At 71.4% G+C, this 55,021-nt stretch carries 54 protein-coding genes and 1 pseudogene (2 of these 55 running past the window's edge); 26 read left to right on the top strand and 29 right to left on the bottom strand.

Annotated features, from left to right (window positions below; translation table 11 throughout):
* The 3 genes in view from ACBJ32_RS44075 to ACBJ32_RS44065 are tightly spaced (at most 57 nt apart) and all read right to left on the bottom strand, a layout consistent with a single transcriptional unit that may run on beyond the window.
* Nucleotides 1–944 carry the start of a DNA polymerase III subunit alpha gene (locus ACBJ32_RS44075; RefSeq protein ID WP_375131905.1) on the bottom strand. It extends 2,713 nt beyond the left edge of the window, so the window shows 944 of its 3,657 coding nt (coding positions 1–944); its start codon is at nt 942–944; the stop codon falls past the left edge of the window.
* Nucleotides 944–1,210: a DUF6504 family protein gene (locus ACBJ32_RS44070; protein ID WP_253759025.1), complete on the bottom strand. Its 267-nt coding sequence runs from the start codon at nt 1,208–1,210 to the stop codon at nt 944–946. The genes ACBJ32_RS44075 and ACBJ32_RS44070 overlap by 1 nt, the downstream gene beginning before the upstream one ends.
* 57 nt (nt 1,211–1,267) lie before the next feature.
* Nucleotides 1,268–2,035: a GntR family transcriptional regulator gene (locus ACBJ32_RS44065; RefSeq protein WP_375131904.1), complete on the bottom strand. Its 768-nt coding sequence runs from the start codon at nt 2,033–2,035 to the stop codon at nt 1,268–1,270.
* Nucleotides 2,036–2,147: 112 nt separating this feature from the next.
* Here ACBJ32_RS44065 and ACBJ32_RS44060 point away from each other — a divergent pair, with 112 nt between their 5' ends.
* The 8 genes from ACBJ32_RS44060 to ACBJ32_RS44025 all read left to right on the top strand — a co-directional run bounded on the left by ACBJ32_RS44060 (nt 2,148) and on the right by ACBJ32_RS44025 (nt 10,212).
* Complete coding sequence (locus tag ACBJ32_RS44060; protein ID WP_375131903.1) at nt 2,148–3,302, top strand: ABC transporter substrate-binding protein; 1,155 nt, start codon at nt 2,148–2,150, stop codon at nt 3,300–3,302.
* Nucleotides 3,299–4,123, top strand: a complete 825-nt coding sequence (locus ACBJ32_RS44055) for an ABC transporter permease (RefSeq protein ID WP_375131902.1) — start codon at nt 3,299–3,301, stop codon at nt 4,121–4,123. The genes ACBJ32_RS44060 and ACBJ32_RS44055 overlap by 4 nt, the downstream gene beginning before the upstream one ends.
* Nucleotides 4,111–4,956, top strand: a complete 846-nt coding sequence (locus ACBJ32_RS44050; RefSeq protein ID WP_375131901.1) for an ABC transporter permease — start codon at nt 4,111–4,113, stop codon at nt 4,954–4,956. Before ACBJ32_RS44055 ends, ACBJ32_RS44050 begins: the two co-directional genes overlap by 13 nt.
* Nucleotides 4,953–6,026, top strand: coding sequence for an ABC transporter ATP-binding protein (locus ACBJ32_RS44045; RefSeq protein WP_375131900.1), 1,074 nt, complete (start codon nt 4,953–4,955; stop codon nt 6,024–6,026). Before ACBJ32_RS44050 ends, ACBJ32_RS44045 begins: the two co-directional genes overlap by 4 nt.
* On the top strand, nt 6,016–6,621 hold the full coding sequence (locus ACBJ32_RS44040) for an HAD family hydrolase (protein ID WP_375131899.1): 606 nt from the start codon (nt 6,016–6,018) through the stop codon (nt 6,619–6,621). The genes ACBJ32_RS44045 and ACBJ32_RS44040 overlap by 11 nt, the downstream gene beginning before the upstream one ends.
* Before the next feature lie 40 nt (nt 6,622–6,661).
* Nucleotides 6,662–7,864, top strand: a complete 1,203-nt coding sequence (locus tag ACBJ32_RS44035; protein WP_375131898.1) for an ATP/GTP-binding protein — start codon at nt 6,662–6,664, stop codon at nt 7,862–7,864.
* Between the two features lie 62 nt (nt 7,865–7,926).
* A complete protein-coding gene (locus ACBJ32_RS44030; protein ID WP_375131896.1) occupies nt 7,927–8,502 on the top strand; it encodes an RloB family protein in 576 nt (191 codons plus the stop codon).
* A gap of 78 nt (nt 8,503–8,580) precedes the next feature.
* Nucleotides 8,581–10,212 (top strand): serine/threonine-protein kinase, encoded by a 1,632-nt coding sequence (locus ACBJ32_RS44025; protein ID WP_375131895.1) that lies wholly within the window; start codon nt 8,581–8,583, stop codon nt 10,210–10,212.
* Between the two features lie 228 nt (nt 10,213–10,440).
* Here the strand turns inward: ACBJ32_RS44025 and ACBJ32_RS44020 are convergent, their stop codons facing one another.
* Entirely contained in the window at nt 10,441–11,028 is a 588-nt protein-coding gene (locus tag ACBJ32_RS44020) for a TetR/AcrR family transcriptional regulator (RefSeq protein ID WP_375131894.1), read from the bottom strand.
* Nucleotides 11,029–11,098: 70 nt separating this feature from the next.
* Here ACBJ32_RS44020 and ACBJ32_RS44015 point away from each other — a divergent pair, with 70 nt between their 5' ends.
* Together ACBJ32_RS44015 and ACBJ32_RS44010 are read left to right on the top strand one after the other, a co-directional pair.
* Entirely contained in the window at nt 11,099–12,802 is a 1,704-nt protein-coding gene (locus ACBJ32_RS44015) for an ABC-F family ATP-binding cassette domain-containing protein (protein ID WP_375131981.1), read from the top strand.
* Between the two features lie 65 nt (nt 12,803–12,867).
* A complete protein-coding gene (locus ACBJ32_RS44010) occupies nt 12,868–13,740 on the top strand; it encodes a virginiamycin B lyase (protein WP_375131893.1) in 873 nt (290 codons plus the stop codon).
* 261 nt (nt 13,741–14,001) lie between these two features.
* On the opposite strand, the gene ACBJ32_RS44005 is transcribed toward ACBJ32_RS44010, so the two are convergent.
* Nucleotides 14,002–14,949 carry a quinone oxidoreductase gene (locus tag ACBJ32_RS44005; protein WP_375131892.1) on the bottom strand — a complete coding sequence of 316 codons (948 nt, stop codon included), beginning with the start codon at nt 14,947–14,949 and terminating at the stop codon, nt 14,002–14,004.
* Nucleotides 14,950–15,166: 217 nt separating this feature from the next.
* On the opposite strand from ACBJ32_RS44005, the gene ACBJ32_RS44000 reads away from it, so the two are divergent.
* A complete protein-coding gene (locus ACBJ32_RS44000) occupies nt 15,167–15,787 on the top strand; it encodes a LysE family translocator (RefSeq protein ID WP_375131891.1) in 621 nt (206 codons plus the stop codon).
* A gap of 53 nt (nt 15,788–15,840) precedes the next feature.
* On the opposite strand, the gene ACBJ32_RS43995 is transcribed toward ACBJ32_RS44000, so the two are convergent.
* From ACBJ32_RS43995 to ACBJ32_RS43985, 3 genes are read right to left on the bottom strand one after another with little or no spacing between them, the layout of a single operon-like run.
* Nucleotides 15,841–16,983 carry a PucR family transcriptional regulator gene (locus ACBJ32_RS43995; RefSeq protein WP_375131890.1) on the bottom strand — a complete coding sequence of 381 codons (1,143 nt, stop codon included), beginning with the start codon at nt 16,981–16,983 and terminating at the stop codon, nt 15,841–15,843.
* A complete protein-coding gene (locus ACBJ32_RS43990; protein ID WP_375131889.1) occupies nt 16,983–17,774 on the bottom strand; it encodes an ABC transporter permease subunit in 792 nt (263 codons plus the stop codon). The genes ACBJ32_RS43995 and ACBJ32_RS43990 overlap by 1 nt, the downstream gene beginning before the upstream one ends.
* Complete coding sequence (locus ACBJ32_RS43985) at nt 17,752–18,663, bottom strand: ABC transporter ATP-binding protein (RefSeq protein ID WP_375131888.1); 912 nt, start codon at nt 18,661–18,663, stop codon at nt 17,752–17,754. Before ACBJ32_RS43985 ends, ACBJ32_RS43990 begins: the two co-directional genes overlap by 23 nt.
* Before the next feature lie 147 nt (nt 18,664–18,810).
* Between ACBJ32_RS43985 and ACBJ32_RS43980 the strand changes: the two genes are divergently transcribed.
* A complete protein-coding gene (locus tag ACBJ32_RS43980) occupies nt 18,811–19,092 on the top strand; it encodes an antitoxin (protein ID WP_375131887.1) in 282 nt (93 codons plus the stop codon).
* A 48-nt stretch (nt 19,093–19,140) separates the two neighbouring features.
* Here the strand turns inward: ACBJ32_RS43980 and ACBJ32_RS43975 are convergent, their stop codons facing one another.
* A complete protein-coding gene (locus tag ACBJ32_RS43975) occupies nt 19,141–20,478 on the bottom strand; it encodes an MFS transporter (RefSeq protein WP_375131886.1) in 1,338 nt (445 codons plus the stop codon).
* Nucleotides 20,479–20,603: 125 nt separating this feature from the next.
* Between ACBJ32_RS43975 and ACBJ32_RS43970 the strand changes: the two genes are divergently transcribed.
* Nucleotides 20,604–22,091: a cobyric acid synthase gene (locus tag ACBJ32_RS43970; RefSeq protein WP_375131885.1), complete on the top strand. Its 1,488-nt coding sequence runs from the start codon at nt 20,604–20,606 to the stop codon at nt 22,089–22,091.
* Between the two features lie 33 nt (nt 22,092–22,124).
* Here the strand turns inward: ACBJ32_RS43970 and ACBJ32_RS43965 are convergent, their stop codons facing one another.
* The 4 genes from ACBJ32_RS43965 to ACBJ32_RS43950 form a co-directional block, all read right to left on the bottom strand.
* Nucleotides 22,125–22,940, bottom strand: coding sequence for an SAM-dependent methyltransferase (locus ACBJ32_RS43965; protein ID WP_375131884.1), 816 nt, complete (start codon nt 22,938–22,940; stop codon nt 22,125–22,127).
* Between the two features lie 96 nt (nt 22,941–23,036).
* Nucleotides 23,037–24,047, bottom strand: a complete 1,011-nt coding sequence (locus ACBJ32_RS43960) for a 1-acyl-sn-glycerol-3-phosphate acyltransferase (RefSeq protein ID WP_375131883.1) — start codon at nt 24,045–24,047, stop codon at nt 23,037–23,039.
* 25 nt (nt 24,048–24,072) lie between these two features.
* On the bottom strand, nt 24,073–24,888 hold the full coding sequence (locus ACBJ32_RS43955) for a patatin-like phospholipase family protein (RefSeq protein WP_375131882.1): 816 nt from the start codon (nt 24,886–24,888) through the stop codon (nt 24,073–24,075).
* A 24-nt stretch (nt 24,889–24,912) separates the two neighbouring features.
* Entirely contained in the window at nt 24,913–25,275 is a 363-nt protein-coding gene (locus ACBJ32_RS43950; RefSeq protein WP_357877844.1) for a MerR family transcriptional regulator, read from the bottom strand.
* Between the two features lie 83 nt (nt 25,276–25,358).
* Between ACBJ32_RS43950 and ACBJ32_RS43945 the strand changes: the two genes are divergently transcribed.
* Both ACBJ32_RS43945 and ACBJ32_RS43940 read left to right on the top strand, forming a co-directional pair.
* A complete protein-coding gene (locus ACBJ32_RS43945) occupies nt 25,359–26,057 on the top strand; it encodes an SDR family oxidoreductase (RefSeq protein WP_375131881.1) in 699 nt (232 codons plus the stop codon).
* A gap of 33 nt (nt 26,058–26,090) precedes the next feature.
* Nucleotides 26,091–27,092 (top strand): MerR family transcriptional regulator, encoded by a 1,002-nt coding sequence (locus ACBJ32_RS43940; protein ID WP_375131880.1) that lies wholly within the window; start codon nt 26,091–26,093, stop codon nt 27,090–27,092.
* A gap of 123 nt (nt 27,093–27,215) precedes the next feature.
* Here ACBJ32_RS43940 and ACBJ32_RS43935 read toward each other — a convergent pair.
* Nucleotides 27,216–27,341 (bottom strand): annotated as a pseudogene (locus tag ACBJ32_RS43935) (TetR family transcriptional regulator); the annotation flags it as partial.
* 916 nt (nt 27,342–28,257) lie between these two features.
* Nucleotides 28,258–28,602 carry a helix-turn-helix transcriptional regulator gene (locus tag ACBJ32_RS43930; protein WP_375131879.1) on the bottom strand — a complete coding sequence of 115 codons (345 nt, stop codon included), beginning with the start codon at nt 28,600–28,602 and terminating at the stop codon, nt 28,258–28,260.
* A 183-nt stretch (nt 28,603–28,785) separates the two neighbouring features.
* On the opposite strand from ACBJ32_RS43930, the gene ACBJ32_RS43925 reads away from it, so the two are divergent.
* Nucleotides 28,786–29,154: an STAS domain-containing protein gene (locus ACBJ32_RS43925; RefSeq protein WP_375131878.1), complete on the top strand. Its 369-nt coding sequence runs from the start codon at nt 28,786–28,788 to the stop codon at nt 29,152–29,154.
* A gap of 4 nt (nt 29,155–29,158) precedes the next feature.
* On the opposite strand, the gene ACBJ32_RS43920 is transcribed toward ACBJ32_RS43925, so the two are convergent.
* Both ACBJ32_RS43920 and ACBJ32_RS43915 read right to left on the bottom strand, forming a co-directional pair.
* Nucleotides 29,159–29,446, bottom strand: a complete 288-nt coding sequence (locus ACBJ32_RS43920) for a hypothetical protein (protein WP_357877861.1) — start codon at nt 29,444–29,446, stop codon at nt 29,159–29,161.
* A 92-nt stretch (nt 29,447–29,538) separates the two neighbouring features.
* Nucleotides 29,539–30,117, bottom strand: coding sequence for a hemerythrin domain-containing protein (locus ACBJ32_RS43915; protein WP_375131877.1), 579 nt, complete (start codon nt 30,115–30,117; stop codon nt 29,539–29,541).
* A 165-nt stretch (nt 30,118–30,282) separates the two neighbouring features.
* On the opposite strand from ACBJ32_RS43915, the gene ACBJ32_RS43910 reads away from it, so the two are divergent.
* The gene (locus ACBJ32_RS43910) at nt 30,283–31,485 is read left to right on the top strand and encodes a hypothetical protein (protein ID WP_375131876.1); all 1,203 of its coding nucleotides are present in this window, start codon (nt 30,283–30,285) and stop codon (nt 31,483–31,485) included.
* A 6-nt stretch (nt 31,486–31,491) separates the two neighbouring features.
* Here ACBJ32_RS43910 and ACBJ32_RS43905 read toward each other — a convergent pair whose 3' ends face one another.
* The 4 genes from ACBJ32_RS43905 to ACBJ32_RS43890 all read right to left on the bottom strand — a co-directional run bounded on the left by ACBJ32_RS43905 (nt 31,492) and on the right by ACBJ32_RS43890 (nt 38,737).
* Nucleotides 31,492–32,856, bottom strand: coding sequence for a sensor histidine kinase (locus ACBJ32_RS43905; protein WP_375131875.1), 1,365 nt, complete (start codon nt 32,854–32,856; stop codon nt 31,492–31,494).
* A gap of 76 nt (nt 32,857–32,932) precedes the next feature.
* Entirely contained in the window at nt 32,933–33,565 is a 633-nt protein-coding gene (locus ACBJ32_RS43900) for a hypothetical protein (RefSeq protein WP_375131874.1), read from the bottom strand.
* A 58-nt stretch (nt 33,566–33,623) separates the two neighbouring features.
* A complete protein-coding gene (locus ACBJ32_RS43895) occupies nt 33,624–37,583 on the bottom strand; it encodes a metallophosphoesterase (protein ID WP_375131873.1) in 3,960 nt (1,319 codons plus the stop codon).
* A gap of 152 nt (nt 37,584–37,735) precedes the next feature.
* Nucleotides 37,736–38,737: a LacI family DNA-binding transcriptional regulator gene (locus ACBJ32_RS43890; RefSeq protein WP_375131872.1), complete on the bottom strand. Its 1,002-nt coding sequence runs from the start codon at nt 38,735–38,737 to the stop codon at nt 37,736–37,738.
* A gap of 243 nt (nt 38,738–38,980) precedes the next feature.
* On the opposite strand from ACBJ32_RS43890, the gene ACBJ32_RS43885 reads away from it, so the two are divergent.
* From ACBJ32_RS43885 to ACBJ32_RS43865, 5 genes are read left to right on the top strand one after another with little or no spacing between them, the layout of a single operon-like run.
* The gene (locus ACBJ32_RS43885; RefSeq protein ID WP_357877881.1) at nt 38,981–40,207 is read left to right on the top strand and encodes an extracellular solute-binding protein; all 1,227 of its coding nucleotides are present in this window, start codon (nt 38,981–38,983) and stop codon (nt 40,205–40,207) included.
* 12 nt (nt 40,208–40,219) lie between these two features.
* Complete coding sequence (locus ACBJ32_RS43880; protein WP_375131871.1) at nt 40,220–41,158, top strand: carbohydrate ABC transporter permease; 939 nt, start codon at nt 40,220–40,222, stop codon at nt 41,156–41,158.
* Nucleotides 41,155–41,967: a carbohydrate ABC transporter permease gene (locus ACBJ32_RS43875; RefSeq protein ID WP_375131870.1), complete on the top strand. Its 813-nt coding sequence runs from the start codon at nt 41,155–41,157 to the stop codon at nt 41,965–41,967. Before ACBJ32_RS43880 ends, ACBJ32_RS43875 begins: the two co-directional genes overlap by 4 nt.
* Before the next feature lie 14 nt (nt 41,968–41,981).
* On the top strand, nt 41,982–42,761 hold the full coding sequence (locus ACBJ32_RS43870; protein WP_375131869.1) for a ThuA domain-containing protein: 780 nt from the start codon (nt 41,982–41,984) through the stop codon (nt 42,759–42,761).
* Complete coding sequence (locus ACBJ32_RS43865) at nt 42,758–43,888, top strand: Gfo/Idh/MocA family protein (RefSeq protein WP_375131868.1); 1,131 nt, start codon at nt 42,758–42,760, stop codon at nt 43,886–43,888. Before ACBJ32_RS43870 ends, ACBJ32_RS43865 begins: the two co-directional genes overlap by 4 nt.
* 30 nt (nt 43,889–43,918) lie before the next feature.
* On the opposite strand, the gene ACBJ32_RS43860 is transcribed toward ACBJ32_RS43865, so the two are convergent.
* Nucleotides 43,919–45,301 (bottom strand): S28 family serine protease, encoded by a 1,383-nt coding sequence (locus ACBJ32_RS43860; protein ID WP_375131867.1) that lies wholly within the window; start codon nt 45,299–45,301, stop codon nt 43,919–43,921.
* Nucleotides 45,302–45,395: 94 nt separating this feature from the next.
* The gene (locus tag ACBJ32_RS43855) at nt 45,396–45,725 is read right to left on the bottom strand and encodes a hypothetical protein (protein ID WP_375131866.1); all 330 of its coding nucleotides are present in this window, start codon (nt 45,723–45,725) and stop codon (nt 45,396–45,398) included.
* Here ACBJ32_RS43855 and ACBJ32_RS43850 point away from each other — a divergent pair.
* Nucleotides 45,696–46,433, top strand: coding sequence for a transcriptional regulator (locus ACBJ32_RS43850; protein ID WP_375131979.1), 738 nt, complete (start codon nt 45,696–45,698; stop codon nt 46,431–46,433). The two genes, ACBJ32_RS43855 and ACBJ32_RS43850, sit on opposite strands and share 30 nt — an antisense overlap.
* A gap of 41 nt (nt 46,434–46,474) precedes the next feature.
* On the opposite strand, the gene ACBJ32_RS43845 is transcribed toward ACBJ32_RS43850, so the two are convergent.
* Nucleotides 46,475–47,050 (bottom strand): TetR/AcrR family transcriptional regulator, encoded by a 576-nt coding sequence (locus tag ACBJ32_RS43845; RefSeq protein WP_375131864.1) that lies wholly within the window; start codon nt 47,048–47,050, stop codon nt 46,475–46,477.
* 89 nt (nt 47,051–47,139) lie between these two features.
* Between ACBJ32_RS43845 and ACBJ32_RS43840 the strand changes: the two genes are divergently transcribed.
* A complete protein-coding gene (locus ACBJ32_RS43840) occupies nt 47,140–47,514 on the top strand; it encodes a DUF4267 domain-containing protein (protein ID WP_375131863.1) in 375 nt (124 codons plus the stop codon).
* Between the two features lie 52 nt (nt 47,515–47,566).
* Here ACBJ32_RS43840 and ACBJ32_RS43835 read toward each other — a convergent pair whose 3' ends face one another.
* Nucleotides 47,567–48,856, bottom strand: coding sequence for an erythromycin esterase family protein (locus ACBJ32_RS43835; RefSeq protein ID WP_375131861.1), 1,290 nt, complete (start codon nt 48,854–48,856; stop codon nt 47,567–47,569).
* Nucleotides 48,857–49,007: 151 nt separating this feature from the next.
* Nucleotides 49,008–50,864, bottom strand: coding sequence for a DUF2264 domain-containing protein (locus ACBJ32_RS43830; protein WP_375131860.1), 1,857 nt, complete (start codon nt 50,862–50,864; stop codon nt 49,008–49,010).
* Between the two features lie 175 nt (nt 50,865–51,039).
* Between ACBJ32_RS43830 and ACBJ32_RS43825 the strand changes: the two genes are divergently transcribed.
* On the top strand, nt 51,040–52,119 hold the full coding sequence (locus tag ACBJ32_RS43825) for a LacI family DNA-binding transcriptional regulator (RefSeq protein WP_357877912.1): 1,080 nt from the start codon (nt 51,040–51,042) through the stop codon (nt 52,117–52,119).
* Nucleotides 52,120–52,162: 43 nt separating this feature from the next.
* Here ACBJ32_RS43825 and ACBJ32_RS43820 read toward each other — a convergent pair whose 3' ends face one another.
* Together ACBJ32_RS43820 and ACBJ32_RS43815 are read right to left on the bottom strand one after the other, a co-directional pair.
* Nucleotides 52,163–52,765, bottom strand: coding sequence for an SH3 domain-containing protein (locus ACBJ32_RS43820; protein WP_375131859.1), 603 nt, complete (start codon nt 52,763–52,765; stop codon nt 52,163–52,165).
* 115 nt (nt 52,766–52,880) lie between these two features.
* A complete protein-coding gene (locus ACBJ32_RS43815) occupies nt 52,881–53,852 on the bottom strand; it encodes an alpha/beta fold hydrolase (protein WP_375131858.1) in 972 nt (323 codons plus the stop codon).
* 99 nt (nt 53,853–53,951) lie between these two features.
* On the opposite strand from ACBJ32_RS43815, the gene ACBJ32_RS43810 reads away from it, so the two are divergent.
* Entirely contained in the window at nt 53,952–54,560 is a 609-nt protein-coding gene (locus ACBJ32_RS43810; protein ID WP_375131856.1) for a CGNR zinc finger domain-containing protein, read from the top strand.
* A 241-nt stretch (nt 54,561–54,801) separates the two neighbouring features.
* Here ACBJ32_RS43810 and ACBJ32_RS43805 read toward each other — a convergent pair whose 3' ends face one another.
* Nucleotides 54,802–55,021: the 3' portion of a hypothetical protein gene (locus tag ACBJ32_RS43805; RefSeq protein WP_357877924.1), read on the bottom strand. It continues 98 nt past the right edge of the window; 220 of the gene's 318 nt are visible here — the last part of the coding sequence; the start codon falls outside the window, past its right edge; it ends in the stop codon at nt 54,802–54,804.

The following is a 55,021-nucleotide window of genomic DNA, read 5'->3' as shown; positions in this document are numbered from 1 at the left end:
TGCAGGCCGGGCGGGTCGTTGCGGAGCGCGAGCAGGTCGAGCGGCTCCATCGCGCACGCCTCGGCCAGCCGCCTGGTGGTGAACAGCAGCCTGGCCACCCGCTCCTGGTCCGCGCCGCACACCTTGGCCGCCACCTGCCACATCTCCTTGGTGCTCTTGAGATAGGCGTGGGAGGTGGTGCGCTCCAGGTGGCGCGGGTGCAGCGGGACGAGCTGGCGGGCCGCGTCGAGCACGTCGCCGACCTGGTGGTCGGTGGGGTCGAGGTAGCGTACGGCGTTGGTCAGGATCGCCGGCACCCCCGCCGACTCGGCCAGGCCGAGCATGCGCACGGCCGTGGTCGCGTCGCGGAAGCCGTACTGGTCGACCAGCTCGATCACCACGCCGGGCACCGCCGCCCGCCACATGCCGAGCAGCGCCCTGGCGTGCTCGTCGCGCCGCTCGGCCACCGCGCGGCCCACGTCGGACCTGGGGCCGAGCAGCACCACGAGCCCGTCCTCCGAGCCGAACCCGTGATCGCCGCCGGGGCCCCCCGCCCACTCGCCGACCAGCTCGCGGGTCACCTTGGGCGCGCCGCGCTCCCCCGTGTGGTGGGCGGCCGTGACCAGGCGGCACAGGCGCGACCAGCCCTTGCCGCGGGCCAGCACGGTGACGCGGTCCTCGGCGTCCGGGCCGGTGCGCGGGCGCGGCGCGCGGGCCCCCGGCACCGGGGTGAAGGCCGGGGCGGGGGCGTCGAGCGCCAGGTTCACGCCGAGCACCGGCGCGATGCCGGCCTCGGCGCACGCCTGGGCGTGCTTGATCGCGCCGTAGAGGCCGTCGCGGTCGGTCAGCGCGAGGATGTCCATCCCGTGCTCCACCGCCCGGTTCACCAGCGCTCGCGGGAACGCGGTGCCGTAGCGCATGGAGTAGGCGGAGCACACGTCGAGGTGCGGGAACGGGGGCGCCATCAGTCCCACGCCCTCAGCAGCAGCCAGCCGTTGCCGGCGGTGTCGTAACGCAGCTCGTAGGAGCCCACCTCGCGGCCCGGGCTGGCCTCCACCCGCCAGAACTGGCGCTCGCCGGGGTCGCCCTCGCCGGTCTTCCACCACTCGCGCGCGACCACCCACTGGTCGAGGACGCGGCGGACGAGGTACAGCCGGTCGCGCCAGACGAACTGGGTCGGCTCCCCGTCTCGGGTCCACACCTCTATCGGATCGCCATAGAGTCTGCTCAAGACGCTTCTCCCCGCGGCTCTGGTCCGTATGCTGAGCCACCCGGGGGAAGGCGGGCGCTATGACTCGAACATATGTTCTCCAGCGCCGAAACGCAAGTCGCCCGCCTGCCGTACGAGCGGGTTGGCGCCGATCGAGTTGCGGATGCTGAAGGCCACGCTGCCTGCGCGGTAACGGTCGTCGGACGTCTCCACGGGGCGGCCCTCATGGGTGGTCGTGGTCCTGCGCTGGCGCAGCAGCGGGCTGCCCCGGCGCACCCCCAGCAGGCGGGCGTCCTGCGCCCCCGCGGGCACCGCGTCGATGAGGTGCTCGCCGTAGGCGAACACCAGGCCGATGGACTCGTACAGCGCCTCGGTGACCGACTCGCAGTCGGCGGGCAGCTTCTCGACGGCGCCGGCCACCCACTCGGCGTACACCGTCCGCTCCAGCAGCACGGGCTCGCCCTCCAGCGTGCGCACGCGCAGCACCTCCAGCACCTGCGCCGAGCCCAGCCTGGCGGGCTCGGGACCGCGGGCGGCCCGGCGGCGCTGGGCGATCACCTGGCCGCCGTAGCGGTAGCCGTTCGCGCGCGCCCACTGCGCGAAGCTGTGCAACTCGGCGAAGCTCTGGCTGCGCGTCCTGCCGAGCACGATCCGCCTGGCGCCCTGCCGGGAGCCGACCAGCCCCTCGGCTGCCAGCACGGCGATCGCCTGGCGTACGGTGCCGCGGGCCGCGCCGTGCCGCTCGGCCAGCTCGGCCTCGCTGGGAAGCTGGGAACCGACCGGATGCGCGCCGGACAGGATCTCGTCCCGCAACTCATCGGCTATCCGTTCATAGCGCGCAACCATCCCCGATCCTTCCCATTCACTGAAGAGCAACATTGATGCGACTTACTTGGGCTCGCTTGTTTGTACAAGTTCTCCTACGTTCTTGACATACCCCCTGGAAAGTGGAGGCGTCGTGTTCACACCTCGCGCCCGAGCGGCCGGCATTGTCGCAGCCCTTACCGTAGTCACCGCGGCGTGCGGCGCCGCCCCGAGCACCCAGCAGACCACCCAGGCCTCGCAAGGCGGGGTGAACGCCGCCACCGCCACCTCCGCCGCGGACTTCGGCGGCCTCGACAAGCTGGTCGAGGCGGCCAAGAAGGAGGGCGCCCTGCACGTCATCGCCCTGCCGCCCGACTGGGCCAACTACGGCGAGATCATCGAGAAGTTCCAGGCCAAGTACGGCATCAAGATCGAGAGCGAGACCCCCGACGCGGCCAGCGCCGACGAGATCAACGCCGTCAAGACGCGCAAGGGCCAGGACCGCGCGCCCGACGTGCTCGACCTCGGCCAGTCGTTCGCGATCAGCGGGGCCGAGGAGGGCCTGTTCGCGCCGTACAAGGTGCAGACGTTCGACCAGATCCCCGAGGGCCAGAAGGAGGCGACGGGGCTCTGGGTCAACGACTACGGCGGCTACGTGTCCATCGGCTGCGACGCCAAGAAGATCAAGACCTGCCCGACGAGCTTCGCCGACCTGCTCAAGCCCGAGTACAAGGGGCAGGTCGCGATGAACGGCAACCCCACCGAGTCCGGCTCGGCCTTCGCCGGCGTGTACGCCGCCGCCATCGCCAACGGCGGCTCCTTCGACGACATCCAGCCCGGCATCGACTTCTTCAAGAAGCTCAAGGAGGCGGGCAACTACAACCCGGTCGAGACCACGCCCGCCACCATCGAGAACGGCGAGACCAAGATCAGCATCGACTGGGACTACAACAACGCCGCCTACGCGCCCCAGCTCACCGCCAAGGGCATCGACTGGAAGGTGAACGTGCCCGCCGACGGCAAGTACTTCCAGATGTACGCGCAGGCCATCAACAAGGACGCCCCGCACCCGGCCGCCGCCCGCCTGTGGCAGGAGTACCTCTACAGCGCCGAGGGCCAGAACCTCTACCTCAAGGGCTTCGCCCGCCCCGTCCTGCTGCCCGCGATGACCGCCGACGGCACCGTGGACAAGGCGCTGGCCGCCAACCTGCCCTCGGTGGAGGGCGAGCCCGCGTTCCCGACGACCGAGCAGGTCGACGCGGCCAAGGCCAAGCTGGCCGCCGGCTGGGACACCGCGATCTCGGGATGAGCCGCTCTCGTTCGCGTGGATGGGTGGGGGCGCTGCCGCTGCTGGCGTTCTTCGCGCTCGTGTTCGGCGTCCCCGCCATCGTGCTGGTGGCGGGGGCGTTCACCGCGCAGGGGCGGCCCAGCCTGGCCAACCTGTCGCAGAGCCTGCAGGGCGGCTACCTCACCGCCATGCTCGGCAGCGTGCGGCTGTCGGCCGTGGTGGCGCTGCTGGGGGCCGTGCTCGGCACGTTCCTCGCCCACGCCGTCGTCACCTCGCGCAGCACGATGCTGCGCGAGGCCGTGCTGACCGCTTCCGGCGTGCTGGCCAACTTCGGCGGGGTGCCGCTGGCGTTCTTCTGGATCGCCACGCTCGGCAACTCCGGCGTGGTCAGCGGCCTGGTCGGGCTGCCCTCCGGCTCCCTCTACACGTTCTGGGGGCTGGTCGTGGTCTACCTGTACTTCTCGATCCCGCTCATGGTGCTGGCCATGGCCCCGGCGCTGGACGGGCTGCGCCCGCAGTGGCGTGAGGCGGCGGCCAGCAGCGGGGCCACCGCCTGGCACTACTGGCGCTTCGTCGCGCTGCCCGTGCTGGCGCCGGCCATGCTGGGCGGCGTGGTGCTGCTGTTCGGCGGGGCCTTCTCCGCCTACGCCACCGCGAACGCCATGGTCGGCACCGTCGTCCCGCTCGTCACGCTGAAGATCGCCAGTGCGCTGACCGGCGACGTGCTGGTCGGCTACGAGAACATCGCGCTGGCGCTCAGCCTCGACATGGTCGTGGTGGCCGGGCTGGTCATGGCGATCTACCTGCCGCTGCAGAGAAGGACCTCCCGATGGCTGCACTGACCGGCCTGGAACGGGTCTCGGGGGCCGCGCCGCGGCGGCCCAGGGCGTGGCGCGGGCTGGTGTTCCTGCCGGCCGCCGCCTACTTCCTGGTCCCCCTGGGGACCGCCTTCTGGTACACGATCCACACGCCCACCGCCGGCGTGTCGCTGTCCGCCTACGGGGAGCTGCTGACGGCCGACGGCTTCGTCCGGTCGCTGTCGCTCTCGCTCGGGCTGGCCCTGGCCACGATCGTGGTCGTGCTGCTGCTGGCGCTGCCGGCGATGCTGGCCGTACGGCTCTTCGCGCCCCGGCTGCGGCCCGTCATGGAGGTGCTGTGCACGTTGCCGCTGGTGGTGCCGCCGATCACGTTCGTGGCGGGGATCGGCACGGCGCTGCGCGGCGGGACCGACCTGCTGGCCCCCACCCCGTTCTGGGCCACGCTGATCGCCGTGCAGGACCCGGCGTTCCCCGTGGTGCTGGTGCTGGCGTACGTGGTGCTGGTGCTGCCGTTCGTCTACCGGTCGCTGGACGCGGGGCTGCGCACCATGGACGTGCGGACGCTGGTCGAGGCGGCCCGCAACCTCGGGGCGTCGTGGCCGTACGTGCTGGTGCGGGTCGTCGTGCCCAACCTGCGCTCGGCCCTGGCCAGCGCGTCGTTCCTGACGCTGGCGCTGGTGCTGGGCGAGTACACCGTCGCCAGCCTGCTCGGCTACGAGCCGTTCGCGGTGTGGATCGTGACGGTGTCGGGCTCCAAGGGACAGCTCTCGGTCGCGGTGTCGATCCTGAGCCTGCTGCTCATCTGGCTGCTGCTGCTCGCGGTGTCCACCATCTTCAGCAAGGAGAAAGGGAAATGACCGCATCGGTGGAGTTCCGCGCGCTGCGGCGGACGTTCGGCAGGACGGTCGCGCTGGACGGCCTGGACCTGGTCGTCGCGCCCGGGGAGTTCGTCGCCCTGCTCGGCCCCTCGGGCTGCGGCAAGACGACGGCGCTGCGCTGCGTGGCCGGGTTCGAGCGGCCGGACTCGGGGGCCGTGCTGGTGGACGGCAAGGACGTGACGGACGTCCCCGCCAACAAGCGGGACGCGGGCATGGTCTTCCAGTCCTACTCCCTGTTCCCCAACCTGAACGCCCGCGACAACGTCGCCTTCGGCCTGCGCGTGCGCAAGGTCCCCGTGGCCACCAGGCGGGCCAGGGCGGACGAGCTCCTCGAACTCGTCGGCCTGCCCGCCCACGCCGACCGCTACCCGCACCAGCTCTCCGGCGGCCAGCAGCAGCGCGTCGCGCTGGCCCGCGCGCTCGCCCTGGAGCCGCGCGTGCTGCTGCTGGACGAGCCGCTGTCGGCGCTGGACGCCAAGGTACGGGTCGCGCTGCGCGAGGAGATCCGCCGCCTCCAGCTCGACCTGGGCATCACCACCATCTTCGTCACCCACGACCAGGAGGAGGCCCTGTCGGTCGCGGACCGGGTCGCGGTGCTGCGCGACGGGCGCCTTGAGCAGGTCGGGGCGCCGGCCGAGGTGTACGACCGGCCGGCCACGCCGTTCGTGGCGGAGTTCGTCGGCACCATGAACCACCTGGCCGGGCAGGTCTCTGGCGACCAGGTGACGGTGCTCGGCCAGTTGCTCCCGGTGGACGGCCCCGTTCCTGCGGATCCGTCCGTGGACGTGCTGATCCGTCCGGAAGCCGTGCAGGTCGTCCCGGCCGAGGACGGGCCCGCCGAGGTGCTGGCGGCCTCGTTCCGCGGCGCCTCCGTACGGCTCAGGCTCGCCGTGGAGGGCAGCGAGGTGCTCGCGGACGTGCCCGGCCACGAGGCGGCCAGGCTCGGCCCCGGCGCGCGCGTCACGGTGCGCCTGGTGGAGCGGCCCGTCCTGGTGGCGGCCCGCACGGTCACCGCCCCGGCCCCCGTCGTGGCCGCCGATGCGGTCTGAACCGGCGGCCGTCCTGCTGGACATGGACGGCACCCTGGTGGACACCGAAGGGCTGTGGTGGCAGGCCGTCACCTCCGTCGCGGGACGCCCGCTCACGGCCGTGGACCTGCCCTTCGTCCACGGCCGCACGATCGAGGACGTGGCCGCCTACCTCGGCTCGCCCGAGCTGACCGGCCCCCTCACCGACGCCTTCGCCGACCGCATCCACCGGGACCTGACGGTCGTGCGGGGAGCGCCCGAGCTCCTGGCCGGCCTGGCCGCCGGCGCCGTCCCCACCGCCCTGGTCAGCGCCTCTCCCCGGAGCATCGTGGAGCTGGTGCTGCCCAGGCTCGGGCACGCGTTCGACCTGGTGATCGCCAACGAGGACACGGAGCGGGGCAAGCCGTGGCCCGACCCGTACCTGGAGGCCGCCCGGCGGCTCGGGGCCGCGCCCTCGCGGTGCGTGGCCATCGAGGACAGCCCGGCGGGGATCGCGGCGGCCCGGGCGGCGGGGTGCCGCGTGCTGGTGGTGTCGCCCGGGCAGGGGCTGCCGTCCGTGCATGCCGTATGTGCTTGGCAGGAGGATTACGGGGAATCTCTTCCGGAGGAGGCTTGAAAGTGTAGGGTTCTAGTCGACTTCAGACAGGGAGAAGATCGTGTTGTTGCGTTTCCGGGTCGCCAACCACCGGTCGATCCGCGACGAGCAGACACTCTCCCTGACGGCCGCTCCGCGCCGGGGAGAGGCGAAACGGACAGAACCGCTCAAGGTCGCCGGGATCTACGGGGCCAATGCCTCGGGAAAGTCCAATGTCCTGGACTCCCTGCGGTGGATGTCCGACGCCATCCGGCTGTCCCACACCCACTGGAAGCCGACCGGAGGAGTGCCGAGACGACCGTTCAAGCTCTCCCCCGCAGGGCAGCAGACCCCGTCGTTCTACGAGGTCGATTTCCTCCACGAGGGCGTCCGCTACTCCTACGGCTTCGAAGCCGATGACGAAGTGGTGCTCGGCGAATGGCTCAACACCTTTCCGCGAGGCCGCATCAGAAAACTTTTCGACCGCAGCGGCCCAGCTGATTTCACCTTCGGCCGCGGCCTAACCGGCGAAACACAGCGCATCCGCAAGCTCACCCGCCCGAATTCGCTGTACCTCTCGTGCGCGGCGTCCAACAACCATCCGTTGCTCAGCGACCTCTACCAGAGCCTGACGTCCAGCGGCGCCTATTTCATTCAGCACGGCGAGTTGCACGAAAGATTCCGCCTCGACGTCGTGAAGCACATCCTGGACGCCGAATACGTGACGGACGACATCAACGAACTCCTCCGCATCGCGGACCTGGGCGTCGAGCGGATGGAGTTGCTGGAGACAGGCTCGCAGGAGAAGAAGGTGGTCCTGCGCCGGCGGATGGACGCTCCGCCGCTGAGCCTGGAGGAGGAGAGCGCGGGAACGAGGGCATGGCTCTCCCTGCTGGGACACACGCTGAGCATCCTCTACATCGGCGGCACCATGCTCGCCGACGAGATCGACTCCAGCCTTCATCCGCTGCTCAGCTCGACACTGATCCGGATGTTCAAGGATCCCGGCATCAACCGGTACGGCGCCCAGCTCATCTTCTCCTCGCACGACACCACGCTTCTCGGCTCCCTGCTCGAGGCGGAGGTCCTCGCCAGGGACGAGGTCTGGTTCACCGAGAAGGACGACTCCGGGGCCACGAGCCTCTACTCTCTCGCCGAATTCCACACCAGGCGTGACGAGAACATCGAACGCGGCTATCTGCAAGGCCGTTACGGTGCGGTGCCGTACCTCAATTTCGAGAGCATTCGCGAGATCTTCATGAAAGGGCCCGTCAAGAAACCATGAGCCCCAGGCGTAGCCCCCCGCGCCTTGACCGTCCCATAGGCCGACGAGCCCCGAAGAAGCGCGTGCTCATCGTGTGTGAGGGCGAAGTCACCGAGGTCGAGTACTTCGAAGGCGTCCGCGACTACTTCCGCTCTCTCCCCGTGGAAATCCACAACTGCAAGGTCATCGGTCTCGGACGTGACCCGGCGACCATCGTCACGTACGCCATCAGGGAACGTGACAAGAAGGACAAGGAAGCGCGTGCACAGCGGGACGCCAACATTGCCTACGACGAGGTGTGGTGCGTCGTGGACGTCGACGAGCACAAGACTCTCGACGAAGCCGTGATCGAGGCCCGGAGAGGGCGCGTCAACCTCGCGATCTCCCTGCCTTGCTTCGAGTTGTGGCTCCTCTACCACTTCGAGGACCACACCGCAGCCTGCGGCCAGGAACGTGTGAGGCAGCGGCTCAGGAAGCACATCAAGAACTACGACAAGCACTTGGGACGGGACTTCCCCTTCGCCCATCACGAGATCGCGCGCGAACGGGCCCGGCGAGCCGACCCCGAGCACTGTGAGCCCAATCGAAGGGGCCGAAACCCCTCCACCAACGCCTGGCTGATCGTGGAGGTCATCCGCCAATCAGGAAGGCACCGCTGACCGTTCCCTCCGGCCCCGTACGCGTGTCTTGGCGCTGGATCTGCGGCGGGAAGCCCCGCATCGGTAAGCTAGCGCGCCGTGAGCGGTGAAACCTCCCACATCGGGCGCTACAGGCTGCTTGGCGTGCTCGGGCGGGGCGGGATGGGCACGGTGCATCTCGCCGAGGATGCCGCTGGGCAACGGGTCGCCGTCAAGGTGATCAACCCCGAGCTCAGCCAGCACGAGCAGTTCCGCATGCGCTTCCGCAGGGAGGCGGACGCGGCTCAGCGGGTGCGCAGGTTCTGCACGGCAGCCGTGATCGAGGCCGCGCTGGACGGCGACCAGCTCTACGTGGTCACCGAGTACGTGCCGGGCCCCAACCTCGAGGAGGCCGTACGCCGGTCGGGCCCCCTGCGCGGCTCCAGCCTCGACGCGCTGGCCGTGAGCGTGGCCACCGCGCTCACCGCCATCCACGCCGCCGGGGTCGTGCACCGCGACCTCAAGCCGTCGAACGTGCTGCTGTCGCCCGTGGGCCCCCGGGTGATCGACTTCGGTATCGCGCGGGCGCTCGACACGCTCGGCGGCGTCACCGGCACCGGCGAGATCGTCGGCACGCCCCGTTACATGGCCCCCGAGGTCCTGCGGGGCGACCCGGTCTCCCCCGCCTGCGACGTGTTCTCGTGGGGCTGCCTGGTGGCGTTCGCGGCCAGCGGGCGGGCGCCGTTCGGCGGCGACACCCTGCCCTCCATCGTCTACCAGGTGCTCAACAGCGAGCCGAACCTCGACGCCGTCGAGCCCGGCCTGCGCGAGCTGGTCGCGGCGGCGCTGCGCAAGGACCCGGCCACCCGGCCCACCGCGCAGCAGCTGCTCGACCACCTCGTCGGGCGGGCGGCGGCACCGGAGCAGGCGGCGCACACCGTCCAGGTGGCCTGGCAGACGACTCCCTACACGTCCGCTTCCCCGGTCGCGGCCAAGCGGGCACACCGCGGGCGGCTGTACGGGGCGCTGGCGGCGGCCGCCGCGGTCCTGGTGGCCGGGGGCGTGGCCGCGTGGGCCCTGCTCGTGCCCGGCGGGCCGCCCGACGACATGGGCGTGCTCTTCCGGGAGGACTTCACGCAGACCTCCGGCGGCTGGATCGGCATGTACGACCCGGAGGACACCACCAGCCAGGGATACCGCGCGGACGGCACGTACGGGCTGGACGCGGAGTGGGACGGCGGTCGCGACGAGCGCTGGGCCAAGGCGCCCGTCCCCTTCCTGGTCAGCACGCCCACGGGCACGCCCGACCCGTCGGCCAGCCCCACGCCGATGTTGCCCTCGTCCGTCGTCATCGCCGTCACCGCCGACGTCACGAAATCCGTCGGGTCCGGCGAGTACGGCATCTACTGCCACAACTCCGACCAGGACGACACCTACTACGAGTTCGGGCTGGACACGAAGGGCAGTGCCAGGATCCGGCGCATCGTGGACGGGGCGGGCGGGACGATGGCCCAGCCCGTACAGGTGACCGACCTCGGCCGCAAGGCGCGGCTGGTGGCGGCGTGCGAGCAGGCGGGCTCGACCGTCCGGCTGCGGATGTGGGTGAACGACGAGCTGGTGCAGGACGTCGAGGATCCGAACGGGATCGGGAACGGGACGCTCGGGCTGTTCGCCCGCACGCCGCAGGACGGGCAGTCGTTGCTGAGGGCCACGTTCGACGACTTCGAGCTACGGGGGCGCAAGGAGCACTGACCGAGGAGCTCCGAGGGCCCTTGGGAGCTCTGACGGGCCTTGAGGAGCCCTGAGAGGCCGCGACGAGCCCTGATGCCCGTTCGCCCGGGCGCGAGGGCTCGGGCGGCGACGCTGGGAGCACACCGGCGCAGGTCGTGGCGCCCAGAGCACACCGGCGCAGGTCGTGGCGCCCAGAGCGCACTGGGGCGGGCGGCTGCGCTGAAAGCATGCTGGTGTGGGTCGCGGCGTTCAGAGGACGCCTGCGCGGGCGGCGGCCAGAGCGGCGTCGGCGGCGCGGTCGGCGTCGCGCTCGGTCACCGGCTCGTGCGCGACGAACAGCCGGTAGTAGACGGGCGCGACCGCCACCCTGATCACCTCGTTGGGATCCACGACGTCCGGCAGCTCGCCGCGCGCGATCGCCCGCCGCACCACCTCGGCCGACTGCTCGTGCCTGGCCGCGAAGAACTCGTGCAGCGCCCGCGCGGCAGCGGCATCCTGTACGGCCGCCGCCACGAACGCCGTCGACACCGGCCCCAGCTCCGGATCGGCGAACCCGCTACGGACGAGCTGCACGACCCCTCGCAGATCCCCCTCGACGGAGCCGGTGTCGGGGATGGGCCACGGCTCGTCCCTGGCCAGCTCCAGCGCGTCGGAGATCAGCCCCTCGACCCCGCCCCAGCGCCGGTAGACGGTCGTCTTGTGCACGCCTGACCGCTCGGCGACGCTCTCCACCGTCAAGCCCTGGTAACCGCGCTCGGCCAGCTCGGCGAGCGTGGCCTGCCGCACGGCGTCACGGACCCGCGCGCTCCGCCCTCCAGGGCGCTTGCTCGTCTCCAAAAACTACTCCAGTTGCATTAACTTCTCCCACGTGGCACACTAACGCTACCTCAGTTGCGATTGGAGTTCCATCCTGATCAGTCTCCGCGAAGTCTCCAAGTCCTACGGCGATCGCGCCGTCCTCACCGGCGTCTCCCTGTCCGTGGGGCCGGGCGAGCGCGTCGGCATCGTCGGCGAGAACGGCTCGGGCAAGTCCACGCTGATGCGCCTGATGGCCGGCGTCGAGCGGCCCGACGACGGCGAGGTGCGGGTGGCCGGCGACTTCGGCTACCTCGGCCAGACGCTCGGGCTGCCGCCCACGCACACCGTTCAGCAGGCCGTCGACGCCGCGCTGGCCGGCCTGCGGGCCATGGAGCGCAGGATGCGGGAGCTGGAGTCCGCGCTGACCGAGGAGGTCATGGACGAGTACGGCGAGCTGCTCACGGCGTACGAGCTGCGCGGCGGCTACGAGGCGGACGCCCGGGTGGACCGGGCGTTCCACGGCCTCGGGCTGGCCCGAGTGGGCCGCGAGCGGCGGCTGTCCAGCCTGTCGGGCGGCGAGCAGGCGCGGCTCGGCCTGGCCTGCGTGCTGGCCGCCGCGCCGCGCGTGCTGCTGCTCGACGAGCCGACCAACCACCTCGACGAGTCGGCGCTGACCTGGCTGGAGGCCCGGCTGCGCGAGCACAGGGGCGCGGTTGCCGTGGTCTCGCACGACCGCGTCTTCCTCGATCGGGTCGTCACGGCGATCGTCGAGGTCGAGCACGGCACCGCCACCCGCTTCGGAGGCGGGTACACCGGTTTCCTCGCGGCCAAGGCGGCGGCCAGGGCCCGCTGGGAGCAGGCCTACGCGGCGTGGTGCGAGGAGGTGCGGCAGGTCCGCGAATACGCGTCCACCACCGCACACCGGGTGGCCGCCGGCCGGCTGATGCGCGACAACAACAAGATGGCCTACGACCGCAACGCCGGGCGGGTGCAGAGCTCGGTGGCCGGCCGGGTGCGCAACGCGCACGAGCGGCTGCGCCGCCTGGAGGCCGACCCGGTGCCCCGCCCACCGGCCCCGCTCCGCTTCCGCGGCACCTTCGACACGGGCTCGGCCCCTGGAGCGCCGCACGAGGCCGAGCAGGCGAGCGGGCACGGCCTCCCCGGCGACGCGGCGAAGCAAACCGGCCAAGGCACGGCCACCCACGATTTCGCCGAGGGCACGACCAGGCGTGACCCCGGCGCAGCCGCGTCCGGCGACGCAGGCGGGGGCGCGGCGGCTCGCGTGCTCGTGGAGCTGCGTGACCTGCGGATCGGCGACCGGCTGCGGATCGAGTCGCTGACGATCAGGGAGGGCGAGCGGCTCCTGGTCCGGGGCGCCAACGGGGCAGGCAAGTCCACGCTGCTCCAGGCCCTGGCCGACCGGGCCGGCTGCAGGGTCGGTCATCTGGCACAGGAGGTGACGTTCGATCCCGAGCAGAGCGTGCTGGAGGCGTACGGGGAGGGTTATGCCGACGAGCGCCGCGCGGCACTGCTGGACACCGGCCTCTTCAGGGCGCACACCCTCGGCCAGAAGACAGGCGCGTTGTCGGTCGGGCAGCGGCGCAGGCTGGCGCTGGCCCGGCTGCTGGCGCGAGAGCACGACCTGCTGCTGCTCGACGAGCCGACCAACCACCTGTCGCCGGTCCTGGCCGAGGAGCTGGAGCGGGCACTTGACGCGTACCGGGGCGCGCTCGTCCTGGTCTCGCACGACCGCGCGCTCGTCCGGCGCTTCCGCGGGACCGAGATCGAGCTGACCGGAGGGCGCGTACGTTGACCAAGACCCCGGCCGCCGCCGACCGGCATCCATCGACACCGACCACCACCATCGGGGGGACATCCATGTTGACCATGATCGAAGCGGGCGCGCCGTACGGCATCGCGACCGCGGCCGACGGAGCCATCTGGTTCACGCTCGTCCACCAAGGCTGCGTCGGCAGGCTGGTGCCCGGCGAGGAGCCCGTGATCCACCGGCTCGACCCGGCCGACGGGCTGCCGACGGTGATCGCACCTGGGCCCGACGGGGCGATGTGGTTCACCGAGTACAAGGGCGGGCGCATCGGCCGCATCACCGCCGAAGGCCGGCTCACGGTCCACGAGACGACCACGCCGTACGGAATCACCGCCGGGCCGGACGGCGCGATGTGGTTCACCCAGCTCGAGGCCACGAAGATCGGGCGGATCGGGGCCGACGGTGCGTTGACCGAGTTCGAGGTGCCGGTGGAGGGCGGCATGCCGTCGTTCATCACGGCGGGGCCCGACGACGCCCTCTGGTTCACCCTCAACCAGGGCAACGCGATCGGGCGCATCTCGCTCGCGGGCGAGATCACCGTGCATCCGCTGCCCACCGAGGGGGCCGCACCGGTAGGGATCACGCTCGGGCCAGACGACGCCCTCTGGTTCGTCGAGATCGGGGCGGGGCAGGTCGGGCGCATCGACACCGCCGGCAAGATCACCGAGCATCCGCTCCCTGACCGGGCCGCGCGGCCGCACGCGATCATCACCGGAGCCGACGGCGCCCTCTGGTTCACGGAGTGGGCGGCCAACCGCGTCGGGCGCATCACCGTGGACGGCGTCATCGAAGAGCACCCGCTGCCCAGTGTGCCCGGAAAGGGTGAGGATGAGGGGAAGGCCGAACCTCACGGGCTGACGGCCGGGCCGGACGGGGCGATCTGGGTCGCGCTGGAGGCAGGCGCACTGGCCCGCCTCGGCTGACGACCGATGGGCTGCACGCGCCGCCGTGGGCCGGTCCGGATGCGAATCGAACACCCCGGCCCGGCCCAACCCCGTCAGCCCTACGGCCCCACAGCCTTCACGGCCCCGCAGCTTCACGGCCTCACGGCACCGCAGCCTTGACAGCCTCACGGCACCGCAGCCCCACGACCCCACGGCCCTGCAGCCCCACGGCCCTGCAGCCCCAGGGCCCGACTGACGCCCCCGGCTCTACGGCTTCGGCGCCTTCCGCCCTGGTGGCTCTCAGGGGATCAGGAGCAGCTTCCCGGTGGTGCGGCGGGCGGCCAGATCCTCGTGCGCCTGCCGCGCCTCGGCCAGCGGATACCGGTGCGAGATGTTGATCGCGAGCTGCCCCTCGGTGATCCACCCGAACAGGTCGGAGGCCCGCCGCAGCAACTCCTCCCGCTCGGCGATGTAGTGAACGAGCGTGGGCCTGGTGAGGAAGAGCGAGCCCTGCTTGTTGAGCGTCTGAGGATCGAACGGCGGGACGGGCCCGCTGGCGGCCCCGTACAGGGCCATGAGGCCACGCGGACGCAGCGCCTCCAGCCCGCCGTCGAACGTGGACTTGCCGACACCGTCGTACACCACGTCGATCGTGCCGCGCAGCGCCTCGGCGAAGTCGTCGTACCGCAGCACCTCGTCCGCGCCCGCCTCCCTGGCCAGCTTCTCCTTCTCGCTGGTGGAGACCGTGGTGTACACCTTGGCGCCCTTGAGCTTGGCCAGCTGGATGAGCAACTGCCCCATGCCGCCCGCCCCGGCATGCACGAGAACCTGGTCGCCCTCCTTGACCTCATGCGTGGAGTGGGTCAGGTAGTGGGCGGTCATCCCCTGCAACATCGTCGCAGCCGCCACCTCGGCCGACACCCCGTCCGGCACCGGCACCAACCGGTGCGCCGGCACCACGGCCTTGTCGGCGTAGCTGCCGAGCACGTTCGCCCACGCGACGGTGTCGCCCACGGCCACGTCCCCCACCCCCGCCCCGACTGCCGACACCGTGCCCGCTCCCTCGGAGCCTATGGGGGTGGGCAGGGGGAGGGGGTACGCACCTGAGCGGTGGTAGATGTCGATGAAGTTCACGCCACTGGCGGCGACGTCGACCACGACCTCCCCGTCACCGGGGACAGGGTCGGGCCGCTCGACGTATTCGAGAACCTCTGGGCCGCCTGGGGCGGCGACGATGATGGCATGCATGGTCCTAGTCAACCCCTCCCCTCAGGACCAACGCCACCCGGGCCCGGACCCGCCCCCCCACCCCGCCACCGCCTCGCTCGACGTCTCCCAGGCTTCGGCTGACATGCAACCCCCAGGGAGGGCCGTCATGACACAGAAGGCCCGAAAGGCCTGAGGTGTCGGGAGGGGGCCGGTGATTCAACGGGATCTGGTGATTGTCTGTTGTAGCCTCACGTGCGTGGACATCGCAGGATCCGTCTGGTCGTTCGCTGCCGTGGTCGCTCTGCTCACGCTGACGCCCGGCCTCGACACGGCCCTGATTCTGCGCACGTCCCTGCTGGCCGGGCGGCGGCCCGCCTGGGGTGTGACGCTCGGCATCCAGCTCGGCACGCTCTGCTGGGGCGTGCTCACCGCCGCCGGGCTGTCGGCGCTGCTGGCCGCCTCTCAGGTGGCCTACGACGTGCTGCGCTGGGCCGGAGCGGCGTACCTGGTGTGGATGGGGCTGCGCATGCTGCTGAGCAGGCATGGGGAACTGCCTGAGGGCCGGCAGCAGGAGGAGATGCGCTTCGGCAAGGGGTTGCGGCGCGGGCTGCTGACGAACCTGCTGAATCCCAAGGTGGGCGCGTTCTATGTGGCCATGTTGCCGCAGTTCATCCCTGCGGAGGCGCCGCACGCGCTGATGGGGCTGGCGCTGGCCGGGGTGCACGTGGCCGAGGGGCTGGTGTGGAGTGCGCTGCTGATCGGGTTCGCGTCGTGGATGGGCGGGATCCTCCGCTCGGCTGCCGTCCGGCGGTTCCTCGACCGGCTGACCGGCGTGGTGATCGTGGGGTTCGGGGTACGGCTCGCCGTGAGCGACTGAGCTGAACGTCAGCGGCCGGCCTCCGCCCGAGCGACTGCGCATGTCACGGGAGGTCAGCCGTGGGCGGGCCAGCCCAGCAGGCGGGCGCCCAGGACGGCCGTTTCCAGGGTGAAACGCTGGGTCGGGTCGTCGGGTGAGAAGCCGGTCAGGCGGCGGATGCGTTCCAGCCGGTACGTCACCGCCCGCGGGCTCACCCCCAGCCGCCGTGCCGCGGCCGTCTGGTTGCCGTGGGAGGCGAAGATGGCCTCCAGCGTCTCCAGCAGCGGCTCGTGCCCGCCCCGCGCCTCCAGCAGCGGGCTGAGCACGCTGTGCACCAGGTCCTCGATGGCGCTCCTGTCGCGCAGCAGCACGGGAAAGACCAGCAGGTCGGCGGCCTTGACCACGTCGATCTTGAGGCGGAGCCCGTCGGCCAGCTCCAGGGCCTGCGCCGCCTCCCGGTAGGAGGCCACCACTCCCCCGGGCCCCCGGTGCGCGCGGCCGACGCCGACGCGCCAGCCGGGCGGGAAGCGGGCGCGTACGTGGTGGGTGAACTCCCCCACGGCGGCGGGCAAGGTGGCCGGGGCCACGCACACCAGCAGCCCGTCGCGTACGGCGACGAGCACGTTGTGGGAGCCGAACCGGGTGATCAGGTCGCGCTCGATGCGGTCCCGATCGTGCTCGATGCGACCGCCAGGGTCACGCCCCACCCGGCCAGCGTCACGAGCCTCCCGGTCAAGGCCACGGTCGCCCTGGTCAACGCCCCGGTCGCCCCGGTCAAGGCCACGGTCGGCCCGGGCCTGGCGATCGTCGCGCAGGCCGCGGGCCACCGTCACCACGTACGACTCGGCCAGCCGCAGCCCGAAGTGCTCGGCCCGTTCCGCCAGCCGCTCGGCCCGCCCCTGGAGCAGGTCGTCCACGAACTCCCTGCGCGCGCTCTCCTCGCTCCGGATGGCCGCGAGCTGCGCCGCCTCGTACCCCTCCATCAGCGCGGAGACCGCCTTGCGCAGCACCGGCAGCACCCCTGGCAGGTCCTCGCCGGCGGCGAGCGCGGCGTCGACCAGGGCCCGCAGCGGCAGCCCCAGCTCGGCGGCCCTGGCGCCGGCGGCGCGGTAGGCGTCCAGCGCCTCCCTGTCCGGTAACCGGCCCGTCGCCGCGTGGTCGGCCAGCCGCTGCCAGTGCCCCTTGAGCAGGTCGGCGGGCAGCTCGGGGATCGCCATCAGACTCCTACGTCACGCCTGTCGAAGGCGAGCACCGCGGTGAGCGCGAGTACGGCCGTCGCCCCCGCGAGGACAAGGTAGTCCCCGACCGGCAGCCCGTCGTACAGGGGCCTGCCCTCGGCGTAGTAGTGGAACGGCGAGACCCACTTCAGCCAGGCGATGGCGTCCACGGACCGGCCCACGGTGACCACGGTGTAGCCGGCCGCCGCCCACACGCCCACGACGGCGGAGGCGACGAGCCTGCGCCCGGTGGCGGCGCCGGCGGCCAGCGCCACGGTGCCGGAGAACAGCCCGAGCAGGAGCACCCCGGTGTGCCCGGCGAGGATCCGGTCGAACGGCACCCCGGTCTCCATGAGCGCGCTCATCCCCACGGCCACGACGAGCGTCACGACGGCCACCAGGAGCAGGCCCAGGGCCAGCGCGGCGAACTTGCCGAGCACGAGCCGCCGCCGGTCCACCGGCAGCGTGACGACCAGCTCCAGCGTGCCGGTCTCCTCGGGCCCGGCCAGCGCCCGGTTGGCCAGCAGCGTCGCGCAGGCGATGAACAGCATGGGGACGAAGAGCTGGTAGACGACCGTCTGGAGGTAGCCGGCGCCGGACACCATGTCCGTCATGCCGCCCATGAGGTCGCGCAGCGGGCCGGGGAACTTGGCGACCGCCGCGGGCCCGTACGTCTCCGGGCTCTCCCGGATGCTGCCGTAGACGGTCAGGTAGAGGGCGATGAAGGCGCTGATGCCGATGGTCCACCAGATCAGCATCCGCCGGTAGTCACGCAAGCTTCTGGCGATCATCGTGCTCCTCCTCGCCGCTGTAGTAGGTCAGGAAGATCTCCTCCAGGTCCGGCTCGGCGCTGACCAGGTGGACGACCGTGAACTTCGCCGCCGCCTTGATCAGCGCGTCGGGGCGGCCGTCGATCGTGCAGCGCACGCCGGCCCCTTCGACGCGCAGGTCACGTACGCCGGGCAGGTTCTCGAAGGCGGCGGCCGGCACGGGCGACTCGAAGTGCAACTCGACCCTGCGCACCGCCTTCTCGCGCAGCGCGGCGATGTTCTCGACGGCGACCAGCCGCCCCGCGCGTACGATGCCGACCCGGTCGGAGACGCTCTCCACCTCGGCCAGCACGTGCGAGGACATCAGGACGGTACGGCCGGACGTGCGCACCTCGCGCACCAGCGCCAGGAACTCCTGCTGCACCAGCGGGTCCAGCCCCATGGTCGGCTCGTCGAGTATCACGAACTCCGGCTCGTGCATGAACGCCTGGATCAGCCCGATCTTCTGCTTGTTGCCCTTGGAGAGCTTGCGCATCGGCACCGTCAGGTCGGCGTCGAACCGCTCGGCCAGCGCCTCGATCCGGGAGGCCGGCACCCCGCCGCGCACCCGGCCGAGGAAGCGCAGGTAGTCGATGGCCCGGTCGCGGCCCTCCAGCACCAGCTCGCCCGGCAGGTAGCCGATCCTGGCGCGGGTGGCGGGGTCGCGCGGGGCGCCCCCGAGCACGCGTACGGCACCGCGGGTGGGCCTGATCACGTCGAGCAGGAGGCGCAGGGTGGTGGTCTTGCCCGCGCCGTTGGGCCCCAGGTAGCCGAAGATCTCGCCCGGCTGGATCTCGAGTGTGAGGTCCTCCAGGCCCCGGCGCCTGCCGTAGTACTTGGTCAGCCCTTCGGCCTGCACTACTGCTGTCATGCCCGCATCGTCCCGCTTGCCGGGCCTGGCGTCATTGAGCGAGTACGGCAGCTTGCGCCCGGGTTCGCTTCCGGAGCCCGGCAAACATCATTCAAGGCTCCGGGGGTAGGGGCAAGGGTCGAAGTCTGAAGGAACGGGGAATTGGCCATGAGCCGCATAGCAGACTGGCTGAAGAAGGCGGAGAACCTTGCCAGAGGGCACTCCAAGCAGGCCGACCAGGTGCTTGACCGCGCCGAGCGGTATGTGAAGGAGCGCACCGGCCACAAGTACGACGACCAGATCGGCAAGGGTGCGGACGCTGTGCAGCGCCGTTACGGCGGGGGCACGAACGGCACCACGGGTGAGCAGCGGCCGCCGTACCCGCCCCAGGAGCCGACCCAGCCGTACTCCCAGGAGGAGCGCGAACGGCGTACGCCGCCGCAGGGCTGAGAGACCAAGGGGGCGCGGCCGCCGCCACGCCCCCTCGGCACCCGCGGGTCAGCGGCCGGCGGCCTCCATCACCTTGCGCGCGTCCCGCTCGAACGAGGCCCTGGCCCCCAGCGTGAGCAGGCCGCCGACGGCCATGGGAAGCACCAGCACGTACATGCCGGTCAGCAGCGAGCCGGACTGGTCCGACACGATGCCGACGACCAGCGAGCCGAACGCGCTGCCGGCCGTGAGCAGCAGTTGCAGTACCGCGAACCCGAGGCCGCGTGAGGCGGCGGACACGACGTCGGCCAGGCAGGCCGTCATGTTGGGGATCGCGATCGACATCAGCGAGCACGCGACGAGCACCAGGATCGTCAGCGCGCCGAGGGAGTCCATGGACAGCGCCGCGGCCAGCACCAGCGAGCCGGCCGTGATGCCGCTGCCGCCCGCCAGCAGCCTGCCGCCCTTGCGGGTGCCGTGCCACTTCCTGCCCAGCCACGAGCCGACCAGGGTGCCGATCAGCGTGCCGGCGATCGTGATCAGGCCGCTGATCGAGCCCGCCGTGCCGACGCTCGCGCCGAAGCCGCGCACCATGAGCGTGGGCAGCCAGAAGAAGATGCCGGCCAGGCCGAGGCTGAGCAGTGCCAGTCCGGCGCAGACGAAGAGCAGGGTCGGGATGGCCAGCACCTGACGGAGCTGCGCCCAGAACGGCGGCTTGCCCTGCGGCTTCACCGGGGCCTGCGAAGCCTCCGGCGGCTCCGCCGGCGTCTCTCCGGTGGCGACGAGCCGGTCGAGCTCGCCGCGGCGCGGCTCGCGCAGGAACCACACGAGCAGCGCCGTGAGCACGCCGGGCACGACCATGATGAGGAACGCGGTGCGCCAGGAGAACGCGTCGGCCAGCACCCCGCCGAGCAGGGTGCCGACGCCGCCCAGGTAGGTGGTCACCCGCGTCAGCCCGTACGCCTTGGCCCGGCTGACCGGCGGGTAGTAGTCGGCGAGGAGGCTGCCGGCGGCCGGGTTGTCGATGTTCTCGGCGGCGGCCAGGAACACGCGCATCAGGTAGAACATCGCGAAGCCGGTCGCCATGCCGGAGCCCAGCGTGGCGATGGCCCAGCAGAAGACGACGATCGCGATGATGCGGGTGCGGCTGAAGCGGTCCGCCAGGTATCCGGCGGGCAGCGACACCACGACCGCGGCCAGGGCGGCCGCCGTGGGGATGGACCCCGCGGCGGTGTCGCTGAAGCCCCATTCCTTCTGTATGAGCGGGAGCACGCCCGACAGGAGGTTGTGCTCGATCCGGTCCACTAGTCCGACGATGAAGAGCACCACGAGGGGTGCCCAGCCGAATGGCGCGCGGGACTGCGCGTCGATGGTGCCTGTACGCGGCGAACCGAACGTCCCGACCATGCCCACCCTTTCCGTAGGGAAATCTAGAATTCCGTTCTAGGGCAATGTTCTAGCCAGAGTGGCAGAAGTCACAGCGTTCGTAAATGGGGAATTACCGTGAATTTGCCTCCGTGTACCGTGATCCCATGGTCAAGGGGGCGGTGCTGGTCGCGGGCACCACATCGGACGCGGGCAAGAGCGTCGTCACGGCGGGCATCTGCCGCTGGCTGGCCCGCCAGGGCGTCCGCGTGGCGCCCTACAAGGCGCAGAACATGTCGCTGAACTCGTACGTCACCGCCGACGGCGCCGAGATCGGCCGGGCGCAGGCCATGCAGGCGCAGGCGTGCGGCCTCGAGCCCGTGGCCGACATGAACCCGATCCTCCTCAAGCCGGGCAGCGACCGCCGCAGCCAGGTCGTGCTGATGGGCACCCCGGTGGCGGACGTGGACGCCATGGAGTACGGCGCGCTGAAGGACCTGCTGCGCACCACGGCCCTGGAGGCGCTCGGCCGGCTGCGCGAGCAGTACGACGTGGTGGTCTGCGAGGGGGCGGGCAGCCCGGCCGAGATCAACCTGCGCCGCGGCGACATCGCCAACATGGGCCTGGCCAGGGCCGCGAACCTGCCGGTGATCGTGGTCGGCGACATCGACAGGGGCGGGGTGTTCGCCGCCTTCTACGGCACGGTGGGCCTGCTCGACGCCGCCGACCAGTCGCACGTCGCCGGCTTCGTGGTGAACAAGTTCCGGGGCGCGAAGGAGCTGCTGGAGCCGGGGCTCGACATGATCAGGGAGCTGACCGGGCGTCCGGTGTACGGGGTGCTGCCCTGGCTCGACGGGCTCTGGCTGGACGTGGAGGACTCACTGGCCCTCGACAACCGCCAGGTCGCCGTGCGCGGCCCGTACGGCAGGCAGACCCTCAGGGTGGCGGTCGTGCGGCTGCCCAGGATCTCCAACTTCACCGACGTTGACGCGCTGGCCGCCGAGCCGGGCGTGGTGGTGCGCTTCGCCACCGATCCGGTCGAGCTGGACGACGCCGACCTGGTCGTGCTGCCCGGCTCCCGCGCCACGGTCCGCGACCTGGCCTGGCTGCGGGAGACCGGCCTGGCGGCGGCCGTCCGCGCCAGGAAGGGGCCCGTGCTCGGGATCTGCGGCGGGTTCCAGATGCTCGCCGACGAGATCGTGGACGAGGTCGAGTCGGGGGCGGGGCGCGTCGAGGGGCTGGGGATCCTGCCGGTACGGGTGACGTTCGGGCGGGAGAAGCGGCTGGCCAGGCCCGAGGGGACGGCCTACGGGCAGCCGGTGCGGGCCTACGAGATCCACCACGGGGTGGCCACGATCGAAGGGGGCGAGCCGTTCCTCGACGGCTGCCGGGTCGGCGACGTCTGGGGCACCACGTGGCACGGCATCCTGGAGAACGACGGCTTCCGCCGCGCCTTCCTCGCCGACGTGGCGGCGCGGGCCGGGCGCGACTTCGTCCCGGACCCCGCCACCGACTTCGCCGGGCTGCGCGAGCAGCGGCTCGACGCGCTCGGCGACCTGGTCGAGCGGCACCTGGACACGGACGCGCTGCTCCGCCTCATCGAGCAGGGCCCGCCCGAGGACCTGCCCACGCTGCCGCCCGGCACGGTGCGGTGAACACCCGCGGCGCCCGGCGATCCCGGGTGTGGGCTACGGCTTGCGGCCGACGGCGCCGTACTGGAACACCTCGCGATCGGTGAAGCTGGTGCCGGGCCCGGGCCGCCACTTCGGCAGCGACACCAGACCGGGCTCCACGAGCTCCATGCCGTCGAAGAAGGCGAGCAGCTCCTCCTCCGTACGCAGGGTGAGCGGGGTCGCGCCGGAGGCGTTCCAGCGGGCGGCGGCCTCGTCCATCGGCGGGCACTTCAGGCTGTGGGCGACCGCCAGGTAGCTGCCCGGCGGCAGCGCCTTGAGCAGCGTGCCCACCGAGGCGTGCGCCTGTTCGGCGTCGGGGACGAACTCCAGCACGCCCATCAGCATCAACGCGACCGGGCGGGAGAAGTCGAGCGTCCGCTCGGCCTGGTGCAGGATGTTCTCCGGCTCGCGCAGGTCGGCGTCGATGTAGTCGGTCTCCCCCTCCTCGGTGCCGACCAGCAGGGCTCGGGCGTGGACCAGCACGATCGGGTCGTTGTCGACGTACACGATGCGGGCCGCGGGGTTGACCGCCTGCGCCACCCCGTGGGTGTTGCTCTCCGTCGGGATGCCCGTGCCCACGTCGAGGAACTGGGCGATGCCGCACTCGCCGGCCAGGTGGCGTACGGCGCGGCCGATGAACTCCCGCTCGGCGCGGGCGTTGACCGGCAGGTCCGGCATGATCTTCACGATCTCGTCGCCGACCTCGCGGTCGGGCGCGTAGTTGTCCTTGCCGCCCAGCCAGTAGTCCCACACGCGAGCCGGGTGCGGGACGGAGGTGTCGATGCGGGCCAGCTCCGCCGCCCTGTCGATCCTCTGGGGCCCCTCGCCCATCAATGCCTCCCCGTTGGCATCCATGTTCCTGCTGTCAGAGATCAACATAGACGCCGGAGGCCGGGCATGTGGGGCGAATCCCCACCAAGACCCGGCTCAGCCGGGCCTGGCGGCCATGCGCTGGGCCGTGATCCACTCGTCGATCCGCTCCCAGTGGTCGTACAGCCAGAGGATGCGATCCTCGCGGCCGCGCGGGATGGCGGCGGCGGGCACCCGCCACCACTTCGCGGTGATGTGCGCGCGGATGGGCAGGTAGCGCCAGATGTCGTGGAGCGTGACCAGGTCGTCCAGGCCGGTGTGCGCGACGAAGACGACGTCCGCCGACGGGCACGCCTCGATGGCCGCGATGGCGCCGTTCGGGCGGGGCGGGAGCAGGTGGTCCATGCCGCGCGCCCGCTCCGCCTCGGCGAGCAGCCCCCTCTCCTCCAGGCGCGTGATCGCCTTCTGGCGGCGGCGCGGGGTGAAGTTCCCGCCCTCGGGGAAGATCACCAGGGCGTCCTGGCCGCTCATCGTGGCGGCCAGGCGGCGGATCTCCTCGATCACCAGGGTGCGCCCGGACTTGCGGGGGACGAAAGCGTTCGGCAGCCGGTTGATGATCACGTCGAGCGAGGGGTCGTACTGGAGCGCGGCCTTCATGACGATGCGCGGCCGGCGCCCGTAACGCTCCAGGAGATGATGGATCAGCAGGAAGGAGTCGCCGGGGCCCGCGTGCCGGGACAGCACGATGATCGGCTTGGCCGTCCGGCCCTCCGGCTCCTCGCCCGCGGGTTCCGGCTCCTCGATGTCCACGCGGAGCTGGAAGATGTGCACCGCGGTCGTGTACACCTTCTCCAGGAACCACTTGATCAGCGCGTAGTGGTGTTCCTGCCGCCGGGCCCCGCCCGCCACCCACAGCCACGCGCAGGCGACCAGCACGGCCGACTCCAGCGTCAGCCACACCGTCGCGAACCAGACGAACCGCGCGCTCCTGCGCTGCGGCGGCGGCAGGCGGAGCGCGGCGGCGGCCGCGACGACCAGCCAGAACGGCAGCGTCACCACCATGAACACGGTCAGCACGATGACCAGGGGCGCCAGCACGAGCCTGCGCAGGATCCGAGGTGGGAGCACCCGGGCCTCCTTCAGGGGTCTTCCTTCATCCTGCCCTGTTCCGCAAATAGCTGGAAGACGCCTGGTAGGCCCGGTCGATGCAGGCCGAGATCTGCGACACGTCGCGATAGCGCAGCGGCGAGAGCGGCTCGGTGATCCCCGACGGAAGCACGTGCACCTCCACGCCCGGCGGCAGCGTGGCCAGGTCCTCGGCGAAGCGGTGCCGGCGGGCGATCTCGAACGCCACCATGCCCACCTCCCAGAACCGCCTGGGCGGCGAGAGCGGGCGCTCGATGCGGCCGACGTGCAGGACGTAGACGCGGCTCGCGCCGAGCATGACGGCCCGCCCGATCGGGATGCTGTGCACCAGCCCGCCGTCGTAGAAGTGCTCGCCGCCGATCACGACGGGCGGCAGCAGCCCGGGCACCGCGCACGACGCCAGCACCGCCTCCACCAGCGGCCCGCCGCTGAACCAGTGCGCCGCCGCCCGCTCGACCGAGGCCGCCACGCACTGGAACGGAACGGCCAGCTCCTCGATCCGCGAGACCTGCACGGTCCTGCTCAGCACCGCGCGTAACGGGCCCATCGGGTGCAGGTGGGTGCCCGTCCTGGCCAGCGTGGACAGCCGGGACACCCAGGACCCGGCGAACGCCGTACGGACGACGTCGGACTGCCACAGAGCCGTCAGCCTGGCGACGGCGTCGGCGGGGTCGGCGGCGATGACGGCGCCGTTCAGCGCGCCGACGGACGTGCCCACGACGAGGTCGGGACGGATGCCCGCCTCGTCGAGCGCCTGCAGCATGCCCACCTCGTGCGCGCCGAGCACGCCGCCGCCACCGAGCACGAACGCGGTCCCGGCCATGCTGGAATTCTGCACCTTACGCGCTCACCTGGGACAGGTCCGCCCCTCGTAGGCGGAGGCCACGGAGATGATCGTGTCCAGTTTGTCGCGGGTCTGGACCAGGTCGTCGATCCGCCCCTCGATGCGCTGCCGCTCGGCCCGCAGCCGCTTCAGCAGCTCGGGCGTCACCTCGCCGGTCATCACGCACGGCAGCAGCGGCTCGATCGACCGGCTCGGCAGCCCGGCCGCGTACAGGTGCTGGATCATCCGCACCCGGTCCACCGCGCTGTCCGGATACACGCGCTGCCCGCTGGGGCTGCGCTCCGAGGTGAGCAGCCGCTGCTCCTCGTAGTAACGCAGCGCGCGCACGCTCACCCCGGTCCGGGCGGCGAGCTCGCCGATCCGCATGGTGATCCCCCTCACACCACTTGCCTCTGACGTCAACGTCAGGTTTTAGCGTATCCGCACAGCACCTCTCCCAGGAGACAACCATGAACATTTCCGAATCCGTCGCTCTCGTCACCGGCGCCAACCGCGGCATCGGCAGCCACTTCGCCCGGCAGTTGCTGGAGCGGGGCGCGAAGAAGGTGTACGCGACCGCGCGCGACCCCCAGCGCATCGACCTGCCCGGCGTGGAGACCCTGCGGCTGGACATCACCGACCCGGCGTCGGTGTCCGCGGCGGCGGAGGCGGCCGGGGACGTGACCCTGCTGATCAACAACGCCGGCATCTCCACCTACACGAATCTCGTCACGGGCGACCTGGACAAGATCCGCCTGGAGATGGACACCCACTTCTACGGCACGCTCGGCATGATCCGCGCCTTCGCCCCCGTCCTGGCCGCGGGCGGCGGCGGGGCGATCGTGAACGTGCTCTCGGCGCTGTCCTGGTTCTCCTACGACGGCGCGAACGCCTACGCCGCGGCCAAGGCAGCCGCCTGGAGCCTGACCAACGGTGCCCGCCTGGAGCTGCGCGGCCAGGGCACGCTGGTCACCGCCGTGCACCTGGGCGCCGCCGACACCGACATGATGGCCGGCTACGAGGGCGAGCTGCTCGACCCGGCGGACGTCGCGCGGGCGGCGCTCGACGGCGTCGAGGCGGGCGCGTACGAGGTCGTGGTGGACGCGTGGTCCGCGCACGTCAAGGCGTCGCTGTCCGGCGACCCGCGCGCGTTCTACGACGCCGCTTGAGTCTCCAGCGGGGGGAGACGCCAGAGTGAGCACATGGACGGGGACACGCTCTACTCGATCGGCGACCTGGCCCGGCGCACCGGGCTGACGGTCAAGACCGTCAGGTTCTATTCCGACGCGGGGATCGTGCCACCCACCTGCCGCAGCCCCGCCGGCTACCGCCTGTACGACCGCGCCGCCGCCGCCCGCCTGGACCTCGTGCGCACGCTGCGCGACCTCGGGCTCGACCTGCCCACCATCCGCAAGGTCGTGGACCGGGAGGCGTCGCTGCCCGAGGTCGCGGCGGCGCACGCCGAGGCCCTGGCGGCGCAGATCCGCACGCTGCGGCTGCGGCGGGCGGTGCTGACGGTCGTGGCCGGACGGGGCTCCACCCCGGAGGAGATGGAACTGATGCACGAGCTCGCCAAACTGTCGGAGGCCGAGCGGCACCACCTGATCGGCGACTTCCTCGCCGCCGCGTTCGGCGGCCTGGGCCGCGATCCCGCGTTCGCGGGGCCCATGACCTCGCTTACCCCCGAGCTGCCCGACGACCCCGAGCCGCAGCAGGTGGAGGCCTGGGTCGAGCTGGCGGAGCTGTCCCGCGACCCGGACTTCCGCGCGAGCATCCGCCGCATGGCCGAATTCCTGGCCGCCGACCGGCACGGGAACCCGGCAGCCACCGTCCGCGACGCGCCCGACGCCGCTCGGCGCGACGCGCCCGACGCCGCTCGGCGCGACGCGCCGGCTGCGGCCGGGCGGACCGGTGCGCCGGGACCCGTCATCCGGCCCGATCCCGCCGCGATGGCGCGCGACCTCGCCGCCCCCGCCCTGGCGGCCGGCATCGACCCGGCGTCCCCCGAGGCCGAGCCGTACGTCGCGGCGCTCCTGGCCACCTGCGGTGAGGCCCGCGCCGAGCTGGCCGCCCGGCTGGAGGCGGTCGGCGACCCGCGCTGGGACCGGTACGTCCAGCTCCTGGCCGTGATCAACGGCTGGCTGCCGCCGGAGCCCCTGGCCCCGGCGCTCGCCTGGTTCACCCGGGCGTTGCGCGCCCGCTGACGACGCGGCGCAGGAAGTCGTCCGCGAGCCGATCGGTGTAGGCGCGCCCGATCGGCTCGTCGGTGACCAGACGCGGTGGTAGAGCGGCCCCACGAGCCGATCGGTCCCGGCCGCCACGTCGAGACCGGCGGGCAGTTCCCCCGCGCCACCGCCCCGCTCCAACGGCAGCCGGTCGCGCCGCCGCTGCTCGTCGAGGTGCCGGGCACGGAAGTCCGCCCCGAACGCCGGGTCGTGCTGCGCCCGCGGCATCGAGATCAGCTGCCGCCGGTAGTCGTGGGGGCCGCCTACCATACGCGCATGACCACGCACGGATTCACGCTCACCGCCGAGGGCCCGTTCGACTTCGCCGACTCGCTGCGTTTCGTCGAGGACTGGCCGGCCACGAGCGCGCTGCCCTCCGACGGCCGGGCGCTGCGCTTCGCGTACTGCGCGGAGTCCGACTGGCGGCCGATCGGCGTGACCGTGACGGGCGCGCCTGGCGGGGTGGCGGTCACCACCACGCGCCCGGCCGGGCCGGGCATCCGCGGCGAGGTGGCGCGCATCCTCTCCCTCGACGTGGACGGCGCCGGCTTCGCCAAGCTGGGCGAGGCCGACCCGGTGCTCGGCGACCTGCAGCGGCTGCGCCCCGGCCTGCGGCCGGTGTGCTTCTGGAGCCCGTGGGAGGCGGCCTGCTGGGCGGTGGTCGTGCAGCGCTCCTCGATGCTCATCGCCTCCCGGATCAAGCAGCGCATCGCCGAGCGGTACGGCGCGCGGGTCGAGGTGGGCGGGCAGCCGTGCACCGCCTTCCCGCCGCCCGTCTCGCTGCTCGACGCGGGCGGCCTCGGGCTGCCCGCGCAGAAGGAGGAGTGGGTGCGCGGCCTGGCCAGGGCGGCGGTCGACGGCCTGCTCACCACCGAGCACCTGCGCTCGCTCGCCCCCGAGGAGGCCCTGGCCGAGCTGCGGGCCCTGCCCGGCGTGGGGCCGTTCTCGGCGGGTCTGATCCTGATCCGCGGCGCGGGCGCGCCCGACGCGTTCCCCGGGGACGAGCCGCGGCTGTTCGCGATCCTGCGCGAGGCGTACGGGCTGCCGGAGGACGCGCCGCCGTCGGCGTACAGGAAGCTGGCCGACTCCTGGCGGCCCTACCGTTCGTGGGCCTCGTTCCTGTTCAGGGCGACCGCGTACGGCGTCATGGACGATCGGGACTGAGCTCGTCCGCCGTGCGGTCGCGGGACAGGTCGCGCTGGGTGAACATGTCGATCAGCAGGCTGATCGGCAGGCCGGCCTCGGTCGGGTAGCGGAAGTGCTGCTCCAGGTTGAGGCTGTAGCGGTTGCGCCGCCCGACCCTGTCGCGGCTGAGGTAACCGCCCTCGTGCAGGTCGCGCACGATGTTCTGCACGGCTCGCTCGGTGATGCCGATGCCCGCGGCGATGTCACGCAGCCGGATGTCGGGGTCGCGGGCGATCTCCACGAGCACCCGGGCATGGTGGGTGAGGAACGTCCAACTGGACGCTCGATCGTCGGCTGAGCTCACGTCCTTCGCCTCTTCGCCCCGATCCTGGCCCTCAACGGGCGAGTGAAACACCTAGCATGAAGATCTTATGACGAAAAGTCTTTCAGGTATCTATCTACGGGCATAGAGTTTGCGAACAACGGCAGGCATACCGCGGTAACCGTCCACCCCCGTCATCGGTCCGCCCCACCGCCAGGAGTGCCCGTGAACCTCACCTGTCGCCATCTCCCCGGCGCCACGCTGATCGCCGTGGCCGGGCAGGTCGACACCAGGACGTCCGCCCAGCTGGAGGAGTACATCGACCAGCAGCGCGAGCGGCTGGACGAGCATCTCATCATCGACATGAGCGAGCTGTCCTTCCTGGACAGCTCCGGCCTGGCCGTCCTGCTCGCCGCCGCCACGCTCGCCCGCGCCCACGGCGTGGGCGTGCACGTGGCGGGGCTGCAACCGATGCCGGCCCGGCTGCTGGAGATCACCGGAGCCGGGCGCGCCGTGACGGTGCACGACCATGTGGAGCAGGCGATCGCCGCGATCGAGGACCTCGACCTGGTCAACCCCTCGGAGCCGGCGTAGGAGGCTACGCGGGCCGGCGGTGCACCCCCACCAGGTGACCGTTGTGCCGCACCTGCGCCTCGTCGTAGGGGCACAGGGGGCGCGTCACGTACGCCTCGGCGATGCTGTCGGCGTGGCCGCGGTCCACGCCCCAGCCGATCGTGTGCCAGCGCGCCTCGCCGTCGCCGCCCGTGGTGTCCAGAACGGTGATCTCGAACAGCTCGGCGGCGGCAGGAGGCGTGCAGCGGACGCGTACGGGGCCATGCCCGTCAACGGTGCGAACGTCCCTGCCGCCGATGCCCCGCTGGTCCATCTAGGTCTCCCTCCGGTCCTGCAACCCTGGTGCGGAGATCCATGCCCCGATCATCCGCCGGTCAGTCATGCCGCAGCCCGCGGGGCATCCGCTCAGGGCCGCTTGCCCATCGCCTGGCGGACCACGTCGCGGATCCGGTCCATCATCGCGATCGGGGTGCCGACGAGCACGTTCTTGGTGGCGGACTCGGTACCGGCGTGCGGGTGGGTGGGCGCCATGGCCTCGGCGGCCTTGACCCCGACCGCCATCGCGCGGCGCTCGGCCTCGGTGGTGTGGCCGCGCAGCTGGGTGAACTCGTAGCGCTCCTCGCTGCGGGCGTGCGCCTCCACGGCGGCGCGCAGCATCAGCAGGTTCTCCATGAAGTCGGGCGCCTCAGGACCGGCCTCGTCCATGCGCGTCAGCAGTTCCTTGGCCTCGTTCTCCTCCTCGAGCCGGTCGTCGACCACGCCGTCGCCGCCGTCGATCTTGCGGCGGGCGTAGGGGTGGACGATCTCCTCCTCGGCGGTCTCGTGCACGGCGAGCATCCGTACGAGCCGGGTGAACGCCTCGCCGCGCTGGTCGTTGGGCGCCTGCTCGACCTCGTCGAACAGGTCTCTGATCATCGCGTGCTGGGCCAGCAGCAGGTCGATGACATCCGTCTCGGACATGGTCTCTGGAGCGGTTCTCGTCATGACGCTCCTGCCTACCCGGCGGGATCCGGGTCACGCCGCTCCCGCCGAGATCCTTACCGAGTGCGGGGATTTCGGCGGGAGCGCCCAGAGATTGGACCGGGAAGCCTCGGGTAGGGCGGGCGGGCAGGTCGCACGCCGACGACAAGCGCGAAGGAACTCACGGACATGACCTTCAATCCACTGCGTGAACGGGGCATCCCGCTGGACAAGCAGCTGCGTAACTGGCGGGAGCTGAACGTCACGCCGATCGACCCGGACCACGCCGACCCGTACACGCGGTGCCGGATCATCACCATGAACGGGATCGAGGTGGAGGCCATCCTGTTCAGCCACCAGCTCGCCCGCCACTGCCCCGACCTGGAGATCAAGCAGCACCTGGCCAGGGTGCGCTACATCGAGGCGCAGCAGCAGAAGGTGGTCAACTGGCTGCTGCCCGGCCTGGCCTCCGTGCTGGAGACCACGATCGCCTACGAGCAGGTGGCGGTGGACCTGACCGCCTGGGTGGCGCGCATGGAGCCCGATCCGTACCTGCAGCAGGCCTACCAGTTCGGCGTGCTGGAGGACTTCGACCACCTCTACCGGTACGCCAACCTGTACGAGATGATCGAGCACCGCAAGGCCGAGAAGATCGTCGACGACCTGACCGAGGTCATGCCGGGCCGCCCCACGTACCTGCACCACCGCGACCCTGTGGACAACGTGCGCGAGCCCTACGACCGTGACAACACCGCGCCCATCAGCAAGCTGCACGCCCTGACGATCATGTCGGCCGAGCAGCAGACGATGAACTTCTACATGAACGTCGGCCCCACCTACATGGAGCCGATCGCGCGGCAGCTCTACCAGGAGATCGGCCTCATCGAGGAGGAGCACGTCACCCACTACGAGTCGCTGGTGGACCCCGGCGAGAGCTGGTGGGAGATGCTGCTCAACCACGAGTACAACGAGTGCTACCTGTACCACTCGTTCATGGAGACCGAGTCCGACCCGAAGGTGAAGAACATCTGGGAGCTGCACCTCAACATGGAGCTGGAGCACCTGCGGCTGGCCGCGGAGCTGTTCAAGAAGCACGACGGCCGCGACCCCGAGCAGGTGTGCGCGCCGGAGCTGCCCCAGCCGGTGACGTTCGAGCCGAACAAGGCCTACCTGCGCGAGCTGATCTCCACCCAGATCGACTACACCACGCTGGGCACCGGGTACGTCCAGGACGCCCACGAGCGCTTCGAGAAGATGCAGGAGGCGCTGATGGGCGGCGAGAAGGCGCCCTCCGAGCGGATCATCGAGGACAACCGCGCCAAGTCCGGCGAGGAGTACCGGCTGCAGACCGAGGGTGAGCACCCCGTCGCCAGCCTGGCCTTCCACCGCTGACCGGCGTCAGGCCTCCTGCACCGGCAGCCTGAGCACGAACCGGGCGCCGGTGTCGGAGTCCTCGATGGTGAGCGTGCCGAGGTGCGCCGTCGCGATCTCGCGGGCGATCGGCAGGCCGAGCCCGGTGCCGCCGGCGTCGCGGCTGCGCGAGGCGTCCAGGCGGGTGAAGCGCTCGAAGACCTTCTCGCGGTGCTCGGGCGCGATGCCCGTGCCGTCGTCCACCACTTCCAGCACCGCCTCCTCGCCCTGGCGCCGCAGGGTCACGATGATCTGCGACTCGGCGTGCCGCTCGGCGTTGTCGAGGAGGTTCGTCAGCAGGCGGGCCAGTTGCAGCCGGTCGCCGTCGACGACCACTCCGGTCTGCAGCGTGGTGACGACCCGCTTGGCGCGCGGCCTGGCGGTCTCGGCGGTCACCAGGTCGGCGAGGTCGAGGGGCTCGCGCTCGTCGGGGGCGCCCGCGTCCAGCTTGCTCAGCGTGAGCAGGTCCGCCACGATCGCCTGGAGCCGCTCCAGGCTGGCCAGCACCTCGGTGCCGGTCTCCGGCCAATCCGTGTCCTCGGGGTGGAGCAGGGCGTCCTCGATCTGGGCGCGCATCGCGGTGATGGGGCTGCGCAGGTCGTGGGAGGCGTCCGCGGCGAACTGGCGCTGCCGCTCCATCGCCACCTGCAGTTGCCGCAGCGCCGACTCCAGCCGCTCCAGCATGCGGTTCCCGGTCTCGGCCAGGGCCCTGATCTCGTCGTCCGTCTCGGGCACGGGCATGCGCATCCCGCCGCCGCCCGCACTGATCTCGGCCAGCCGCTTGGTGATGCTGCTGACCGGCCGCAGCGTCCTGGCCACGACGCGGGAGACCCCGAACCACGCCAGCGCGACCAGCGCGGTCGTCACGGCGGCCTGGAACGCGATCACCTGCGGGTCGACGTACCAGGGCACGGCCGGGTCGAAGGCGTAGATCAGCCACTCCCCCTCCGGCTGGTACGCGACCAGCACCACGACGACCTTGCACTCGCCGGGAAAACGCGGCAGGTCGCAGAGCCTGGTGGCCTCGTTGGCCTGGGTGTGATGCGGGATCTCGCTCGTCAGGCGCGGCGCGCCGGCCAGGTTCGGCGTCGAGGCGACCGGCCGGCCGCGCGGGTCCACGACCTGGATGCCGTCGAGCCCGTGCTGGGGCAGTACCTGGGGCAGCCTGTTGCGCTTGACCATGAGCAGGACGCGCACGGCCTTGCCCGCCACGTCCCGCGTCTTGATGTCGGCCACCTCGTTGCGGATGCCGTACAGCACGAAGGCGCTGACGACGACGTTCAGCAGCAACATCGTGATGCTCGCCCACAGCGCCAGCCGTGTCCGCAACGAACGGCCCAACCGTCTGCTCACGCCCCTCCCCCGAGGATCAGCAGAACACAACGGGCGTGTTCGCCGCTAACCTCGGGAGATTCCCTGACAAATCCGCCTACCGGCGCAGCCGCCTGAGCAGGGGGAAGAGCGCGGCGAGGGGCACGAGCAGGGCGCCGAGCAGGAAGAGCCCGCCGGTCCGGCCCGGTTCCGCGCGCTCGCCGACCTTGAGCGTCGGGCTCTCGGCGACCAGGACCGCGGAGCCGCGCTCGCCGCCGAGGTCGTAGCGGACGAGCGTCTCCGTGCTGTGCACGAACGTCTCGGCGTCCGGGAACAGCGCGCTGGAGATCGCGTGCGTGCCCCCGGGCTCGCCCTGGCAGGCGAAGGCGAAGGTGAGCACGGCGAAGGTCTTCCTCTCGCGCGGGCGCACGTCGGCGTCGCGGGTCAGGGTGGGGGCGCAGGGCCTGTCGTCGTAGGCGACGGCGAAGCGCTCGGTGACGTACGCGGCCACGGCGTCGCGGTTGAGCCGGAGCTGGCGAAGCTGCTCGGCCCGCTCCTTGGCGTCGTAGGCGGTGGCGTAGAGCCAGGCCGACTTCATCAGCAGGTCGTACTCGAGGTCCAGCACGACCTGCACGTTCACCCCGGCGCCTGTCACCACGGCGCGAGCGGTCGTGGTCGCGTCGTGAGCGGCGGCGGGGGCGGGGAACAGCAGGACGGCCGGCAACACGAAGGCGGGCAGCCAGCGCAGCATGTCGGGTCTCCAGAGGGGATGCCGCCCCGGGCTCGACGGCCCGGGGCGGCCGGTCGAACTAGTGGTTGAACCAGCGGTGCATGGGCGAGTCGGCGTCCCACCTGCCGGGGCGGCCGTGCTCGTCCCTGGTGACGAAGACGCTCGGCTCGGAGGCGGTCACGCCGCCGCCGGCGGAACGGGCCGTGACGAACCAGGCGTAGGCCGTGTCGTCCTTGAGCCTGTCCCACTTCACCGAGGCCACCTGGCCCGAGGCGACCCTGTCCCGCCCGATGACCCGGGTGGGCTTGTAGATCGCCAGCGAGTCGGTCTGCAGGGTGGTCGTCCGCGAGGTGAGGTCGACCGGCAGCACCATGTTGTCCTCGAGGCCGTTGTAGCGGCGCAGCGGGTCGTACTCGGTGGCGCCGAACTCGTTGAGCAGCGGCGAGAAGGTGTCGACGATCAGCTCCGAGCGCTTGACGTCGAACTGCAGCATCCGCAGGAAGCTCGCGCCGAACTGGAGCTGGTCGGCCGGGTTGTACCCGCCGATCTCGGTGAGCCCGAGCCGGTCGGCGGAGACCGTGTAGAACTGGTAGTCCGCCAGCAGCTCGACGACTCCCTTGCCGACCTGGCCCACCTTCGGCTTGACGTTGGTGCCCACGCCGTGCTCGTGGCCGGCGAGGATGAGGAAGACGTTGGCGTTCTTCTCGACGACCGTCTTGTACAACATCGAGCCGTCGGGGGCGGCGAATCCGGCGCCGCGGCCGTCAGGGCTCGTGCTCGGCACGATGTAGTCGTGCGAGAGCAGGATGCCGTTGCGGTTGGGGTACTTCTTGAAGATCGAGTCCGCCCATTCGGCCTCGTCCCTCGTCACCCCGTACGACAGGCCGACCACCACGAAGTCCAGCCCGCCCGCGGAGAACAGGTCGTAGTGGTTCTGGTTGTCGCCCTCCTTCCACGGGCCGCCGTACTCCGCGTGCTGCCAGCCCTGCGAGGCGGTCTGGTAGCGCGAGGGGCCGTAGTACTGGTTGTAGAGGGCCCCCGGGCCCTCCTCGGTGCCCGACTGGTTGTCGTGGTTGCCGGCGATCACGCCGTTGGGGATGCCGGCGTCGTCCAGCACGCGCTGCTGCTTCGAGGAGACCTCGAACTCGCCGACGATCTGCCGCTGCATGGACTCGTCGGCGGGCTTGCGGATGTTGTTCTCGATGATGTCGCCGGTGTGCGCGACGTACGAGATCTTCCGCTGGTCCTTGTTCTCCTTGATCCAGTTCACGATGCCGGCGTAGGCGGACTCCCACACCGCGCGCTCCTCGGCCGTCTCCTGCTCCACCGCGCCCTCGCTGATGTACTGCGTGTCGGTGAAGTGCACGATCGAGAAGTCGTACGTCGAGGGGTCGGCGAAGCCGTTGGGGTCGCCCGGCTCGATGTCGTCGGCGAACGGGTCCTCACCCGTCACCATGACGTGGACCTGCTGCCGGTCGATGTACTTCGGGTCCACCACGGCCGTGAGGGCGGTCTTGCCCTCGGGGGCGCCGCGGGAGCTGGTCAGCAGGTCCCAGGCCTTGGCCCTGGTGTTCCAGACCCGCAGCGACGCCAGCCGCTCGGGGTCGATCGAGCCCTCCCAGCGCAGGACGGGGGCGTCCGCGTGCCCCTTCACCTGGACGTCGAAGCGCTGGTAGACGAGGTCCTGGCCGGCGGGCGCGTCGAGCGTCCGGCCGTCGGCGGGGTCCAGCCCGCGGGCGCTGACCTTCTTCTCGCCGGGCACCCGGAGCGTGGTCGGCAGGGCCTTGGCCGTGCCCTGGTACACCTCGTTCGGGGTCAGGATCTCGGCCTGCGAGAACGTCGCGGTGACCTGGCCGCCGTCCGGCTCGGCCACCTTGGCCGAGAGGGTGGCGGGGTCCGACACGTCCACGGCGCCCAGCGCCGGGCTCAGCTCGGCGGGCACGTCCGGGATGCCGGCCGACTCGAAGACGATCTCGCGGGTCGCGGTGTTGCCGAGCCCGTCGGCGCCGGTCACGGAGAGCGTGTGCGCGCCGGCCTTCAGCCCCGGGCCCACCTGGGCGCCGGGCTGGATCGGCCGGCCGTCGAGCTTGACGTCGGGGCCGGAGACCACGCCGGAGGCGTCCTCCAGCTTGACGTCGAGCACGACCGTGGCCCTGATCTTCTCGCCCTCGGCCGGGACGCTCCTGGACACCCTGGGCGCGGAGTTGTCGGTGATGAGCAGGCGGGTCGCGCTCTCGCCGGAGCTCGACTCGGCGGCCAGCGTGTGCTTGCCGTCCTTGACGGCCGTGGTGTCGAGGTCGGCGCGCAGGCCGCCGGCCGGGGCGTCCACCAGGAACTGGAGGTCGATCTCGGTCAGCGGGTTGACCGAGTCGCCGCAGTTGCCGTCGCCCATGCTGTACGAGCTCTTCAGCATCTGGCCGGTGGCCGTGCCCTGCGCCGGGGTCAGGACGAGGTTGGAGATCGCGTAGTCGTCGCGGTTGTTGCCGCAGGACGTGGGGAAGGTGCCGGCCACGAAGTCGATCGTGTTCCAGCCGGGCACCAGGTACTCGTTCGGGATCGTCAGGTCGACGCGCTTGCTGACGAAGTCGCCGTCCACGACGATCTTCTGGCCGTTGACGAGCAGGTAGCTCTGGTAACGGGCCTCGATCGAGTTGCTGCCGACGTTGAAGCTGAGCTTCGCCTCACCGGACCCGAGCGTCTCGACGAGGTGCACGGCGGGGGCGTCGATCGTGTAGCGCAGCTCGGCCTCGGGCCTGGCCGCCTGGTTGTCGCCGCAGGCGCCGTCGCCCATCGTGTACGACGGTTCGACGCCCTGGCCGGTCACCGTGGCGCCGTCGAGGGTCAGGGCCAGGTTGGAGATCGTGAAGTCGTCGCGGTCGTTGCCGCAGGACTCCTTGTAGTCGCCGGTGACGACCTTGATCGTGTTGTCGCCCGGCGTCAGGAAGCGGGCCGGCACGGCGACGGTCGCGCGGCCGCCCGAGTACGAGCCGCCGAGGTCGATGCGCTTGCCGTTGACGAGCAGGAAGTTGTTGTACTTGTCGTCCAGCGCGTCGGCGCCCACGTCGAAGGCGAGCATCGCGGCCCCGTTGCCGAGGGTGGCCTTCGTGACGGGCTCCTTGCCGTCCACGGTGAGCTTCCTGACGCTGCCCGAGCTGCCCGCCGGGACGGTGGCGAAGACGGCCTTGGTGCCCGCGACGAGGGTGCCGTCCGTGGGCATCAGCCGTGGCGCGCCCGCCGGGGCGTTGTTGACGGTCACGGTGTTCCTGACCGTGACGCCCGCCGCGGTGGTGGCGCTGAGCACGTGCGTGCCGTTGGCCAGCTTGGTGGTGTCCACGTCCGCGGTGAGGCCGGTGGTGCCCTGCGGGTCGGACTGGGTGAAGAACGTGAGGGTGGCGCGCTTGAGCAGCGAGGTGTTCGTGCCGCAGCTCCCGTCGCCGAAGGAGAACGTGTACGGGTTGTCCTCGCCGTCCGCGATCTCGCCGAGCAGTTGGAGGCCCACGTCCGACAGCACGAAGTCGTCGTAGTTGGTGCCGCAGGACGACTGGATGGCGCCGACGACGATCTCGACGGTGTTCTCGCCCTTGACGAGGTGCTCGTTCGGGATGTCCAGCGTCACCCGCTGGCTGACGTAGTTGCCGATCTCGACCTTGTACGCGCCGTTGACCAGCACGTAGCTGTGGTACTGCGCCTCGGTGGAGTTCGAGCCGACGTCGAAGGCGAGCTTGGAGACGCCCACCGTACGGGTGGCGCCCTCGATCGCGGCGTCGTCGATGGCGAGCTTCGTGACGCTGTCGCCGGCCGTGGCCGGGACTGCCGCGGCCTTGACCGTGCCTTCGAGGTAGGAGCCGTCGGCGGGGGTGAGCGCCGGCGGCGTCCGGGAGGCGGTGGGGGTGGGCGTCGGGCTCGGCCTGCCGCGCTCCTGCTGCTCCGGGTCGGCGTGCGCCGCCGTCACCAGGGTGTTGACCAGCAGCGCGGTGAGCGTTGCGGCAATGGCCAGCCGCCCGCGCTTCCGTAATCTTCGTGATGCCGTTGGCTGCATCGGGTGCAGTCCCTTCTCAGACGTTCAGGGGCGCCGGTCAGGCGGCCCCCGGGCACCTTGGGGCGCTCGTGTGAACGCTGAGCATGGAGTGGCTGAAGAGAACAGGAAATGTCTCCTCATTCTGGTCATTTGTCACGAAACGGCGACAGAGGTCAGCGAACGGGGCCGACCGACTCCCCCGGTACCAGCGTGCACGGGATGAGCGTGCGCGGCGGCGCGTCGGGGACGCCTTCGAGCTGGTCGATGACGGCGTCCACGGCCAGGCGGGCCAGCTCGGCGGCAGGCGCGGCCATGACGGTCAGCTCGGGCTCGATCATCTCGCCCAGTTCCCGGGTGGTGGACGCCGAGATGATGGACAGGTCGCCGGGAACGGTGCGCCCGGCGGCCCGCACCCCCTTGGCCAGCCCCGCCGAGGCGCCCTCGTTGACGAGGATGGCGGCGGTGCACCCGGGATGCTCCTCGCACAGCGTGCGCGCGGCCTCCCGCCCGCCCGCCGACGTGCTGTCGACAGCGATGACCACGGGCGGCCCGCCGAGCGGGGCGATCGCGTCGCGGTAGGCCGACTCGACGCGCATGATCCGGCCGGGCCCCGGCCCGTCCTTCGCGCGGTCGGTGATCAGCGCGATGCGCTCGTGGCCGTAGGAGCGCAGGTGGGCGACCGCCTCGCGGATCGTGGCGGCGAAGTCGATGTCGACGTACGGCAGGTCGTCGTTCTCGGTGCGGCCGATCAGCGCGAACGGGATCCCCGAGGCCACCAGCCGCTCGACCCGGGAGTCGCGGATCTGCACCTCCATGAGCAGCGCGCCGTCGACCAGCCCGCCCGCGAGCAGGTGTGACATCTGCTCGTCGTCGTTGACCGGCCACAGCACCAGGTCGTAGCCGCGCTGGCGGGCGCCGTGCGCGGCGCCCATGACGAACTGGATCACCGTGGCGTTCGCCCGCGACTCCAGGTCGGGGTGGAGCAGGGCGAGGATGCGGGTGCGCGAGCTGGCCAGGGCGCGGGCCACGACGTTGCGTCGGTAGTTGAGCTCCTCGATGGCCGCCTCGATCCGGGCCCGGGTCTCGGGTGCGACCCGCTTGGTGCCGTTGAGGACGAAGGAGACCGTGGCGATGGAGACGTTCGCCCGCGCGGCGACGTCGCGCATCGTGACCATGGATGCCAGCTCTTTTCATGAGGAGCACCGGGCACTGCGACTATATATCCCCACGACCTTCGGCAAAACGCTTAACTTGTTGTTGACATCACAGACAGATCGGCGCAACATACACAACAAGCAAACGCCGGTTAAGCGCTTTGATCGATCAGCGCCTGCCTGGCCCATCACACCATCTCCCCTGCTCGCAAGCCCTCCACGGCCGATTTCCGCGACCCGCGTCAACGGGACAGGAGTCTTCACATGGAGACAGCACAGAAGCGTCCGGGAAAGGCGCCCAAAGTGGCTGTCGCGGCGGCGCTGCTCGCCCCACTCACGCTCACCGCGTGCGGCGGGGCGGCCGCCTCCGGCACGGAATCCCCCAACTTGCTGACCATCCAGGACTATTACGACGAGGCCCAGGACCCGATCTACCACTCGTGCGCGCGCAGCACCGGCGTCTCCATCGAGATCAGCCACGTCGCCGGTCCCGGGCTGATCCCCAAGGTGCTCCAGCAGAGCTCCTCACGCACCCTGCCCGACGTGCTCATGCTCGACAACCCCGACGTGCAGCAGATCGCCGAGTCCGGCGCGCTCTCCCCGCTGTCCGACTACGGCGTCACGGGCGAGGGCATGGTGCCGGCCGTGGTCAAGGCCGGCACGTACGCGGGCAAGCTGTACGGGCTGGCCCCCGCCGTGAACACGCTGAGCATCTTCTACAACCAGGACCTGTTCCGGCAGGCCGGCATCACGACGCCGCCCAGGACCTGGGACGAGCTGCGCGCGGTCGCGAAGAGGCTGACCGGGCCCGGCCGCTACGGCTTCGCGATGAGCACCATCAACACCTACGAGGGCACCTGGCAGTTCCTGCCGTTCATGTGGGGCAACGGAGGCACGGAGCAGGACATCACGACGCCGGCGACCGTACAGGCGCTGCAGTTCCTGGTCGATCTGCAGAACGACGGGTCGATGTCGCGCAGCTCGATCATCTGGAGCCAGGACGACGTGATCGACCAGTTCATCGCGGGCAAGGCGGCGATGGTGGTCAACGGGCCGTGGCAGATCCCGGCGCTGCGGGAGCAGCAGGACGTGAAGTGGGGGGCCTTCACGATCCCCGAGCGGGACGCCTCGCAGGCCACGGTCGCCCCGCTCGGCGGTGAGGTCTTCACGGTGCCGCGCACCGGGAACCAGGCCAGGATGGCCAAGGCCGGGCAGTTCGTGAAATGTCTCGTCTCTCCGGAGAAACAGCTGGAGACGGCGAGGATCAAGCAGAACGTGCCGTCCAACCCCGAGGTCGCCGAGCAGGCCGGGAAGGAGAACCCGGCGCTCGCCCCGTTCGTCACGACCGTGCGGACCGCGCGCTCGCGTACCGCGATTCTCGGCCCCGACTGGCCGAAGGCGGCAACCAAGATCTACAACGCCGTGCAGATCGCGCTGACGGGCAAGGCCGCTCCCGCCGAGGCCCTGCGCCAGGCGCAGGGCGAGCAGTAAGGAGCACCGCTGATGACCTCGGCCCCTCTGAGCCTCTCCGTCGCGGCGGGCGAGCGGCGCGCGTTCCTGTGGACGCGGCTGCTCCGGCGGGCCACGCCCTGGCTGTTCTGCCTGCCCGCGGTCGTGTTCGTGGCGATGTTCTTCGGCTACCCGATCGTCCAGAACGTCGTCATGAGCTTCCAGGAGTACACGACCTCGACGTTCTACAGCGGCCAGGCGCCCTGGGTCGGCCTGGCCAACTACGTGACGATCCTGTCCAGCTACCTGTTCACGACGACGCTGGTGAACACCGCGCTGTTCACGATCGGGTCGATCACCTTCCAGTTCGCGATCGGGCTCGCGCTGGCGCTGTTCTTCCGGCGCAACTTCCCGCTCAGCGGGTTCCTGCGCGCGATGTTGCTGCTGCCGTGGCTGATCCCGCTGATCGCCTCCAGCGCGGTCTGGAAATGGCTGCTCGACCAGGAGAGCGGCGCGCTCAACCAGTTCCTCGGCCTGTTCGGCGTCCCGGCCGTGCCCTGGCTGGTCGATCCCACGCTCGCGCTCGCCGACGTGATCGGCGTCAACATCTGGCTGGGCATCCCGTTCAACGTCGCGATCCTCTACAGCGGCCTGCAGGCCGTGCCCAGGGAGCTGTACGAGGCGGGCTCGCTGGACGGCGCGACCGGCTGGAAGGCGTTCAGGCACATCACCTGGCCGAACCTGCGCCCCGTGGTGAGCGTCGTCATCGTGCTCGGCGTGGTCTACACGCTCAAGGTCGTCGACATCATCCTCGGCCTGACCGGCGGCGGGCCGGCCAACTCCACGCAGACGCTGGCCACGAACGCCTACAACAAGTCGTTCGTGGAGTTCAACTTCGGCGAAGGCGCCGCGATCAGCAACGTCCTCATCGTCGTCTCGCTCGTCTTCGCCCTGGTCTACCTGTACCTCTCGCGCCGGGAGCCGTCCGCATGAACCCGAACGTCCGCCGACTCCCCATGACCGCGCTGGGCGTGCTCTTCCTGGCCGTGATGCTCTTCCCGGTCTACTGGATGGTCAACAGCAGCCTGCAGGCCAGCTCCGGCGCCACCACCCGGGACTGGTTCCCGCTCGACGCGACGCTCTCCGGGTACGCGAAGGCCATCTCCGAGCAGGGGCAGAACTTCGTCACCAGCCTGCTCATCGCGCTCGGCACCGTGGTGCTGACCCTGGTCGTCGCCACGCCCGCCGCCTACGGCCTGTCGCGCTTCCGCTCGCGGGGCACGAACACCTTCGTGCTGGTGCTGCTGATCACGCAGATGATCCCCGCCATGGTCATCGCCAACGCGCTCTACCCGCTGTTCAACTCCCTCTTCCTGATCAACAACGTCTTCGGCCTGATCCTCGCCAACACCGCCGCGGGCATCCCGTTCGCGGTGCTGCTCATCCGGGCGTTCATGGGGTCCATCCCGCGGGCGCTCGTGGAGGCGGCGATGGTGGACGGGGCCGGCCAGCTACGGGCGTTCGTCTCGGTCGTCGTACCGATCAGCAAGAACGCGATCGTGACCGCCGCGCTGTTCACGTTCCTGTCGGCGTGGAGCGACTTCCTGTTCGCCCTGACCCTGACCAGCACGCCGGAAGTCCGGCCCATCACCCTCGGCATCTACGACTACATCAGCGCGAACACGCAGGACTGGGACACGGTGATGGCCACGGCGGTGCTCGCCTCCGTCCCCGCGGCCCTGCTCCTGATCTTCGCGCAGCGTTACATCGCGGCAGGCGCCGTCGCCGGCGCCGTCAAGTAAGGAGATCTGCGAACATGACGATCCGTGTCCTGGTGTGGGGCGAGAACCGCCACGAGCAGGCCGAGCCCGAAGTCGCCAAGATCTACCCGGACGGCATGCACAACGCCATCCGGCGCGGCATCGAGGCCCGCCTGGGCGAGCGGGCCACCGTAGGGACCGCCACCCTCGACGACCCCGAGCACGGCCTGACGGAAGAGGCACTCGCGAACACCGACGTGCTCACCTGGTGGGGGCATGCCGCCCACGCGGAGGTGGCGGACGAGGTGGTGGAGCGCGTGCACCGGCACGTGCTGTCGGGCATGGGCCTGCTGGTGCTGCACTCCGGTCACTGGTCGAAGATCTTCACCAAGCTGATGGGCACCACGTGCACGCTGCGCTGGCGCAGCCAGAACGACCGCGAGCTGATCTGGACGGTGAACCCGACCCATCCCATCGCCCGCGGCGTCCCGCACCCGATCGAGATCCCCGCCCAGGAGATGTACGGCGAGCAGTTCGACATCCCGACGCCCGACGAGCTGATCTTCATCAGCTCCTTCACCGGGGGCGAGGTGTTCCGCAGCGGGTGCACGTTCCGGCGCGGCAACGGGAAGATCTTCTACTTCAGCCCCGGCGATCAGGACTATCCCGTCTACCACCATCCGGACGTGCTGCAGGTCATCGCCAACGGCGTGGAGTGGGCGGCCGGGGACCCGGCGCGGCGGGAGATGCCGACGCTGCTGCGGTACGAGATGGGCGACTTCTTCAACGGGCACGGGTACCGGGGGGCGATGCACAACAAGGAGGGCTCCCAGTGAGCGGGCGTCCGCTTCGTGTGGTGCAGGTGGGGGCGGGGGCGATGGGGCTGGCCTGGCTGCGTACGCTGGCCGCCGCCGAGGACGTCGAGCTGGTGGGGGTGGCCGATCTCGACGTGGCCCGGGCGGAGACGGCCGTGCGCGCGGTCTGCGACTCGGGCGTCAGCCCATCGGGCGGCTCGGCGGGGGGCTCGGGCGGCGGGGCCGTGAAGGTGGCGGGCTCGCTCGGCGAGCTGCTCGCGGCGACCGAGCCCGACGCCGTCGTCAACGTCACCGTCCCCGATGCGCACAGCGCGGTGAACATCGAGGCGCTCTTCGCCGGGGTGCCCGTCCTGTGCGAGAAACCGGCCGCACCTACCCTGGCCGAGGCGCTCGTCCAGGCCGCGGCGGCCGAGGCCACCGGGCGGCTGCTGATGATCAGCCAGTCGCGCCGGTACTTCGCCGCCCTGGCCGCCTTCCGGGAGCGGATCGCCGAGCTCGGCACCCCCGGCCTGCTCACCACGGACTTCTTCCGCGCCCCGCGCTTCGGCGGGTTCCGCGACGAGATGCCGCAGCCGCTGCTCGTGGACATGGCCATCCACGCCTTCGACGCCGCCCGCCACCTGCTCGGGCAGGAGCCGGTCTCGGTCGTCTGCGAGAGCTGGAACCCCGCCTGGAGCTGGTACCAGGGCGACGCCTCCGCCACCGCCACCTTCCTGTTCTCCGGCGGGACCCGGTACGTGTTCACCGGGAGCTGGTGCGCGCAGGGGCGGGACACGTCCTGGAACGGCGAATGGCGGGCCGTCGGCGCGGGCGGCACCGCCACGTGGGACGGGGAGCGGTGCGTCACCTCCAGCGTCGCCGGGCCGGCCGAGGAGGTGGCGCCGGCGGCGCACGAGCAGATCGCCGGGGCACTCGCCGAGTTCGTGGGCGCCGTGCGGACCGGCGCGGAGCCGGACGGGGCGATCAACGGCAACGTGCGGAGCCTGGCGATGGTCGAGGCAGCCGTCCGGTCGGCCGAGATGGGGGAACGGGTGGGGATCGGGGCGTTGCTGGAGCAGGCGTACGAGGAGGCGCTGGCGCTGCCGGTCCGGGACGAGGTGCGGGAGCGGCTGAAGTCGTGGGGGGCGGCGGCGACCGTCCTCGGCTGAAGTCCCGGGGGCGGCGACCGTACTCCGGCTTCAGGACGATCGGTGGCGGTCGGGGAGCATCGGATCGTCCGGAAGAGGCGGCGCCGCCTCCGGGGCCCGCCGGGCCGGCGAGACGTCCGCCCAACGCAGCAACGTGGCCGTCGCCGCCGCCCGCTCTGCCTCGGGCAGCAGCGCGATGGAGGCTCCGTGGTTGGCTCCCGGCGCCACGTACAGGTAGGAGTCACGCCCGCTCGGGGTGAACCGCTCGGCACTCCACGGATCGTTCTCGCCGTAGACGAACAGCATGCGCTCCGAGCGCGTACGCACCCAGTGGTCCACGTCCAGCATCGGCCACGGATCGTGCCGGGAGCGCAGCTCGGCGGGCAGCACCGCGTTCGGCTGGTAGAGCCCGCGGTGACGGGTCAGCCCGCGCAGGTGCCGGAAGGCGAGGTCGGGCCAGCCGAGCTGGGTGGCCGCCTGGTAGTAGTACGGCGTGTAGTACTCCATGCCCTGGTCGGTGTAGAACGCGAAGGAGGCGACGTTGTCGATCCAGGCGTACAGCTCCTCGTCCGTCGCGCTCGCGGACGGCACCGACGGGCAGTCGGCCACGGAGAGGTACTGCCAGAACGCCCACGCCGTGTCGAGGACCGTCATCTCGAACGACCGGTCGGCGCTGCCCAGCGTCCTGGCGAAGGTGTAGCCGTTGCGCGCGGCGTCCGCCTCCAGCAGCGCCACCATCCGCTCGCGCCGCTCGAGCGCCTCACGCTGCACGTTCTCCAGCGCGGTACGGCACGCCTCGGTGCCGACCCGTGCGAAGAACCGGTCGTAGGCGTGATCCAGCGGGTTGACCGGATCGTTGGGCGCGACGTAGGCCACCACCCCGTCCACGTCGCCCGGGTAGAAGCGGCGGTGGTAGACGGAGGTCATCCCGCCCTTGCTCCCGCCCGTCTGGATCCACTTGCCCGAGTAGATCGTCTTGAGTGCGCGCACGATCCGGTGCTCGTCGGTGGCCTCCTGCCAGATGGTCAGGTCGTCCCAGTCGGCCGGGGAGGGGCGCGAGGAGCGGAAGAAGCGGTGCTCGACGGAGACCTGGTTGCCGTCGATCAGGCGGGTGGGCTCGGTACGCGAGGCAGCCGGGTTCGCGGGCAGCCCGTAGCCGCTGGTGGCGAGCACGACAGGCGCCTGTTCCGAGCGGTGGAGCAGGGTGAGGCGCTGCTGGAAGGTGCCCTTGCCGGGGTTCCGGTGGTCGGCGGGCTGCGTGTAGGACAGGACGAAGAACCGGTAGCCGGACGGCTGGGTCTCCGACACGACGGTCAGTCCCGGGATGGCCTTGAGCCGTTCCAGCAGGTCGGCCTGGACCGCGGCGGTGGCCGGCGGAGCGGGCAGGACGAGAGCCAGCAGGGCCGTCAGCGCGGCCAGAAACCGTGATCGCACGGTACGCGCTCCTTCGGAGGAGGACCGGTATCGCCCGAACGTATACCGATCATGCCCCTCCGACCACCCCATCCCGCCCCGCACCTTCTTCACCTCATCGCCCGCCCCCCAGCCGCCGGAGCCCGGCCAGTTCGAGCCCGGCATAGACGGCGACCACCAGCGCGCCGACCAGTATGAACGCCACCCCCAGGCCGGTCAGCGGGATCACCTCCGTGAACGCCAAGACCAGCAGCGCCACGCACGACAGCGCGTTGCCCGCCACGACGAACGCCACATGTCGGGCGGGGATCCGCGGATGACCAGCGATGAGGCCGAGCGCCGCGGCCCCGCCCAGCATGGCCACGCCGAACGGGATGGACCAGGCGGTCGGCAGGCCGAGCGGGCCGCTGAGGGGCTGGACCGCGGCGAGACCTCGGCGCGGCACCTGTCGTACATGGAGAACGGCCGCGCCCGCCCGAGCCGCACGATGGTGCTGCGCCTGTCCGCCGCACTCGACGTGCCCCTGCGCGAGCGCAACACGCTGCTGCTGGCCGCCGACTACGCCCCGGCCTACCGGGAGAGCAGCCTGGATGACGGGTACATGGCCTCGATCCGGTCCGCGCTGGAGACCATGCTGACGGCACACGAGCCGTACCCCGCCGTCGTGGTGGACCGGGTCTGGAACGTGTTGCAGGGCAACCGCGCCATGAGCGTCCTGATGGACGGCATCCCGCCGCACCTGCTGAAGCCGCGGCCGAACGTGTTCCGGCTGGCCCTGCACCCCGATGGGCTGGCCGCGCGGCTGGCCAACCTGGAGAAGGTCAGAGCGCTCTTCCTCGAACGGCTGTCACGCCAGGTCAGCGCCACCGGAGACACCGAGCTCCACCGCCTGCACGAGGAAGTGTCCGGCTACCCGATCCCGTCGAGGAGCGAAGAAGCTCACCCGAACGCGGCCTCGCGACACCGGCCGAGCCCGATCCAGGTGCCCCTGAGGATCCGCACCCCGTTCGGTGAGCTGGCGATGTTCAGCACCATGGCCACGTTCGGCGCTCCGGCCGACGTGACGCTGTCCGAGCTGGCGATCGAGCTCTTCTACCCGCTCGACGACTTCACCGCCGACGCCCTGCGCGCCCTGTCAGGTACCGGGCCCTGAGCCGGCCGGGCGCGGACCCGTGCCCGCGGTGGAGCGGCGTTCTAGGCGGTGAAGCGGGACAGGAGGAGGGCGAGCCTTCTGTCATGGTCGTGGCTGGGCAGCCTGCCTGAGCGCATGAGCGTCGCCAGACCGTGCAGCGCGGCCCAGAACGTCTCGACCAGCAGCCCCAGCTCGCCCTCATCGCCGGAGAACGGCCGCGCGGCCTCTTCCAGCTCGCCGTACGCCGCCCACAGGGCGGGCGGCGCTACGGGATCGGCGAACGGCAGGTCCACCCTCTGGTGGAACATCGCGTCGTAGAGCGCCGGCCGCCGGCCCGCGAAGGACGTGTACGCCCGCGCGACACCCGCCAGGGCGCCGGCCGCGTCCACCGCCCCCGTACGGGCGGCGCGCAACTCCTCGGCCAGGTCGGCGAATCCCTCCACCGCCACGGCGGCCACGATCGCGTCCTTGCCCTTGAAATGGCTGTAGAGCACCGGCTGGCTGTACTCGACCCGCTCGGCCAGCCGCCGGGTCGTCACCGCCTCCCACCCCTCGGCCTCGGCCAGTTCCCTGGCCGCCGCGATGATCAGCTTCTCCCGCTCGGCCCGCACGCGCTCCCGGCGCGTCTGCTGTGACATACCCCGAATCTAGCACCGCTAGAACTTCTGCCACTGCTAGTGCTAGCGTTGCTCGCATTACTAGCACCGCTAGCACCCAAGGAACGGACATGCTCACTTATCTTGCCTACGGCCTGGCCATCGCCCTCAACCTGATGGTGCTGTTCATCGGCGCCCGCTTCCTGCTCGTGCCGCGCGCCTCGGCCGCCGGCTACGGTGTCCCGGCCAAGGTGGACGGCGATCCGGCCTATCTCACGATCAAGGGGCTGCGTGACGGCAGCTTCGGCCTGCTCGGCCTGGCGCTGCTGGCCTTCGTCGGGCCTGCCGCCGAAGCCTGGTTCATGCTGGTCGTCGCCCTGGTACCGCTGGGCGACACGCTGATCGTGCTGCGGCACGGAGGGACGAAGGCGGTGGCCTTCGGCATCCACTTCGCCACCGCCGTGGCCGTGCTGATCAGCGCCGCCTTGCTCTTCGCCGTGAGCTGACAGCGACCATCCGTCCCGCACGCCCTGGTACGCGGAAGCGGCGCGCACGGCTTCACCCCTCGACGCGTGTCAACACGTGATCGGTGCCGGTGGTCCGTGACACGTGCGCGATGGCGTCGAACGCCTCGAACACCGGCATGTCCAGGAAATAGTCGGACATACGCGAGTGCTGGAAGGACGCCGCGTCGTCGATGTGCGGACGGGCCGCGCGCAGGTCGGCGAGCGTCCAGAGCCGGTCGGTGGGAAACGCCGCCTCGATGCTGCCTTCGGCGGGCGGTGGGAGCGGCGCGTCGTACCAGGCGCCCTGGGGCCGCTCCGGGGTCGGCTCCCCCAGCGTGGTGGTACGGCCCAGGCTCGACGTGACGCCGATGGCCCGGTAGTCGTCCCCCAGAGCGGCAGCGAGGTGGACGCCGGCCGGCAGGAGCGGGTTCCCCTGGCTGTCGGCCGCCGGTGTGCGCTGGATGTGCCAGTTGTGCGCCGCCAGCACCACCCGCGTGCCGCCCTCCAGGAGGCGCAGCACGGACTCGGCCATGTAGACGTCACGAAACGTCGAGGCGGACTCGAAGCCCTCCCGGGCGTTGGCGCGATGGAGCTGGTCGAGGTACCAGGCGCCGCGCAGGTGCCACATGGCCGTGTCGTGCTCGGCCCCGTGGCCGCGGGCGCGCTGGACGAGAGCCAGGCGCTGCAGGTGCCCCATCAGCAGGCTCAGCGCGCTGGTGAGCAGGTCCTGCTCGCCGGGGCCGAGGCTCTGGTAGCGGCCGAGCGCCGTGATGGTCGCGGGGTCGTGGAAGCGCCGCGCCACGCTGACCGCCTGGTCCAGCGCCGCGAGTGCCTCCGGGGCGGCCCGGCGCACGTAGCCGGCCACCTCCTCCAGCGCGGGCAGCGGCGATCCCGCGGCTCCGGACAGGTCGGTGCCCAGGCACCGCAACGGCGGCGCTGCGGCGGTCAGGTTCCGCTCCCTCATCCAGGTCAGCGTCTCGTGCATTTCCCGGCACCGGCCCAGCGACAGGGCGATACCGTCCGCCGCGACCTGCTCCACGGTGCCGGGGCCGCCGCGGACCCAGCCGTCCAGGACCTGCCCCTGGGTGAACGGGGCTTCCAAGGCGTACACCTCGAAACCACACCGTTCGACCAGGAAGCGCAGGATGCGGTGGCGTACCTGGTAGAACTCCCGGATGTGGTGGGAGCTCTCGCCGAGCGCCACGACCCGCGCGCCGCCGACGATGTCGCGAAGCGGTTCGAGATCGTCCACGGCGAGCCGGGAGTCCAGGGTGTCCAGGGCCAAGGCGTGATCGCCGGCCCAGCCGGCGAAACTCGTCCGGCGGCTCGCTGTCACGTTCATGCCCCACAGCGTTTCGTGGCGGGCCCGCCACGGTCGTCACGCCTGAGGAGGGACTTGAGGGTACGGCCGGCGGAGCAGGCTCGTTCCCGATGACGACGTGGGGAGTACCCAGGTGGTCCGCGGCCCGGCCCGCCGGCAGTCACGCGGGCGTCTACGGGCGCCGCTCCGCGGGATCGTGCCGACGCGCCGCCGGAGCCTCCGCGCCCATGTCGACCGTCACCGTCCCGCCCCCGGGAAGGGACAGGACGACCACGTCCCCGGGCTCGACGCGCACGGCAGGCGCGGGCGGGTCCTGCTCCGACCTGGCCAGCCGGACGAGGCTGACGTAGAGCGCGGTGCCGCCCGGGTGGGACGCCGCGAAGGCGTACGGGGTGGCGGAGTGGTGGCCGAAGGCGTTGGCGCCCGCGGCCGTCACCAGGCCCGTGCCCGTGAAGCCGCTCAGGGCGCGCACGGCGCTGGTCAGCCCGTCCGGGCGGGCGGCGAGCGCCAGGCCGTCCTTCTGCCGGAGGGCGGGCGGTGCCGGGGCGGCGAGGGCGTGGCCGCCGTCCCGCACCTGGTGCCCGGCCGGGGCCGTGACGCGGTGGATCCTGATCTCCGCGGCGCCGTCCACGACGGAGGCGGTCACCACCCGTACGGGACCGTCCTGGTAGGCCGAGGCGGCGAAGCCGTCGGACACGGCGAGCGGCTCGATGAAGCGGCGCAGCGAGGCGGTGCCGTCGGGCGCGATGACGGTCACGTGGTTGTCCACGCCCCGCGCCCGCTCCCCCACCTCGGGGCCCGTGTGGCTGGTGTAGGCGAGCTTGGTGTAGTAGGGGTCGGGGGCGCCGTCCGGGGGCTGGACGCGGTCGCGGTCGCTGCCGTGGTTGACCAGGCGTACGACGCCGTCCGCGCTGGTGGTGTGCAGCAGCCAGCCGGGGGCGGGCATGGAAAGCGTCCGGTCGGCCGTCTCGACGGGCGCGGGCTCCTCCGGCGCCGTCCAGACCGGGTGTCCGGGCGGGAGCAGGAGGCCGAGGAACGCCTTGCTGGCCCAGTACGGCGACGCCGGCCCCGAGTAGGACTGCGCGATGGGCGGGAAGGGGTCGTACCAGCCGAGGGAGAGCAGGCCGCGCTCGTCCGGCGCGCCGCGCTCGGCGAAGTGGCGCAGCACCCGCCCGGCGATGCGCCGGGTCCGGCCGGGCGGCAGCGGCGAGGCGCCGGTGAGCGCGCCCAGCCACAGCGGCGCCACCGTCGCGAACCGGTACGTCAGCGAGCGCCCCTGGTGCACGGGCCCGCCGTCGGCGGCGAAGAAGTGCTGGTACTGCTCCAGGAAGCGGCGCAGCCGGCCGGCGTACAGCTCCCGCCTGGCCGTGTCGCCGCTCATCCTGGCCCACAGCGACGGGTACAGGTGCAGTGCCCAGCCGCAGTAGTAGTCGAAGTTCTTGCCCTTGCCGTCGGAGTACCAGCCGTCGCCGGCGTACCACTCCTCGATGCGCTCCAGCCCGCCGCTGATCTCGGCCGGTTCGTACGGCCCGCCCACGCCGGCCAGGAACTGCTCGACGATCACCCGGAACAGCACCCAGTTGTTCTCCGGCGTGCGCCGCCCCACGAACCCGGCCAGCCAGTCCACCACCCGCTCCTGCTGCGCGGGCGAGAGCCGGTCGAACAGCCAGGGCCGCGTCTCGTGCAGCGCCAGCGCGATCGAGGCCGCCTCGACGAGTTGCTGCGACATGTCGGTCAGCGCCGGCCACGCGTACGGGTGCGCCGGGTCGGTGCCGGCGGTCAGGCCGCTCGCGTACCGCTCCAGCAGCCCCGGCGGCACGTCGCCGCCCGCCCCCGCGATCCTGAACGCGGCCAGCATGAACGTGCGCGCGTACCCCTCGAGACCGTCGCTCACCGGCCCCGACCTGCTGGCCCTGCCGGGCAGGCGGTACTGGGCGAGACCGTCGGTCGCGTACGGCAGCACGGCGGCCAGCAGGTGGTCCGCCATGGCCTCCCAGTGTTCACGAGAGTGCTCTTCGGGCATCGACATAAAGCGGATACTAGGCCACCATGCCGGGAAAATGGAGAGCGTGGATGGCTTCGCATAGTAAGCGTTTCACTTACCGGCTCGGGTGAGGGAGGCCCTGAGGCGATTTGACACCGCGACCGCCGGGCGGAAACATGCCGTGTAAGCGGTTTACCCGGTTGTTTCACTGGGAGGTGGCATGGTCCGGCGTGCGGCGTCCGAAGGCGGGGAGCGGCGGCCGACGACGATCCGCGACGTGGCCGCGCACGCGGGGGTGTCCGTGGCCACGGTCTCCCGCATCCTGTCCGGCTCCTACCCCAGCGCCCCGGCCACCCGCAGCAAGGTGATGAAGGCGGTCCGCGAGCTCGACTACGTCGCCAACGCCAACGCCCGCAACCTCGCCGGGGCCAGCAGCCGCAGCGTCGCCATCATCGTCAACTCCGTCGTCTCCCCCCACTACGCCCACGTCGCCCAGGGGGTGCAGACGCAGGCCGCGCTCGAGGGCAAGCTGTGCATCGTCGGCACCACCGGCGGCGACCCGGAGCGCGAGCTGGCCACCGTCCAGCTCATGCGGCAGGAGCACGCCGAGTGCGTGATCCTCGTCGGCAACGTCGTCAACAACGACGCCTACCGCGAGCGCATGGCCGACTACGCCCGCGCGCTGGCGGCGGCCGGCTCGCAGCTCGTCCTGTGCGGCCGGCCCACACTGGGCCCCGACGTGCCCGCCTTGGTCGTCGAGTACGACAACACCGGCGGCGCCTACGCCATCACCAGCCACCTGCTCTCGGCGGGGCATCGGCGCATCCTGTTCCTCGGCCGGCACGAGGGTTACACCACCTCCGACAGCCGCATCACCGGCTACCGCAACGCGCTCGCCGACCACCGCGTCCCCCACGATCCGGGTCTGGAGGTCGACGGCACGATGGAGCGCAGCGAGGGCTACCGCATGATCCGGGAGCGGCTCGCGGCCGGGCCGCCCGACTTCACCGCCGTCTTCGCCGGCAACGACCTCATCGCCGCCGGCGCCCGCCAGGCCCTGCGCGAGCACGGGCTGCGGGTGCCCGACGACATCTCCATGGTCGGCTTCGACGACCTGCCACCCTCCGCCGACATCGACCTCACCACCGTGCACGTGCCGCACGAGGAGCTGGGCCGCACCGCCGTGCGCCTGGCGCTCGAACGCGGCCAGGACAAGGCGGCGCCGGGCCGGCACGTGCTGCTCGGCACGCACATCATCGTCCGCGACTCCGTGCGGCCGCTCCGGCCCGACCTGGGGTGAGAGCGGCGGCCACGGAACGGCCGCCGGTCCCGGCTCCGCGGGTTCAGCCGGGCTCCACGTCACCCAGCCAGACGTAGCCGTTGTCCACGTTCAGCCAGGCGCTCTCCGAGGTGCTCGGGCCGATGGCGTCGGCGACCTGCTGGACGACGTACGCGGCCGGGTAGCCGCTCGCCGCCTGCGCGGGCACGGGGGCGGAGGCGGCCATGTCGTCGCCGGTCAGCCCGCGGTACACGTCGTACGCCGCCGAGTCGCCGGGCATGTCGTCGCCGGCCGTCAGCTCGGCGATCTGGGCCGCCTCCTCCTCGGTCATCTCGACGTAGCCGGTCGTCTCGTCGTACTGCACCGGCTCGCCGTAGTCCATGCGGTCGACGACTTCGTAGGCGGGGCCGGGGCCGGCACGCACGGGCGCGCCCTCGGGGTCGGCCACGCGCAGGCCGTCGTCGTCGTCCGCCATCGGCTGGACGGCCTGGGTCCGCACCTGGCCTGCCCCCGCGTCATCCTGGGTCCGCACTTGCCCCGTGCCCACGTCATCCTGGGTCCGTACTGGCCCGGTACCGGCGTCGGCCTGCGCGGTCGCCGCCGCGCCGAGCAGGCCTGTCACACCTGCGGCGCCGGCGATGGCGAGCTTGGTGATGGTGGTCCGCATTGCGGGTACCCCCGAATCCTGCTTCCTCGCGACCGTTGCTCCCCGCGGAGAGCCGTCGCCTTGCAGTCACCTGTCGGGCTGCCCCGCGGGCGGGAAGCCGCATCCCGCCCCGGCGTCAAAACCGGCCCAACTCCCCCTGCGGCTCGTCGGCAACACCAGCCCCGGAAGCCGTCTCACCCAGGAAGGGCAGGAGGTGCCCGAGGAGGGCGTCGGGGCTCTCCTCGGGGACGTAGTGGCCGCAGCCGGGCAGGACGGCGGTGCTCAACCGCTCGGTCACGGAGGCGAGCAGGGCGCCGAGGCGTTCGCCCTGGCCGCGGGCGCCGGAGACCCCGAGGACCGGCATCGCGAGGGGGCGCTGCTTGCGGCGGGCGTTCTGGGCGATGTTGTCGTCCGTGGCCCGGTAGTAGTCGAAGCTGGCGCGCAGCGCTTCCGGATCGCGGGCGATGGTCTCGACGTAGAAGGCGACGGCCTCGGCGGGGAGCGAGCTGGCGGCCTTGAGCTGGAACTGGTCGCCGTAGTAGATGTGCTCCCGGCCGCGCACCAGCAGCTCGTTGACGGAACGCCGCCGGTTGAACGAGAAGTGCCAGAGCATGTCGTTCTGCGCCTCAGGGCCGAAGATCGGGATGTCGGGCGCGAGGCCGGGGATGGTGGCGTCGATCAGGACGAGGCGGTCGACGGCCGCCGGGTGGTCCGCGGCGAGGGCGTAGCCGATCCACATGCCCACGTCGTGGCCGGCCATGGCGAAGCGGTCGTGGCCCAGCGTGCGCATGAGGGCGACGAGCTCGGCCGCCACGGTGGCGGTGTCGTAGCCGCCGTGGGGCTTGTCGGAGCGTCCGACGCCGCGCGGGTCCACCGCGATGACGCGGAAGTGCTCGGCGAGGCGGGGCATGACGTGGCGCCACACGTACCAGTTCTGCGGCCAGCCGCCGACCAGGAGCAGGGGATGTCCGGCACCGCCCTGCACGGTGTGCAGGCGGACGTCGCCGACGCGGACCAGGGTGCTGTCGAAGACGTCCGCGAAGCCTTCGGGGAGCCAGGGGACGCCGGTCACCGTACCGAAGCCCGTGATGCGGTTGGAGTGGTTCACATGAACCTGTTTAGACGGTTCACTGGAGCCATGTCAACCTGCGCCCGGCGGGCCGGCCTTCCCCTAGAATGAACCACCATGACCGGTTCACCTGTTGGCATGAGCGCGGATCCGCGCGGCGCGGAGGGCTTCCGCCTGGGCAACGAGATCCTCGCCTTCCGCTTCGTCGCCACGCTTTCCGACCGGCGCGGCGATCCGGTGGAGCGCATCCCCACCCCGGAACGGCTGGGCGCCTGGCTGGCCGCCAACGGGCTCGGCGAGGCCGGTCCGCCGGTCTCCGAAGCCCTCCTCCGGGACGCCCGCGAACTACGCGAAGCCATCCACCGGGCCGGCACCGCCGTCGCCGGCGGGGGTGTGCCGGATCCCACCGACGAGGAACTGCTCAACCGGTGGAGCGCCCGTCACCGGGCCCGGCTCGTCCTCGACGGCGGGCGTGCGCGCTGGCGGCTCCCGGAGACCGATCCGGCACGGGCCGCGCTCGCGGTCGTCGCGCTCGACGCCATCGCGACGCTCGGGGGGCAGGGGGATGGCGTGATCAAGCGGTGCGAGCAGGCCACGTGCGGGGGCCTCTTCGTGGATACCAGCCGTGGTGGGCGGCGGCGGTGGTGCTCGATGGCGACATGCGGCAACAAGATGAAGAAGGCCAACCTCAGGTCAGCCAGGGCCAGGAGCGGCGAGACGCCCGCCCACAGGGGCGGCCACGCCTGAACGGCCCACACCCCACCCAGGCCGACACCTCAAGGGACAGCCCTCAGGTAACAGCCGCCTCACAGGACGCCCGCCTCAGGGGACGGCCCTCCCCACGGGACGAAAGTCGCAAGAGCGGGCCGGCCTCACCGGCGACGCCGCACGCGGAGACCGCCGCCTGAGGTGACGTCGCATGCGACCGGGACCACCGACCGTGACGGCAGCACCCGGTGACGCCATGCGGCAGGGCCGCCCCTGCCGATCAGCGCGGGCGGCTGAGGGCGGCCTCGGCCAGATCCGTCCACCTCTCGACCGAGGAGTGGGGCACGACCACCCAATCCTTCATCTCCCTGCCCTGCCCCGAGGGGTCGAACAGGGACGCACCGGCCAACTGGAGCGCGGCTGCGTGCTCAGGAGTATCCCTGACCAGCCGGAACACCATCGCGCCATCACGCTGCAGGCTCGCGAACACCTTGCCCGCC

Origin of the sequence: Nonomuraea sp. GTA35, assembly GCF_041950525.1 — a bacterium.
Taxonomy (GTDB): Bacteria; Actinomycetota; Actinomycetes; order Streptosporangiales; family Streptosporangiaceae; genus Nonomuraea.
The sequence above is the reverse complement of the archived record's forward strand: the minus strand, read 5'-3'. Positions and strand labels throughout refer to the sequence as shown.

Coding starts and splice junctions, on each gene's coding strand:
- ACBJ32_RS44065 (WP_375131904.1), bottom strand. CDS start 2,035: ATGGTTGCGCGCTATGAACGGATAGCCGATGAGTTGCGGGACGAGATC.
- ACBJ32_RS44055 (WP_375131902.1), top strand. CDS start 3,299: ATGAGCCGCTCTCGTTCGCGTGGATGGGTGGGGGCGCTGCCGCTGCTG.
- ACBJ32_RS44050 (WP_375131901.1), top strand. CDS start 4,111: ATGGCTGCACTGACCGGCCTGGAACGGGTCTCGGGGGCCGCGCCGCGG.
- ACBJ32_RS44045 (WP_375131900.1), top strand. CDS start 4,953: ATGACCGCATCGGTGGAGTTCCGCGCGCTGCGGCGGACGTTCGGCAGG.
- ACBJ32_RS44040 (WP_375131899.1), top strand. CDS start 6,016: ATGCGGTCTGAACCGGCGGCCGTCCTGCTGGACATGGACGGCACCCTG.
- ACBJ32_RS44010 (WP_375131893.1), top strand. CDS start 12,868: ATGTTGACCATGATCGAAGCGGGCGCGCCGTACGGCATCGCGACCGCG.
- ACBJ32_RS44005 (WP_375131892.1), bottom strand. CDS start 14,949: ATGCATGCCATCATCGTCGCCGCCCCAGGCGGCCCAGAGGTTCTCGAA.
- ACBJ32_RS43995 (WP_375131890.1), bottom strand. CDS start 16,983: ATGGCGATCCCCGAGCTGCCCGCCGACCTGCTCAAGGGGCACTGGCAG.
- ACBJ32_RS43990 (WP_375131889.1), bottom strand. CDS start 17,774: ATGATCGCCAGAAGCTTGCGTGACTACCGGCGGATGCTGATCTGGTGG.
- ACBJ32_RS43985 (WP_375131888.1), bottom strand. CDS start 18,663: ATGACAGCAGTAGTGCAGGCCGAAGGGCTGACCAAGTACTACGGCAGG.
- ACBJ32_RS43980 (WP_375131887.1), top strand. CDS start 18,811: ATGAGCCGCATAGCAGACTGGCTGAAGAAGGCGGAGAACCTTGCCAGA.
- ACBJ32_RS43975 (WP_375131886.1), bottom strand. CDS start 20,478: ATGGTCGGGACGTTCGGTTCGCCGCGTACAGGCACCATCGACGCGCAG.
- ACBJ32_RS43970 (WP_375131885.1), top strand. CDS start 20,604: ATGGTCAAGGGGGCGGTGCTGGTCGCGGGCACCACATCGGACGCGGGC.
- ACBJ32_RS43965 (WP_375131884.1), bottom strand. CDS start 22,940: ATGGGCGAGGGGCCCCAGAGGATCGACAGGGCGGCGGAGCTGGCCCGC.
- ACBJ32_RS43955 (WP_375131882.1), bottom strand. CDS start 24,888: ATGGCCGGGACCGCGTTCGTGCTCGGTGGCGGCGGCGTGCTCGGCGCG.
- ACBJ32_RS43950 (WP_357877844.1), bottom strand. CDS start 25,275: ATGCGGATCGGCGAGCTCGCCGCCCGGACCGGGGTGAGCGTGCGCGCG.
- ACBJ32_RS43945 (WP_375131881.1), top strand. CDS start 25,359: ATGAACATTTCCGAATCCGTCGCTCTCGTCACCGGCGCCAACCGCGGC.
- ACBJ32_RS43940 (WP_375131880.1), top strand. CDS start 26,091: ATGGACGGGGACACGCTCTACTCGATCGGCGACCTGGCCCGGCGCACC.
- ACBJ32_RS43920 (WP_357877861.1), bottom strand. CDS start 29,446: ATGGACCAGCGGGGCATCGGCGGCAGGGACGTTCGCACCGTTGACGGG.
- ACBJ32_RS43915 (WP_375131877.1), bottom strand. CDS start 30,117: ATGACGAGAACCGCTCCAGAGACCATGTCCGAGACGGATGTCATCGAC.
- ACBJ32_RS43910 (WP_375131876.1), top strand. CDS start 30,283: ATGACCTTCAATCCACTGCGTGAACGGGGCATCCCGCTGGACAAGCAG.
- ACBJ32_RS43900 (WP_375131874.1), bottom strand. CDS start 33,565: ATGCTGCGCTGGCTGCCCGCCTTCGTGTTGCCGGCCGTCCTGCTGTTC.
- ACBJ32_RS43895 (WP_375131873.1), bottom strand. CDS start 37,583: ATGCAGCCAACGGCATCACGAAGATTACGGAAGCGCGGGCGGCTGGCC.
- ACBJ32_RS43890 (WP_375131872.1), bottom strand. CDS start 38,737: ATGGTCACGATGCGCGACGTCGCCGCGCGGGCGAACGTCTCCATCGCC.
- ACBJ32_RS43885 (WP_357877881.1), top strand. CDS start 38,981: ATGGAGACAGCACAGAAGCGTCCGGGAAAGGCGCCCAAAGTGGCTGTC.
- ACBJ32_RS43880 (WP_375131871.1), top strand. CDS start 40,220: ATGACCTCGGCCCCTCTGAGCCTCTCCGTCGCGGCGGGCGAGCGGCGC.
- ACBJ32_RS43875 (WP_375131870.1), top strand. CDS start 41,155: ATGAACCCGAACGTCCGCCGACTCCCCATGACCGCGCTGGGCGTGCTC.
- ACBJ32_RS43870 (WP_375131869.1), top strand. CDS start 41,982: ATGACGATCCGTGTCCTGGTGTGGGGCGAGAACCGCCACGAGCAGGCC.
- ACBJ32_RS43845 (WP_375131864.1), bottom strand. CDS start 47,050: ATGTCACAGCAGACGCGCCGGGAGCGCGTGCGGGCCGAGCGGGAGAAG.
- ACBJ32_RS43840 (WP_375131863.1), top strand. CDS start 47,140: ATGCTCACTTATCTTGCCTACGGCCTGGCCATCGCCCTCAACCTGATG.
- ACBJ32_RS43835 (WP_375131861.1), bottom strand. CDS start 48,856: ATGAACGTGACAGCGAGCCGCCGGACGAGTTTCGCCGGCTGGGCCGGC.
- ACBJ32_RS43830 (WP_375131860.1), bottom strand. CDS start 50,864: ATGTCGATGCCCGAAGAGCACTCTCGTGAACACTGGGAGGCCATGGCG.
- ACBJ32_RS43825 (WP_357877912.1), top strand. CDS start 51,040: ATGGTCCGGCGTGCGGCGTCCGAAGGCGGGGAGCGGCGGCCGACGACG.
- ACBJ32_RS43820 (WP_375131859.1), bottom strand. CDS start 52,765: ATGCGGACCACCATCACCAAGCTCGCCATCGCCGGCGCCGCAGGTGTG.
- ACBJ32_RS43810 (WP_375131856.1), top strand. CDS start 53,952: ATGAGCGCGGATCCGCGCGGCGCGGAGGGCTTCCGCCTGGGCAACGAG.